Annotated in this window: 59 protein-coding genes (2 of these 59 running past the window's edge); 33 read left to right on the top strand and 26 right to left on the bottom strand. The window is 68.3% G+C overall.

The genetic code is table 11. From position 1 onward, the window contains the following. From AC069I_RS07005 to AC069I_RS06985, 5 genes are all read left to right on the top strand, one after another. Positions 1–377, top strand: partial view of a TetR/AcrR family transcriptional regulator gene (locus tag AC069I_RS07005; RefSeq protein ID WP_478265167.1) — the 3' portion only. The gene continues 193 nt to the left of window position 1, outside the view; 377 of the gene's 570 nt are visible here — the last part of the coding sequence; the start codon falls outside the window, past its left edge; the stop codon is at positions 375–377. 26 nt (positions 378–403) lie between these two features. Further along, positions 404–2,356, top strand: a complete 1,953-nt coding sequence (locus AC069I_RS07000) for an ABC transporter ATP-binding protein (RefSeq protein ID WP_478265166.1) — start codon at positions 404–406, stop codon at positions 2,354–2,356. 25 nt (positions 2,357–2,381) lie between these two features. Beyond that, positions 2,382–2,858 carry a P-loop NTPase family protein gene (locus AC069I_RS06995; RefSeq protein WP_478224029.1) on the top strand — a complete coding sequence of 159 codons (477 nt, stop codon included), beginning with the start codon at positions 2,382–2,384 and terminating at the stop codon, positions 2,856–2,858. 58 nt (positions 2,859–2,916) lie between these two features. Beyond that, positions 2,917–3,399 carry an FxsA family protein gene (locus AC069I_RS06990; RefSeq protein WP_340687195.1) on the top strand — a complete coding sequence of 161 codons (483 nt, stop codon included), beginning with the start codon at positions 2,917–2,919 and terminating at the stop codon, positions 3,397–3,399. An 87-nt stretch (positions 3,400–3,486) separates the two neighbouring features. Then, positions 3,487–5,238: an ATP-binding protein gene (locus tag AC069I_RS06985; RefSeq protein WP_478224028.1), complete on the top strand. Its 1,752-nt coding sequence runs from the start codon at positions 3,487–3,489 to the stop codon at positions 5,236–5,238. On the opposite strand, the gene AC069I_RS06980 is transcribed toward AC069I_RS06985, so the two are convergent. Then, positions 5,235–5,825: an SCP2 sterol-binding domain-containing protein gene (locus AC069I_RS06980; RefSeq protein ID WP_395862534.1), complete on the bottom strand. Its 591-nt coding sequence runs from the start codon at positions 5,823–5,825 to the stop codon at positions 5,235–5,237. The two genes, AC069I_RS06985 and AC069I_RS06980, sit on opposite strands and share 4 nt — an antisense overlap. A gap of 86 nt (positions 5,826–5,911) precedes the next feature. Next, entirely contained in the window at positions 5,912–6,547 is a 636-nt protein-coding gene (locus AC069I_RS06975; protein ID WP_478224026.1) for an SCP2 sterol-binding domain-containing protein, read from the bottom strand. Positions 6,548–6,674: 127 nt separating this feature from the next. On the opposite strand from AC069I_RS06975, the gene AC069I_RS06970 reads away from it, so the two are divergent. Further along, complete coding sequence (locus AC069I_RS06970) at positions 6,675–7,340, top strand: TetR/AcrR family transcriptional regulator (RefSeq protein ID WP_007032385.1); 666 nt, start codon at positions 6,675–6,677, stop codon at positions 7,338–7,340. Here AC069I_RS06970 and AC069I_RS06965 read toward each other — a convergent pair. Beyond that, a complete protein-coding gene (locus tag AC069I_RS06965) occupies positions 7,323–8,168 on the bottom strand; it encodes a MaoC family dehydratase (RefSeq protein WP_478264986.1) in 846 nt (281 codons plus the stop codon). The two genes, AC069I_RS06970 and AC069I_RS06965, sit on opposite strands and share 18 nt — an antisense overlap. 2 nt (positions 8,169–8,170) lie before the next feature. Continuing rightward, a complete protein-coding gene (locus AC069I_RS06960; RefSeq protein WP_478264985.1) occupies positions 8,171–9,505 on the bottom strand; it encodes a 3-oxoacyl-ACP reductase in 1,335 nt (444 codons plus the stop codon). A gap of 92 nt (positions 9,506–9,597) precedes the next feature. On the opposite strand from AC069I_RS06960, the gene AC069I_RS06955 reads away from it, so the two are divergent. The 4 genes from AC069I_RS06955 to AC069I_RS06940 all read left to right on the top strand — a co-directional run bounded on the left by AC069I_RS06955 (position 9,598) and on the right by AC069I_RS06940 (position 13,200). Beyond that, positions 9,598–10,887: an acetyl-CoA C-acetyltransferase gene (locus AC069I_RS06955; protein WP_478264984.1), complete on the top strand. Its 1,290-nt coding sequence runs from the start codon at positions 9,598–9,600 to the stop codon at positions 10,885–10,887. 68 nt (positions 10,888–10,955) lie between these two features. Then, on the top strand, positions 10,956–11,930 hold the full coding sequence (locus AC069I_RS06950) for an ATP-binding cassette domain-containing protein (RefSeq protein ID WP_478230992.1): 975 nt from the start codon (positions 10,956–10,958) through the stop codon (positions 11,928–11,930). Then, entirely contained in the window at positions 11,927–12,730 is an 804-nt protein-coding gene (locus tag AC069I_RS06945; protein WP_037307367.1) for an ABC transporter permease, read from the top strand. The genes AC069I_RS06950 and AC069I_RS06945 overlap by 4 nt, the downstream gene beginning before the upstream one ends. 98 nt (positions 12,731–12,828) lie before the next feature. Then, a complete protein-coding gene (locus tag AC069I_RS06940; RefSeq protein ID WP_478224021.1) occupies positions 12,829–13,200 on the top strand; it encodes a YciI family protein in 372 nt (123 codons plus the stop codon). A gap of 59 nt (positions 13,201–13,259) precedes the next feature. Here AC069I_RS06940 and AC069I_RS06935 read toward each other — a convergent pair whose 3' ends face one another. Next, positions 13,260–13,766, bottom strand: coding sequence for a DoxX family membrane protein (locus AC069I_RS06935; RefSeq protein ID WP_465430966.1), 507 nt, complete (start codon positions 13,764–13,766; stop codon positions 13,260–13,262). A 129-nt stretch (positions 13,767–13,895) separates the two neighbouring features. After that, positions 13,896–14,927 carry a glycerophosphodiester phosphodiesterase family protein gene (locus AC069I_RS06930; RefSeq protein ID WP_478264983.1) on the bottom strand — a complete coding sequence of 344 codons (1,032 nt, stop codon included), beginning with the start codon at positions 14,925–14,927 and terminating at the stop codon, positions 13,896–13,898. A gap of 65 nt (positions 14,928–14,992) precedes the next feature. On the opposite strand from AC069I_RS06930, the gene AC069I_RS06925 reads away from it, so the two are divergent. The 9 genes from AC069I_RS06925 to AC069I_RS06885 all read left to right on the top strand — a co-directional run bounded on the left by AC069I_RS06925 (position 14,993) and on the right by AC069I_RS06885 (position 21,816). Further along, entirely contained in the window at positions 14,993–15,760 is a 768-nt protein-coding gene (locus tag AC069I_RS06925) for a MerR family transcriptional regulator (protein WP_478264982.1), read from the top strand. Positions 15,761–15,872: 112 nt separating this feature from the next. Continuing rightward, entirely contained in the window at positions 15,873–17,063 is a 1,191-nt protein-coding gene (locus tag AC069I_RS06920; RefSeq protein WP_007032375.1) for an ATP-binding protein, read from the top strand. A gap of 275 nt (positions 17,064–17,338) precedes the next feature. Then, positions 17,339–17,500: a hypothetical protein gene (locus tag AC069I_RS06915; protein WP_172843476.1), complete on the top strand. Its 162-nt coding sequence runs from the start codon at positions 17,339–17,341 to the stop codon at positions 17,498–17,500. Between the two features lie 234 nt (positions 17,501–17,734). Next, positions 17,735–18,658: a bifunctional helix-turn-helix transcriptional regulator/GNAT family N-acetyltransferase gene (locus AC069I_RS06910; protein ID WP_478264981.1), complete on the top strand. Its 924-nt coding sequence runs from the start codon at positions 17,735–17,737 to the stop codon at positions 18,656–18,658. A 1-nt stretch (position 18,659) separates the two neighbouring features. Continuing rightward, complete coding sequence (locus AC069I_RS06905) at positions 18,660–18,935, top strand: hypothetical protein (RefSeq protein WP_478264980.1); 276 nt, start codon at positions 18,660–18,662, stop codon at positions 18,933–18,935. Between the two features lie 57 nt (positions 18,936–18,992). After that, on the top strand, positions 18,993–19,349 hold the full coding sequence (locus AC069I_RS06900) for a YciI family protein (protein ID WP_478224016.1): 357 nt from the start codon (positions 18,993–18,995) through the stop codon (positions 19,347–19,349). Further along, the gene (locus tag AC069I_RS06895) at positions 19,349–19,729 is read left to right on the top strand and encodes a YciI family protein (protein ID WP_478264979.1); all 381 of its coding nucleotides are present in this window, start codon (positions 19,349–19,351) and stop codon (positions 19,727–19,729) included. Before AC069I_RS06900 ends, AC069I_RS06895 begins: the two co-directional genes overlap by 1 nt. After that, positions 19,726–20,943: an RNA polymerase sigma factor gene (locus AC069I_RS06890; RefSeq protein ID WP_478264978.1), complete on the top strand. Its 1,218-nt coding sequence runs from the start codon at positions 19,726–19,728 to the stop codon at positions 20,941–20,943. The genes AC069I_RS06895 and AC069I_RS06890 overlap by 4 nt, the downstream gene beginning before the upstream one ends. Before the next feature lie 252 nt (positions 20,944–21,195). Then, the gene (locus AC069I_RS06885) at positions 21,196–21,816 is read left to right on the top strand and encodes a hypothetical protein (protein WP_478264977.1); all 621 of its coding nucleotides are present in this window, start codon (positions 21,196–21,198) and stop codon (positions 21,814–21,816) included. A gap of 1 nt (position 21,817) precedes the next feature. Here AC069I_RS06885 and mctP read toward each other — a convergent pair whose 3' ends face one another. Both mctP and AC069I_RS06875 read right to left on the bottom strand, forming a co-directional pair. After that, a complete protein-coding gene (mctP, locus tag AC069I_RS06880) occupies positions 21,818–23,461 on the bottom strand; it encodes a monocarboxylate uptake permease MctP (protein ID WP_478264976.1) in 1,644 nt (547 codons plus the stop codon). After that, the gene (locus AC069I_RS06875; RefSeq protein ID WP_340687210.1) at positions 23,458–23,736 is read right to left on the bottom strand and encodes a DUF3311 domain-containing protein; all 279 of its coding nucleotides are present in this window, start codon (positions 23,734–23,736) and stop codon (positions 23,458–23,460) included. Before AC069I_RS06875 ends, mctP begins: the two co-directional genes overlap by 4 nt. Before the next feature lie 204 nt (positions 23,737–23,940). Between AC069I_RS06875 and AC069I_RS06870 the strand changes: the two genes are divergently transcribed. Continuing rightward, complete coding sequence (locus AC069I_RS06870; RefSeq protein ID WP_478224011.1) at positions 23,941–25,557, top strand: alpha/beta hydrolase; 1,617 nt, start codon at positions 23,941–23,943, stop codon at positions 25,555–25,557. 217 nt (positions 25,558–25,774) lie between these two features. Beyond that, positions 25,775–26,050 (top strand): helix-turn-helix domain-containing protein, encoded by a 276-nt coding sequence (locus AC069I_RS06865; protein ID WP_340687212.1) that lies wholly within the window; start codon positions 25,775–25,777, stop codon positions 26,048–26,050. On the opposite strand, the gene AC069I_RS06860 is transcribed toward AC069I_RS06865, so the two are convergent. The 12 genes from AC069I_RS06860 to AC069I_RS06805 form a co-directional block, all read right to left on the bottom strand. After that, positions 26,047–26,622, bottom strand: coding sequence for an EndoU domain-containing protein (locus AC069I_RS06860; RefSeq protein WP_478264975.1), 576 nt, complete (start codon positions 26,620–26,622; stop codon positions 26,047–26,049). The genes AC069I_RS06865 and AC069I_RS06860 overlap by 4 nt on opposite strands. Before the next feature lie 76 nt (positions 26,623–26,698). Next, positions 26,699–27,946, bottom strand: coding sequence for a DUF6297 family protein (locus AC069I_RS06855; RefSeq protein ID WP_478264974.1), 1,248 nt, complete (start codon positions 27,944–27,946; stop codon positions 26,699–26,701). Continuing rightward, positions 27,940–28,545, bottom strand: a complete 606-nt coding sequence (locus tag AC069I_RS06850) for an ABC transporter ATP-binding protein (RefSeq protein ID WP_478264973.1) — start codon at positions 28,543–28,545, stop codon at positions 27,940–27,942. The genes AC069I_RS06855 and AC069I_RS06850 overlap by 7 nt, the downstream gene beginning before the upstream one ends. Further along, entirely contained in the window at positions 28,542–29,414 is an 873-nt protein-coding gene (locus AC069I_RS06845; RefSeq protein WP_478264972.1) for an LLM class F420-dependent oxidoreductase, read from the bottom strand. Before AC069I_RS06845 ends, AC069I_RS06850 begins: the two co-directional genes overlap by 4 nt. 85 nt (positions 29,415–29,499) lie before the next feature. Beyond that, entirely contained in the window at positions 29,500–31,323 is a 1,824-nt protein-coding gene (locus AC069I_RS06840) for a phosphoenolpyruvate carboxykinase (GTP) (protein WP_478230997.1), read from the bottom strand. A 407-nt stretch (positions 31,324–31,730) separates the two neighbouring features. After that, positions 31,731–32,450 carry a DUF6802 family protein gene (locus tag AC069I_RS06835; protein WP_478224005.1) on the bottom strand — a complete coding sequence of 240 codons (720 nt, stop codon included), beginning with the start codon at positions 32,448–32,450 and terminating at the stop codon, positions 31,731–31,733. Between the two features lie 109 nt (positions 32,451–32,559). Further along, a complete protein-coding gene (locus AC069I_RS06830) occupies positions 32,560–32,745 on the bottom strand; it encodes a hypothetical protein (protein WP_478224004.1) in 186 nt (61 codons plus the stop codon). After that, positions 32,742–34,583: a dynamin family protein gene (locus tag AC069I_RS06825; RefSeq protein WP_478230999.1), complete on the bottom strand. Its 1,842-nt coding sequence runs from the start codon at positions 34,581–34,583 to the stop codon at positions 32,742–32,744. Before AC069I_RS06825 ends, AC069I_RS06830 begins: the two co-directional genes overlap by 4 nt. Further along, complete coding sequence (gene grpE, locus AC069I_RS06820) at positions 34,580–35,065, bottom strand: nucleotide exchange factor GrpE (protein ID WP_478224002.1); 486 nt, start codon at positions 35,063–35,065, stop codon at positions 34,580–34,582. Before grpE ends, AC069I_RS06825 begins: the two co-directional genes overlap by 4 nt. A gap of 39 nt (positions 35,066–35,104) precedes the next feature. Further along, positions 35,105–35,761 carry a TetR/AcrR family transcriptional regulator gene (locus tag AC069I_RS06815; RefSeq protein WP_478224001.1) on the bottom strand — a complete coding sequence of 219 codons (657 nt, stop codon included), beginning with the start codon at positions 35,759–35,761 and terminating at the stop codon, positions 35,105–35,107. Continuing rightward, complete coding sequence (locus AC069I_RS06810) at positions 35,758–36,237, bottom strand: YqeB family protein (RefSeq protein WP_478224000.1); 480 nt, start codon at positions 36,235–36,237, stop codon at positions 35,758–35,760. Before AC069I_RS06810 ends, AC069I_RS06815 begins: the two co-directional genes overlap by 4 nt. A gap of 128 nt (positions 36,238–36,365) precedes the next feature. Next, positions 36,366–37,889, bottom strand: coding sequence for a dynamin family protein (locus AC069I_RS06805; protein WP_478224451.1), 1,524 nt, complete (start codon positions 37,887–37,889; stop codon positions 36,366–36,368). A 193-nt stretch (positions 37,890–38,082) separates the two neighbouring features. Here AC069I_RS06805 and AC069I_RS06800 point away from each other — a divergent pair, with 193 nt between their 5' ends. From AC069I_RS06800 to AC069I_RS06790, 3 genes are all read left to right on the top strand, one after another. Next, entirely contained in the window at positions 38,083–39,276 is a 1,194-nt protein-coding gene (locus AC069I_RS06800; protein WP_478265165.1) for a sensor histidine kinase, read from the top strand. Continuing rightward, on the top strand, positions 39,273–39,929 hold the full coding sequence (locus AC069I_RS06795; protein ID WP_034314242.1) for a response regulator: 657 nt from the start codon (positions 39,273–39,275) through the stop codon (positions 39,927–39,929). The genes AC069I_RS06800 and AC069I_RS06795 overlap by 4 nt, the downstream gene beginning before the upstream one ends. Positions 39,930–40,010: 81 nt before the next feature. Continuing rightward, a complete protein-coding gene (locus tag AC069I_RS06790; RefSeq protein WP_478223999.1) occupies positions 40,011–40,424 on the top strand; it encodes a VOC family protein in 414 nt (137 codons plus the stop codon). A 496-nt stretch (positions 40,425–40,920) separates the two neighbouring features. Here the strand turns inward: AC069I_RS06790 and AC069I_RS06785 are convergent, their stop codons facing one another. Together AC069I_RS06785 and AC069I_RS06780 are read right to left on the bottom strand one after the other, a co-directional pair. Beyond that, complete coding sequence (locus tag AC069I_RS06785) at positions 40,921–41,832, bottom strand: SDR family NAD(P)-dependent oxidoreductase (protein ID WP_478223998.1); 912 nt, start codon at positions 41,830–41,832, stop codon at positions 40,921–40,923. Further along, positions 41,833–42,411, bottom strand: a complete 579-nt coding sequence (locus AC069I_RS06780; RefSeq protein WP_478223997.1) for a TetR/AcrR family transcriptional regulator — start codon at positions 42,409–42,411, stop codon at positions 41,833–41,835. 190 nt (positions 42,412–42,601) lie between these two features. Here AC069I_RS06780 and AC069I_RS06775 point away from each other — a divergent pair, with 190 nt between their 5' ends. The 6 genes from AC069I_RS06775 (at position 42,602) to trmB (ending at position 47,554) form a co-directional block, all read left to right on the top strand. Next, on the top strand, positions 42,602–43,540 hold the full coding sequence (locus AC069I_RS06775; RefSeq protein ID WP_478223996.1) for an ABC transporter ATP-binding protein: 939 nt from the start codon (positions 42,602–42,604) through the stop codon (positions 43,538–43,540). Between the two features lie 28 nt (positions 43,541–43,568). After that, complete coding sequence (locus AC069I_RS06770; RefSeq protein WP_340687228.1) at positions 43,569–44,300, top strand: ABC transporter permease; 732 nt, start codon at positions 43,569–43,571, stop codon at positions 44,298–44,300. A gap of 149 nt (positions 44,301–44,449) precedes the next feature. Beyond that, positions 44,450–45,367, top strand: a complete 918-nt coding sequence (locus AC069I_RS06765; RefSeq protein ID WP_340687229.1) for an ABC transporter ATP-binding protein — start codon at positions 44,450–44,452, stop codon at positions 45,365–45,367. After that, entirely contained in the window at positions 45,364–46,116 is a 753-nt protein-coding gene (locus AC069I_RS06760) for a hypothetical protein (RefSeq protein WP_478223995.1), read from the top strand. Before AC069I_RS06765 ends, AC069I_RS06760 begins: the two co-directional genes overlap by 4 nt. A 158-nt stretch (positions 46,117–46,274) precedes the next feature. Further along, entirely contained in the window at positions 46,275–46,826 is a 552-nt protein-coding gene (locus AC069I_RS06755; RefSeq protein ID WP_478224449.1) for a hypothetical protein, read from the top strand. A 44-nt stretch (positions 46,827–46,870) separates the two neighbouring features. After that, positions 46,871–47,554 (top strand): tRNA (guanosine(46)-N7)-methyltransferase TrmB, encoded by a 684-nt coding sequence (gene trmB, locus AC069I_RS06750; RefSeq protein WP_478231399.1) that lies wholly within the window; start codon positions 46,871–46,873, stop codon positions 47,552–47,554. Positions 47,555–47,773: 219 nt separating this feature from the next. On the opposite strand, the gene AC069I_RS06745 is transcribed toward trmB, so the two are convergent. Continuing rightward, complete coding sequence (locus AC069I_RS06745; protein ID WP_478231003.1) at positions 47,774–50,023, bottom strand: FtsX-like permease family protein; 2,250 nt, start codon at positions 50,021–50,023, stop codon at positions 47,774–47,776. Next, a complete protein-coding gene (locus tag AC069I_RS06740) occupies positions 50,023–50,718 on the bottom strand; it encodes an ABC transporter ATP-binding protein (RefSeq protein ID WP_395882136.1) in 696 nt (231 codons plus the stop codon). The genes AC069I_RS06745 and AC069I_RS06740 overlap by 1 nt, the downstream gene beginning before the upstream one ends. Positions 50,719–50,898: 180 nt before the next feature. Here AC069I_RS06740 and AC069I_RS06735 point away from each other — a divergent pair, with 180 nt between their 5' ends. The 3 genes from AC069I_RS06735 to AC069I_RS06725 all read left to right on the top strand — a co-directional run bounded on the left by AC069I_RS06735 (position 50,899) and on the right by AC069I_RS06725 (position 54,813). Continuing rightward, on the top strand, positions 50,899–52,674 hold the full coding sequence (locus AC069I_RS06735) for a sensor histidine kinase (protein WP_478223993.1): 1,776 nt from the start codon (positions 50,899–50,901) through the stop codon (positions 52,672–52,674). Beyond that, complete coding sequence (locus AC069I_RS06730) at positions 52,671–53,321, top strand: response regulator (RefSeq protein ID WP_034314268.1); 651 nt, start codon at positions 52,671–52,673, stop codon at positions 53,319–53,321. Before AC069I_RS06735 ends, AC069I_RS06730 begins: the two co-directional genes overlap by 4 nt. A gap of 184 nt (positions 53,322–53,505) precedes the next feature. Beyond that, positions 53,506–54,813 (top strand): amidohydrolase family protein, encoded by a 1,308-nt coding sequence (locus AC069I_RS06725; RefSeq protein WP_478264971.1) that lies wholly within the window; start codon positions 53,506–53,508, stop codon positions 54,811–54,813. 292 nt (positions 54,814–55,105) lie between these two features. Here the strand turns inward: AC069I_RS06725 and AC069I_RS06720 are convergent, their stop codons facing one another. Together AC069I_RS06720 and AC069I_RS06715 are read right to left on the bottom strand one after the other, a co-directional pair. Continuing rightward, positions 55,106–55,792, bottom strand: a complete 687-nt coding sequence (locus AC069I_RS06720; RefSeq protein WP_478223991.1) for an SDR family oxidoreductase — start codon at positions 55,790–55,792, stop codon at positions 55,106–55,108. Positions 55,793–55,858: 66 nt separating this feature from the next. Beyond that, positions 55,859–56,017: the end of an arabinofuranosyltransferase AftB family protein gene (locus AC069I_RS06715; protein WP_478264970.1), read on the bottom strand. The gene runs 1,569 nt beyond the window's last position; the window shows 159 of its 1,728 coding nt (coding positions 1,570–1,728); its start codon lies beyond the right edge, outside the window — the gene reads right to left on this strand; the stop codon is at positions 55,859–55,861.

Below are 56,017 nucleotides of genomic sequence, written 5' to 3'. Positions count from 1 at the left end.
TACTCGACGCGATCGCGGTCATCGACCTCGACCAGTCCCTCGACGACAGGCTCATCGAGGCGGCCGACGCGCTCAGCGCGCACCTCCAGCGCATGGGCGCCCTCATGGCGGCCATGCACGGCTCCGGCAAGAGGCCGGAACATCGCCACGGCGACCGCAGGGACCGGCGGAAGGAGTCGATGAGCGCCATGCGCGACGCCATGGCCGAGCTGTTCGAACCGGAGAAGGACCGGCTCCGCCTGCCGCCGACGCAGTCCGCGGCGCTTTTCCTGTCGTTGCTGTTCAGCGGCCGGATCCGGTTCAGCGAAACCGGTGACGAGCCCACCACGATGGAGCTCGTCGACGTGTTCCTCAACGGCGCCTTGGCGGCCGCGTGATCGGCCCGCCCGGCGGGGGAGGCGGCCTGGAACTGTTCATGGCGCGCGGCGGCAGGCGACGCCGTCCGCCGTCGACGGTGCCCGACAGCGGTCTGACCGGCCCGGTCGACATCCCGGAGCCCGAACCCGAAGCCCTCCCGAAAGACCTGAAGTCCCGGCTCAACCGCATGTGGGTCAACATCGCGGGCACGGTCCGCGGCCTGCCGAAGGTCGCGAAGCTGACTTGGCAGGCGAGCCCTCCGCTGACCATCGTGATCACCCTGGTGACGCTGCTTTCCGGTCTTCTCCCGACGGCGACCGCGTACGTGGCGAAACTGCTGATCGACTCGGTGGTCGCGGCGATCCAGGGGCACGGGACGAAGAGCGCGATCGTCGGTGTCGCCCTCTTCCAGTTCGGCATCCTCGTGCTCACCGCGGTTTCGCAGGCGCTGACCACCTACGGCCAAGCACTGCTGCAGGAACGGATGACGCTGACCATCCGCCACCAGGTGATGGACCACGCGAGCAAGCTGCACCTTTCGTACTTCGAGGGTTCCGCGTCCTACGACATGCTGCGTCAAGCCGCGCAGGAGGCGCCGACGCGGCCGCTGTCGATGATGAAGTCGGCGCTGGGCTTGATCCGGACACTGATCACCTTCGGCAGCATGATCGCGCTGCTCGTCTCGATCAGCCCGCTGCTGGCGCTCGTCGCGCTCGTGGCGCCGATCCCCGCGTTCATCTCCCAGTCGAAGTACGGCGCCCGCGCGTTCTGGCTGACGCTGATGATGTCCCCGCTGAAACGGCGGATGGACTATCTGTCCTCTTTGGTCACCACGGACACGTACGCCAAGGAGACCAAGCTCTTCGGGCTCGGCCCGTACTTCGTCGACCGGTTCCAGCGGCTCGGCCAGGTCTTCTACGACCGGCAGCGCACACTGACCCGCAAGCGCAGCGTCAGCTCGACGTCGTGGGGTCTGCTCAGCACCGCCGCCGGATCCGCGATCGCGCTGTACATCGCGCTGGAGGCCGTCGGCGGCAGGCTCACCCTCGGCGATCTCGCGCTGTACACGGCCGCCGCGGCGTCGGTGCAGACGTCCGTCCAAGGGTTGTTCACCGCGTTTTCCGGGATGTACGAGAACAATCTCTACCTCGACACGCTGTACCGCTTCCTCGGGACGAAACCGGAGATCGTCGCGCCACCGGAACCGCGACCTCTTCCATCCACAGTGGAGGGTCACATCCGGTTCGAAGAAGTGTCCTTCACCTATCCCGGAGCTGCCGACCCCGCCCTCGACGGCGTGAGCTTCGAGATCCGGCCGGGCGAGACGGTCGCCGTCGTCGGCCGCAACGGCGCCGGGAAGTCGACACTGTTCAAACTGCTGTGCCGGCTGTACGACCCGACGGGCGGGCGGATCCTGCTCGACGACGTCGACATCCGCGAGTACGACCCGGTGGAACTGCGGCGGCGGATCAGCGCGATGTTCCAGGACTACGTGACGTATCAGGGCACCGCGGCGGAGAACATCGGACTCGGCGACCTGACGCACCTCGTCGACCGGGAACGGATCGAGACGTCGGCGAAACGGGCCGGTGCCGACGAGCGGATCGAGCGCCTGCCCAGTGGCTACGACACCCCGCTCGGCCGCTGGTTCGACCAGGGCGTCAGCCTGTCCGGTGGCGAATGGCAGAAGATCGCGTTGTCCAGGGCGTTCCTGCGGGAAGCGCCGATCCTGATCCTCGACGAGCCCACCTCCGCACTGGACGCCCAGGCCGAGCACGATCTCTTCTCGCGGCTGCGTGCGCTTTCGGAGGGGCGCACGACGCTGTACATCTCGCACCGGTTCTCCACCGTCCGCCAGGCGGAGCGGATTCTGTTGCTGGAGCACGGAAAGGTCGCCGAATACGGGACACACGACGAACTGATGGCGGCGAAGGCGGGCTATGCCGACCTGTTCACGTTGCAGGCCGCCGCGTATCTCGACGACGAGGCTGAGGCCTGACCATGCGGCGGATCATGGTCGTCGGGTGCAGCGGCGCCGGGAAGTCGACGTTCTCGCGACGGCTCGGCGCCGCACTCGGCCTGCCGGTCACCCACTCGACCGGCTCTACTGGCGGCCGGGGTGGACGCCCGCGCCGGACACCGAGTTCCACGCCGCGCAGCAGGAGATCATCGAATCCGGTGCCTGGGTGATCGATGGGAACTACGGAGCGTCGATGCACCTCCGGCTCCCGCGAGCGGACACGATCATCTTCCTCGACTACCCGCGCCGCGTCTGCCTCCGGCGGGTGCTGATGCGATGCCTGCGCGAATACGGGCAGGACAAGCAGGCGTCCGGCTGCCCCGAAAGGCTCGATCTGGAGTTCTGCTCCTACGTCTGGCGCTGGCCGAAGGACCACCGGGAGCGGACGGTGCGGCGGCTGGCGGAACAGGGGGCGCACGCGCGGCGGATCGTGCTGACCAGGCCCCGCGAGGCGGAGGAGTTCCTGCGCCGGATCGGTTGACCGGGGTCACCGTATCGGGGGTTGGGAGCAAAACGGGCAAGCCGTACGTTGTCCAGGTATGGCTGTCGCGTTCCTGCTCTATGTCGTCGCCGAGATCGCCGCCGTGTGGGCGGTGGGCTCGGCCGTTGGCGTGCTCGGCACGATCGCGCTGCTCTTCGCCGGCGCGTTCGTCGGGTCCTGGCTCGCGCGCCGTGAAGGCGGCCGCGCCTTCCGGGCGTTCGCCGAGTCCGCGCGGCTCGGCCGTCCCGCCGACGCGGAGAAGGAACTCACCGACGGGATGCTGATCGGGCTCGGCGGCCTGCTGATCCTGCTGCCCGGTTTCGTCAGCGACGTCATCGGCCTGCTGTTCATCCTGCCGCCGACACGGAGCGTCGCGCGCAAGGTCTGGCAGAAGCGGATGGCGCGCCGGGCGGTCAAGTTCGCCAACCGCACGCGAGGGCCGGTGATGGTCGTGGACAGCGAGGTCGTCGTGGACACCCCGCCCGCGGAGGCCGCCAAGAAGCAGCCGCCGGTGATCGAGGGCCGCATCGTCGAGGGCTAGGAGCCGCACAGCTTGGACACTAGCTTCGCCGCTAGGCTCCAGTGTCTAAGCTAGTGTCTAAGCTAGTGTCTAAGCTGGGACGGCGGCATGCTCTACGACGAACTCGCCGAGATCATCGCGAGCCTTCGCGACCTCGGTGGCGACCACGCCTTTGTCGAGGCCAAACGAGCCGAGTCAAAGCTTCCGAAGAGTGTCCGCGAAACGCTCTCGGCGTTCGCCAATACCAGCGGCGGAGTCCTGATCCTTGGCCTCGACGAAACCCAGGGATTCGAGGCGACCGGGGTTCGCGACCCGGCGAAGATGGAAGCCGATCTGGCGGCCTTGTGCTCGGAAAACCTGGAGCCGCCGCTACGCCCTCTCATCGGGACCCACCGTTTCGAAGGCGCGGATCTCGTGGTCGCCGAGATCCCCGAACTACCGCCGGGCAGCAAGCCTTCGTTCAACCGGGGCACCGGCATGACGCAGGGGAGCTTCGTCAGAGTCGCCGACGGGGATCGAAGGCTGAGCCCGTACGAAGTCCAACTGATGATGGCGAACCGCGGTCAACCGCGGGATGACGAGCAGCCCGTGGCGGGTACGACCGTCGCGAACCTCGACCACGCCCTGGTCGATACTTTTCTGAGCCGGCTCCGCCGCCACCGGAGCAGGGCTTTCGCGGGCTTGGACACCACCGCGGCGCTGCGCCGCGCGAAAGTTCTCGTCGGCACCGAGCTTTCCCTCGCGGGACTGCTGGCACTGGGGGAATACCCTCAGGAGTTCTTCCCGCAGCTCATGGTGACTTTCGTGCACTACCCGACGAAATCCGGGCCTGATCCTCGAAACGGAACGCGGTTCATCGACAACGTCGCCGCCGAAGGGCCGATTCCGGCGATGGTGGACGAAGTGCTCATCGCTCTCCGCCGGAATATGAAACGACGATCCACCGTTCGCGGCGCCGGACGGGCCGAAACGTACGAGTACCCGGAGACCGCACTACGAGAAGCAGTGGTGAACGCACTGGTGCACCGCGACTACTCGGGTACCTCCCACGGGACACAGGTGCAGGTCGAGATGTATCCCGACCGCCTGCTAATCCGTAATCCAGGGGGCCTTTACGGATCGGTCCGCGAAGAGAATCTCGGCGTCGAAGGGACCTCCTCGGCTCGCAATGCGACGCTGCTGAAGATCCTCGAAGACACCCCGTTGCCTGGGTCGGATCGTCCGATCTGCGAGAACCGCGGCTCCGGGATCCCGGCGATGCTGACGGCGATGCGGGACGCCAAGCTCAGTCCGCCACGGTTCGCCGATGACATTTCCACTTTCTCGGCGACTTTCCCGAACCACACCTTGATGGGCGATGACGCGGTTCGCTGGATCGCTTCATTGGATGAGCACGGCCTCACCGACAGCCAATGCCACGGCCTCGCGATGCTGTTCCACGGGGAGACGCTCAACAACCAGGCCTACCGGAACGCCAACGACCTCGATTCGAGGGTGGCGACCGAAGAACTCGGTGATCTCGTCGCACGAGGCCTTCTGGTCCCGGCCGGCGGTCGCCGATACGCGCACTACACCCTCGCCGAAGACGCGGCTCCCGCTCCCAAGGACAGCACCGACAGTCCGGCACCGCCGAAGCGTCGCGCCGACCGGCGTGAAGAGATCCTCGACGCGCTGGGCGACGACGAGGCGACACGTGCCGACCTGGTCGCGGCGACCGGACTGCACGACCGCACGATGACGCGATGGCTGACCGTCCTGCTCAAGCAGGGGCTGATCGAAGCGACCGAGCGAAATCTGCGGAGCCCCAACGTCCGCTATCGCCGTACGTCCAAGCGAACTCTCGATGAAACAGGTGGCTAGCCCGCGCTCGGCTTCGGGATGTCGAAATACCCGCTGAACCGCACGGCCGGCGCGTACTCACCCTTGACCTTCACCTTGCCCGTCACGAACATCGCCGCCACCGCCGCGTTGCCGGTGGCCATCCGGATGAAGTCGTCGACGGACAGCGTGATGGTGGTGTCCGGAGTGCGCGCGAGATCGGTGCTGGAAACGCAGACGCCGTCCTCGATGACCGTTTGAAAACGATCGAAACCGTCTTCTCCGTCACCGTCGGTAAAACGCCACGCGACGACGAAGTCGACATGCCGCGCGCGTTCCGGAACGAAATGATCCGACATTCTGCGGAAAATCTCGTCGAGGAACGCCGAACGCAGTTCCGGGTGATCGGCGATCGCCTTGAGCTGCTCTCGTGACGCCCGTTGCACGACGTCGACGAGCACCTCGGTCTCCAGTGAGCTGAGCTCGATGCCCGCACCGGTTTCACCCAGCATGTGCAGGGTTTCCAGCACCTGCGTGAACTGTTCGGGGCTCAGTTTGGCGAGCTCGAGTTTCTCCGCGAACGCGTTGACGACGTGCTCGCCACCGGTGCGCGTCTTGTGCAGCCTCAACGGACGGGAAAGGCGTACCTTGTCCCGCCAGCGCCGGTTCGGGGAATTTCGGGGCACGGCACGGAAGTGTATCTGCTCAGCCGGGTTCAGGACGGTTTAGGAAGGTCGAAGAAACCGATCAAACCCGCGGCGAAGGCCAGGTCACCTTTTACTTTGATCTTTCCGGTGACGAATAGCACAGCGGGTGTCGCCTGGTGGGTGATGAGCCGGAAGAAGTCGACGGGCGCGATCGTGATCGTCACCCTCGGCTTCTCCTTCATGTCACGGCTGACCGTGCACTCGCCATGCGAGATCACCGTCTCGTAGCGGTCGTAGCCGCCGTCGCCGGTGCCGCCGGACAGCCGCCAGTGCACCACCGCGTGCAGTGTCCTCGCGCGGTCCTGCCGGATGTGGGCACCCATGCGGTCGAAGATCTCGCGCAGCACGCGCTCCCGGAGCGGCCGTTCGGCGACGACGCTCTCGAGTTGTGTACGCGAGGCGCGCGCGACGAGGTTCGCGAAGCGGGCCGGGTCCACCTTGCGAAGGTCGAACGCGGGCGCGGACTCGGCGAGCCGTCCCAGGGCGGTCAGCAGCCGCCGGACGTCGTCCTTGCCGAGGTCCTTCGGGTCGATGGCGCCCGCGACCTCGTTGACGTCGAGAGAGTGCGCTTCGGCGGAATCCGGCTCGATCCGTTCCAGCGCGTCGACCAGCGCGCGGCCGGTCAGCCCCACGATCTCGGTCATCTTCCCTCCGGTTCCACCTACCCGAGCGTAAGGCTACCCGCGAGTAGGTAGGCGGGCAAGTGTGCCGAAGTCACCCTGGCCGGTGGTAGCCCGGTAGCGTCTTACGCGAACTAATGGGAGGTCTTGAGTGTCCGAGGAAGTGCCGCGTCCCGCCGAACGCGCCAAAAGGCTGCCGAGAGCGGTGCGGGAACGCCAGATCCTGGACGCGGCGGTCTCGGTGTTCTCGCGCTACGGCTATCACTCCGCGTCGATGGACGAGATCTCCGAGGTCGCCGGCGTGTCCAAGCCGATGATCTACACCTACCTCGGGTCCAAGGAAGATCTCTTCGGCGCGTGCATCCGCCGCGAAGCCACCCGCCTGCTGGAGGCCGTGCAGGACGGGATCAAACCCGATCTGCCGCCCGACATGCAGCTTTGGCACGGGCTTCGCGCGTTCTACCGCTTCGTCGCCGACTACCGCGAGTCCTGGACGGTGCTGCACCGCCAGGCCATGACCGTCGGCGGGGCCTTCGCCGCGGAGATCACCGACATGCGCACCCGCGCGATCGAACTGGTCGCCGCGCTGGTCGTCTCCGCGGGCACCCGCAAGGGCCTCGGCGAACAGGCCGAGTTCTCCGGCGCGGGACTGTCCGCCGCGCTGGTCGGGGCGGCCGAGTCGCTGGCCGACTGGGCACTCGACCACCCCGACGTCTCCGACGGCGTGCTCGCCTCGTGGCTGATGAACCTGGTCTGGCTCGGGTTCAACGACCTCGTCGAGGGCGAGATCTGGAAGCCGTCAGAGAGCGACGACTGAGCCCTCCAGGTGCGGCTTCGGCTTGCGCGCGTTCCACAGCTCGAAAGCCCACCCGTCGCCTTCGCTCCAGGTGGTGAAGGCCGCCTTGGCGGGCAGCAGGACCGGCTGCTTGAACTTGACGTCGACGGTGAAGGCCTCCGGGAGCCTGCCTTCGAACGCCGCGAGCGCGTGCGCCTTCGTCCACATACCGTGCGCGATCGCGGCCGGGAAGCCGAACGCCTTCGCCGTGATCGGGTGCAGGTGGATCGGGTTGCGGTCGCCGGAGACCTCGGCGTAGCGGCGGCCGATGTCGCCGGGCACGTGCCAGATCGCGTTGGCCGTCGGCTGGGAGAGCTGACCGCGCGAGGTCTTCTCGCCGCTGCCGCCACCGCGGCGCAGGTACGTGCTGACGTCCGTCCACACAGGACTGTCGTTGACCAGCAGCTCGCTGACGACGTCGAACTGCTTGCCTTTCTCGTGCGGGCGCAGGTCCTCGGCGCGCACGCGCAGGGTGAACGACTCGTCGAGCCGCAACTGCCGGTGCTGGGTGATCCGGTTCGCGACGTGCACCATGCCCAGCAACGGGAACGGGAAGTCGGCCTCGGTCATCAACGCCATCTGCAGCGGGAACGCGAGGATGTGCGGATACGTCGCCGGAAGCACGTCGTCCAGCCGGAATCCGCACACCTGGTTGTACGCGGCGAGGTGCGCCGGGTCGACGACGACGCCCTCGCGGACGAACTCGGTCACCGGCAGCGTGTTCCCGCCGCTCTTGCGCAACGAGCCGAGCAACGCCTTGGGGTACAGCGAAGACAGGCTCGGCGACTCGTGGAGTTCCTTGACGGCCATGCTCACGCTCCCAGCAGTGCCTGGCCGCAGACGCGGACCACGTTGCCGTTGACCGCGGCCGAAGCCGGGTTCGCGTACCAGGCGATCGTCTCGGCGACGTCGACCGGGAGCCCGCCCTGGCCGAGGCTGGACAGCCGCCGCCCGGCCTCGCGGATGAACAGCGGGACGGCGGCGGTCATCTTGGTCTCGATGAAACCGGGCGCGACGGCGTTGATCGTGCCGCCGTATTCGGCGAGCTTCGGCGCGCCGTCGTTCACCATGCCGATGACGCCCGCCTTGCTGGTGGCGTAGTTGGTCTGGCCGACGTTGCCCGCGATCCCGGCGATCGAGGAGACGCCGATGATGCGGCCGTTCTCGTGCAGCACCTTGTCGGAGAGGAGCTTTTCGTTCACCGCGAGCTGCGAGGCGAGGTTGACCGCGATGACCGAGTCCCAGCCGCCTTCGGTCATGTTGCCGAGGGTCTTGTCCCGCGTGATGCCCGCGTTGTGCACGACGATGTCGACGCCGCCGTGGCGCGTGGTCAGGTACTCGGCGAGCTTCTCCGGCGCGTCGGCGGCGGTGATGTCCAGCTGCAGCGACGAGCCGCCGACCTTGTTGGCCACCTTGGACAGGTCCGCGCCCTGCGCGGGGATGTCGAGCGCGACGACGTGGGCGCCGTCTCGGCCCAGCACCTCGGCGATGGCGGCGCCGATACCGCGGGAAGCGCCGGTGACCAGGGCGACCTTGCCGTCCAGCGGCTTCGTCCAGTCGGCCGGGGCCGAGGCGGTCTTGGTCTCGGTGCCCACGCGGATGACCTGGGCGTCCACGAAGGCGGACTTCGACGAAAGCAGGAACCGGAGCGTGGACTCAGTGGCCTCTTCGGCTCCTTCGGCGACGTACACGAGCTGAGCGGTCGCGCCGCGCTTCAGCTCCTTACCGACGGAACGGACGAAGCCTTCGAGCGCACGCTGGGCGATCCGCTCGTGTCCTTCGGCCAGCTCCGGCGGCGTTCCGAGGACGACGACGCGGCCCGACGGCCCGACGCTCCGGATCACGGGGTGGAAGAAGTTGTAGACCTCGCGAAGCTGCTTCGGGTCCTTCACGCCTGTCGCGTCGAAGACGAGCGCGGCGTGCTTTTCGGCCGCCGTCGAGAGGACCTCGATACCCGCGCGGTGCAGCTGCGCCTCGATCACCTTTTCGAGACGGCCGCCCGGCGCGGCACCCAGAAGTGCGGGACCCTCGAGAGGAGGCTGACCGGGCTTGTACCGGCGGAGCGTGGCGGGATTCGGCAGGCCGAGCTTCGGCACCACGAACTTCCCCACCGGGGATTTCGTGAACTGCTGGTACCTGTCAGCCATTACGTGCCTCCCGTGCAGTTTGCGTCACGTCGCATTCTAACCTACTCGCTAGTAGGTTACAGTGTGAGAGAGCCTACGGAGGAGTGGAAAAAATGGCCACGAAAAGGACGGCACCCGTGCGCAAGGTCGCGATCATCGGCGGCAACCGGATCCCCTTCGCCCGCTCGAACGGTCCGTACGCGAAAGCGTCGAACCAGGACATGTTCACGGCCGCCCTCGACGGCTTGGTCAGCCGCTTCTCCCTGCAGGACGAGGTGATCGGCGAGGTCGCCGCCGGCGCCGTGCTCAAGCACGCCCGCGACTTCAACCTCGCCCGCGAAAGCGTCCTCGGCAGCAGGCTGAACCCCGCCACCCCGGCCTCCGACGTGCAGATGGCCTGCGGCACCGGCCTCCAGGCGATCATCAACGTCGCCAACAAGATCGCCCTCGGCCAGATCGACTCGGCCATCGCGGGCGGCGTCGACACCACGTCCGACGCGCCGCTGGCGGTCAACGACGACCTGCGCCAGATCCTCGTGCAGCTCAACGCCGCGAAGACGCTGCCAGAGCGGTTGAAGCTCGCCGCGAAGCTGCGCCCCGGCCACATCGTCCCCGAGATCCCGCGCAACTCCGAGCCGCGCACCGGCCTCTCCATGGGCGAGCACGCCGCGCTGACCGCGAAGGTCTGGGAGATCACGCGCGAGGCACAGGACGAACTCGCCGCGACCAGCCACCAGCGCCTCGGCGCCGCGTACGACAAGGGCTTCTTCGACGACCTGGTGACGCCGTACCTGAAGCTGGCGCGTGACCAGAACCTGCGCCCGGACTCCAGCGTCGAGAAGCTCGCGAAGCTGAAGTCCGCCTTCGGTGGCCCCGAAGGCACGATGACCGCGGGCAACTCGACGCCGCTGTCCGACGGCGCGTCGACGGTCCTGCTCGCGACCGAGCAGTGGGCGAAGGCACGGAAGCTGCCGGTGCTGGCGTACCTGACGTTCTCGCAGACCGCGGCCGTCGACTACGTCCACGGCGACGAGGGCCTGCTGATGGCGCCCGCGTACGCCGTCCCGCAGATGCTCACCCGTGCCGGGCTCACCTTGCAGGACTTCGACTTCTACGAGATCCACGAGGCCTTCGCGTCGCAGGTGCTCGCCACCCTCAAGGCGTGGGAGGACCCGGCGTTCGCCAAGGAGAAGCTGGGCCTCGACGAACCTCTCGGCTCCATCGATCGGGCGAAACTGAACGTCAACGGTTCTTCGCTGGCGGCCGGGCACCCGTTCGCCGCGACCGGTGGCCGTATCGTCGCCACCCTCGCGAAGCTGTTGAACGAGAAGGGATCCGGCCGCGGACTCATCTCGATCTGCGCCGCGGGCGGCCAGGGCGTCACCGCGATCCTGGAAAAGTAACGTTCGCCCGCAGCGGATCGGGGAAAAACCCCGGTGCCTTTGTCGGTGCCGGGGTCTAGGTTGACCGCATGTTCGCGGTTCAGGCGAAAGCGCTGGTCAAAACCTACGGGTCAACACGGGCGCTCGACGGGGTCGATCTGTCGATCCCGAAGGGCGAGGTGCTGGGCCTGCTCGGGCCGAACGGTGCCGGCAAGACGACGACGGTCCGCATCCTGACCACGCTGCTTCGCCCGGATTCGGGCGAGGCGGAGGTGGCCGGGCACGACGTGCTGGCCCACCCCGACGCAGTCCGGCGGTCGATCGGGTTGTCCGGGCAGTACGCCGCCGTGGACGAGAACCTCACGGGGTTCGAGAACCTGTACATGGTCGGCAGGCTGTACGGGAACAAGAAGGCCGCGGCGAAGTCCCGGGCGCGTGAGCTGCTCGCCCGGTTCCGGCTGGAGGACGCGGCGGACCGCCCCGCCAAGACGTACTCCGGCGGTATGCGGCGACGGCTCGACCTCGCGGGGGCGCTGGTCGCCGAGCCGACCGTGGTGATCCTCGACGAACCGACCACCGGGCTCGACCCGCGCGGCCGGATCGACACCTGGGAGGTCATCAAGGAGCTCGTCGCCGACGGCACCACGGTGCTGCTGACCACGCAGTACCTGGAGGAGGCCGATCAGCTCGCCGACTCGATCGTGGTGATCGACAAGGGGAAGGTCATCGCGCGCGGCACGGCCGACGAACTCAAGCAGGAGATCGGCGGCGAGCGGCTGGAGCTCGTCGTGGCGAACGCGAGCGACCTCGCCATGACCACCCAGGTGCTGGCCGAGGTCGGCTCGGGCACGCCGTCGGTCGACGAACACACCCGTAAGGTCGACGTCCTGGTCGAGGGCGGGCCGAAGGCGTTGATCGAGGCGCTGCGGCGGCTGGACGGTCACGGCGTCGCGGTCCAGGACGTCGCGCTGCACCGGCCGACGCTCGACGACGTCTTCCTTTCGCTCACAGGACACGCCACGGACGAGGGGGAGAAGACGGAAGAGGGGGTGGGGAACCAGTGAGCGCGGTCGCGAAGGCCTTTTCCGACGGTGGCGTGATCACCTGGCGGAACCTGAAGAACGTCCAGCGCAACCCGGACTGGCTGATGGCGGCCACCCTGCAGCCGATCATGTTCGTGCTGCTGTTCGCGTACGTCTTCGGCGACGCGATCGGCGGGGAAGCGGGCGGGCTCGCGTATCGCGAGTTCCTGATCGCGGGCATCTTCGCGCAGACGGTCGCGTTCAACTCGGCGTTCACGGTGATCGGCTTCGCGAACGACCTGCAGAAGGGCATCATCGACAGGTTCCGTTCGCTGCCGATCTCCCGCCTCGCGGTGATCTTCGGCCGGACGACGTCCGACCTGGTGATCAGCGTAGTCGCGTTGGTCGTCATGTCGCTGTGCGGGCTGCTCGTCGGCTGGCGGATCCGCGGCAGCTTCCTCGACGCGGTGCTCGGCTACCTGGTGATGCTGATGTTCGCCTGGGCGCTGTCCTGGGTCGGCGCGTGGATCGGGCTCGTCGCGCGCAGCGTCGAGGTGGCGCAGAGCGCCGGGCTGATGTGGATGTTCCCGCTGAGCTTCATCTCCACGGCGTTCGTCCCGGCGGACAAGCTGCCGGGCGTGCTGAAGGCGATCGCCGACTGGAACCCGTTCACCGCGGTGATCAACTCGGCGCGTGACCTGTTCGGGAACCGCTTCGGCGCGGCACCGACGGGCTGGCCTGCCGAGCACGCTTCGCTGTACGCGATCCTGTGCTGCGTCGCCATCATCGCGATCTTCGCACCGCTCGCGACGGCCCAGTACAAGAAGGTCGCGAGCCGCTAGGAAAACTTCTGCTCAGAAATGTCGAACCGCCGTCGAGCCGCTCGACGCGCTGGTGAAGGCGGGGTAGAAACAGCCCGCCAAGACAATGAGGAGCAACGATGCGGTTTCTGATGATGCACCGGTTGGACGAGAGCGCCCCGGAGGCCTGGAACCCCAGCAAGGAGTTCATCGACCGGATGGGCGCCTTCATCCAGGACTCGTTCGAGAAGGGCATCCTGATCACGGCGGAGGGCGTGCACCCGTCGGAGAAGGGCGCGAAGGTCCGCAAGGTGCGTGGCGGCAAGATCACCGCGACCGACGGCCCGTTCACCGAGGCCAAGGAGGTCATCGGCGGGTTCGCGCTGATCAACGCCAAGGACCTGGCCGAGGCCGTCTCGTTCGCCGAGTCCTACGCCGCGTTGTTCGACGAGATCGAAGTCGAGGTGCGGACGGTCGTCGAGGAAGAGGACATCGCCGCCTTCACCTCATGACCCACGCGTTTAGTCCTCTGGATGCGCCTTTACGCATCCAGAGGACTAAACGCGGGTCGTCACTTCGTGATGGCCTTCTCGGCCTTCTTCGCCAGCTTCTCGGCGCGCTTCTCCGTCTTCGACGCGGCGCGGCGGGCACGCCAGCCGAGCGACGGCTTGCCGGCGGTGTCGGCGGCGGCCAGCAGCAGGCCACCGGCGAGGCCGGCGTTCTTGATGAACTGGATCTGCTGCTGCTGACGCTCGGCCGGTTCCTTGATCTCCCAGAACCGGTGCGCGGCCAGCGTCGTCGGGACAAGGCTGCCGAGCAGCAGCAACGAGGCCAGGCGCGGTGCCTTGCCCGCGGCGAGCGCGACCCCCGCACCGACCTTCACCGCGGCGTCGATCCGGACGAGGGTGGCGGGGTCGCGCGGCACCGACTCCGGCACCACGCCCTCCAGTTTGTCGAAGGACTCGGTGAGGAACGGCTCCGCGGCTTTGGCGTGCCCCTCGGTGTCCCTCAGCGCGCCGATCCCGCCGGAGATGAAGATCGCGGCGAGGAGCGGACGTGCGACGCGACGGAGAATCACGGTCGTAACCTTTCTGATCCGGACCCGGGAAACAAACCTAACCCCAGTCTTCCCGCCCGCCGCGTCGCCGAACCGCGCTAACGGTGTATCGCAAAATATTTCTCTGGCGCTAGACGGGGCTAGATTCCGCTAGCGGGCTCGATACGCCTTGGGCAGCTTGAACCCGCGGTCGGCCGCGACCTCCCGCAGCCGGTCCGGGTAGTCGGTGATGATGCCGTCGACGCCGTCGTCGATCAGTTTGTGCATGGTGGCCGGATCGTTGATCGTCCAGGGCACGACCTTGATCCCCGCTCGATGCGCCTCACTGACCAGCGCCTTCGTCGTGAACGGCCGGTAGTCGGGGTCGCCGACCTTGCCACCCTGCGGGTTGCCGTGCACCGGCGAGAGCGCGCTCGCGCCGAACGACTTCGCCGCGCGGACGGGGCTGCCGCCGAAGTCGTCGATGTCGATCCCGCCGAGCCACGGCGACTTGCCCGGCTGACCGGCCTGCAGGAACTCGGGCTGGGTCAGCGCGACCGTCGGGAGCCAGGGCGCGACCTCGCGGAACCGCATCAACGCGCCCCAGTCGAAGCTCTGGATCGAGACGTTGTGCGCGAACCCGCCGCGCACGATCTCGCGCACCGCCCGCTGGACGAACTGCTCACGCGGCGCCGTCTCGTGCGGTGCGGCGGCCTCGACCTTGGTCTCGATGTTGAACTTGATGCCCCAGGCGCGGTGGTCCCTTGCCAGCTGGAACAGCTCGGAGAGCGTCGGCATCTTGGCGCCGGGGGAGAGCGTCTGGCCGGGATGGGCGGGCTGCCGGAGCGAACCGCAGTCCAGCGTGCGGACCTGCGCGAACGTCAGATCCTTCACGTATTTGCCGACGTACGGGTACGCCGGGTCGCCGGGGGTCGCGGGCGCGGTGTCGCGGCACTTCGCGGGTGTCGTCTTGCGGTCGTGGGTGATCACCTCGCGGCCGTCCTTGGTGATCTGGATGTCGAGTTCGAGGGTGGTCACCCCCAGCTCCATAGCCTTGCCGAAGGACGCGAGCGTGCTCTCGACCGTGAGGCCGAGCCCGCCGCGGTGAGCCTGGATGTCGAAGGCGCGACGCGGATGCGCGTCGGCGATCCCGGCCGTCGTCAAGGTCAGCGCAGTGGCGATGACCAGCGCGAATGTCTTCATTCGTGAACCATGCCACGGTCGGGTGAACTTCGATTGACTTTGACGCAACGTCAACCTCTACCTTCATGGACATGCCGAACGAGAAGGAGTGGTCGATCCAGGACATCGCCCGCTCGGCCGGGACCACGAGCCGCACGCTGCGCCACTACGGCGACATCGGGCTGCTCGAACCGAGCCGGGTGGGGAGCAACGGATACCGCTACTACGACCAGGACGCGCTGGTGCGGCTGCAACGGATCCTGCTGCTTCGCGAACTCGGGCTGAGCCTGCCCGCGATCGGCGAAGTCCTCGAAGGGGAGCAGGACACAACGGCGGCGCTGCGCTCGCACCTGAAGTGGCTGGAGCAGGAGCGACAGCGGCTCGGACGGCAGATCGAATCGGTCAGGACGACCTTGAGGAAGACAGAAAGAGGTGAACAACTGATGGCAACGGAAGTGTTCGACGGCTTCGACCACACGAAGTACGAAAAGGAGGTCACCGAACGCTGGGGCGCCGACGCCTACAAGCAGGGCGACCGGTGGTGGAAGTCGCTGAGCGCCGAGGACAAGAAGGCGCACCAGCAGGAACAGAAGGACATCGCCGCCGCTTTCGGTGAGGCCCGCGCCAAGGGGCTGCCCGCCGACGGTGACGAGGCCCAGGCGATCACGCAGCGCCTGTACGAGTGGCTTCGGCCGGCCGTGCGAGCCGTGTCGAAGGGCTACTTCGCCGGACTCGGGCAGCTATACGTCGACGACCCGCGCTACGGGCAGTACGACGAGAAGCACGGCGAGGGCACCGCGGAGTACATCCGTGACGCGATGGCGGTCTACGCCGAGCGCAACCTGCGCGACTAAGAACGAGGGACGGGGCTGCAGACCCGTCCACTCGGAGTAACCCGTCGCGACACGCCTATCCCTCTATGGCGGAATATCGGGTCCACGCTAGAAACGCCGATAGCGTGTGAGAGTGGATCCCATCCGCAACCCCTTCGCCCCGGGCGCCGGTCAACGGCCGCCCGAGCTGGCAGGTCGCGTCCGCGAGCTCCAGGCCTTCGAGGTCGTGCTCGAACGGGTCGCGCGGGGAAGACCCGAACGCAGCCTGATGCTGACCGGCCTGCGTGGCGTGGGGAAGACCGTGCTGCTGGGCGAGCTGCGCTCGCGGGCCATCAAGCACGGCTGGGGCGCGGGCAAGATCGAGGCCCGCCCGGACACCGAACTCCGGCGGCCACTGTCGGCCGCGCTGCACCGCGCGATCCGCGACCTCGCCGTGCGCCATCGCGCGCCGGACCGGGTCGAGCAGGTGCTCGGCGTGCTCAAGGCGTTCGCGCTGCGCGCCAACAAACCGGACGCGAAGCTCCGTGACCGCTGGCAACCGGGTATCGACGTGCCCGCCGCGCAGGGCCGCGCAGATTCGGGCGACATCGAGATCGACCTGGTCGAGCTGTTCACCGAAGTCGCGGAGCTGGCTGCCGACGTCGGCACCGGGGTCGCGCTGCTGATCGACGAGATCCAGGACCTGCTGCCGGAGGATGTTTCCGCGCTCTGCGCGGCCTGCCACGAACTCTCGCAGTCCGGGGCGCCGCTGGTCGTGGTCGGCGCGGGGCTGCCGCACGTGCCCGCCGTCCTTTCGGCGTCGAAGTCGTACTCGGAACGCCTCTTCCGTTACGCGCGCATCGACAGGCTGGAGCGCGAAGACGCCGACCTCGCGGTGATGGCACCCATCGAACGCGAGGACGCGGGCATCGAGCCGGAGGCGCTGGACGCCTTGTTCGACGCGTCGGGCGGATATCCGTACTTCATCCAGGCCTACGGCAAGGCCGCCTGGGATGCCGCGCCGGCGGATCCCATCACCGTGAAGGACGTCCAGGTCGCGGCGCCGGAGGCCGAATCGGAGCTCGCGGTCGGCTTCTTCGGCTCCCGCTACGAGCGCGCGACGCCGGCCGAGCGCGAGTACCTGCTCGCGATGGCCGAGCTGACCCAGGGCCGGGACGAGTCCGCCGGTACCGCCGATGTGGCCGTCTACCTGGGACGGAAGCCTTCGTCACTGTCTCCGGCGCGGGACAGCCTGATGAAGAAGGGCCTGGTGTACTCCGCCGAACGCGGGCACATCGCCTTCACCGTGCCGCACTTCGGCCACTACCTACTCGGCCGGGACTAAGCCTCTCTCCAGCTTTATTGTCTCAGCGCTAGAAAGCGGTAGAGACTCCTACCGCCACTTCATCGCACCTTCTTCAGCCGTATAGGAAAAAAGCTAGATAACTGCGGCGTTACCAAGAAGTGACCGGCGCCATCAAATCTCTCCGGTTTTACGCTCCTGTTGCCGATGATTCATCGGCAGGTGTGCCAAGTCACCGGATAATCGTTGGCATCCTTGTGAAAAAGGGTGCATACTAGAAGCACAGCCACGAAGACGCAAGATCTACTCCCAAGGGGATGACAAAACCGATGAACAACATCGCCGCCAAGCTCCGTGCCCGTCGCGCCGAGGCTCGTACTCGCCGGGCCCTGAACCGGGCGATCGACACCGCGGCCACCGCGACCGTTCGTCAGGAGCTCATCGCTATCTCCCAGGCGCGTCACACGCACATGCGCTGACCCGACAACAACCGTTGTAGGTGTCGCCCATTCGAGTGACCTACGACACATAGTGCGTGAGGTGTAACGCCTCGGAACGCGGCGTCGATACCCACTACGACCCCGTGATGCTGGCGGACCCCCGACCTGGCAGCATCACGGGGTTTCCATATGTCCACCCCCGAAAGATTTCTTGCCTTCACCGCTTCGCGGAGTAACACTTGACCCAGTCAACGAATCTGTTGAGGTGGTCAAATGAATCGATCCGCGGACCGGGTGGCGACCGTCCGGGCCTTCAACCGCCTATACACCGGCGTGATCGGCGTCCTCGACGAAGGACCGGCCGACGCCGAGTACTCCCTGAGCGAAGCCAGGGTCATCTTCGAACTCGCGCAGCAGGATTCGACCCAGGTCACCGACCTGCGCAAACGTCTCGACCTCGACGCCGGATACGCGAGCAGGCTGCTCGCGAGACTCGAAGGGCGCGGTCTCCTCACCCGCGAACGCAGTGACGAGGACGCCCGCCGTCAGATCGTCCGGCTGACCGAGGACGGTCGCAAGGCCTTCGCCGTCCTCGACCAACGGTCGGTGGGCAGGATCGGCTCGCTGCTCGGCAAGTTCGGTGAAGACGAGCAGGAGCGGCTGCTCGGCGCCATGGACACGATCACCTCGCTGGTCGGCGAGCGCGCCTCGAGTCCCGCGCTGGTCCTGCGCCCGCCCCGTCCGGGCGACTTCGGCTGGGTCGTTCATCGCCACGGTGCCCTCTACTCCCGCGAGTACGGCTGGGACGAACGCTTCGAAGCACTCGTCGCCCGTGTCGTCGCCGAGTACGTCGACCGGCGCGGGGACCCGCGCCAAGCGGGCTGGATCGCCGAACTCGACGGCGAGCGCGTCGGCAGCATCTTCTGCATGCCCGCCGAAGACGGCACCACCGCGAAACTGCGGATGCTGCTCCTGGAACCGGCCGCGCGGGGACGGGGCGTAGGGAAACGCCTGGTCGCCGAATGCGTCGAGTTCGCGAGGGCATCCGGCTACACGGCGATGGAGCTCTGGACGGTCTCGCTGCTGGACGCGGCACGGGCGATCTATCGGAAGGCCGGCTTCCAGCTGGTGAGCGAAGAGACGATCACGGGCTTCGGTTACGAGTTGACCGGGCAGACATGGCGGCTGGAGCTGTGAGGTGTTCGTCGTCTGCTTCCCCACCTGCGATCGCCGGTCCGTGGTCGGGGTCAGTTCGATCGATTTTGTCGACGACCTGGCACCGGGCATGATCTCCGTTTCCGGTCGCTGCCCGGATGGCCACTACGCCGTCCTCCTGACCGGGAAGGCCTTCGCGGCCCACGAACCCTGTGTACGCGAAGTCCGGCAGGTGGTGAAACGCAGGCGGCGCCGGACCAGGCTGGGCGCCTGGTTCGCGCGGCAGCGGGAACTGCACGACCGGCTGTTCCGGTACTGATGTCGATTTGCCGCGGGCTCGTTCGTCTAGGGACCATCGATTCCCAGGGAGGACACCATGCCCCACTACATCGGATTCATCCGTTCCACGACGGACTCGCACGACCACCTCGGCCCCGATGAGGCGCAACGCGTGCTCGAGAGCTATCTGGCCTGGGCGGACGAACGCACCAAGGAGGGCCGCTTCGTCGGTGGCGGCGGGCTGTCGAGGAGCGGCCGGGTGCTGCGCGCTTCGGGCGGCGAGGTCGGCGCGACCGACGGGCCGCACACCGAAGCCACCGAGATCGTCGGCGGCTATCAGGTGATCGAGGCCGCGGACCTCGATCAGGCGGAGAAGATCTTCGCGACGCATCCGCATCTGGCGTTCGGGCCGATCGAGGTGCGCAAGGTCGGCGAACGCGGTTGCGAGGACTGATGCCGAAGTTCGTGGGTCTGATGACCTTCCCGCAGAATTCCGAGCCCGCCGGTGAAGGCCCGGCCGAGAACGGTATCGAGCGGTACTTCGCCTGGCAGGAGGAGTTGCGATCGTCCGGCAAGCTGGTCGCGGCCGCCGGGCCGGCCCCGGAATCGCGGGTGGTGCGCGGCGGGACGATCACCGACGGACCGTTCACCGAAGCGAGTGAGATCGTCGCCGGCTATCTCGTGGTCGAAGCCGCTGATCTCGACGAAGCGGCGAAGCTGTTCGAGACGCATCCGATCGCGGTGGACGGTGCCGGGATGTTCTTGGTCAGCGAGATCGCGCTCGAGCTCGACACTCCACGTGAAGAACACCTGAGCCGCTTCGGGCTTTCATGAGCCGCCCGGCCGGCGTGGTGGAGCATCTGTTCCGGCACAGTGCCGGGCGGATCGTCGCCACGCTGGCCAGGGCGCTCGGCCCCGAACGGCTGGACCTGGCCGAGGAGGCCGTCGCCGATGCGCTGGAACAGGCGCTGCGCACCTGGCCGCAGTGCGGGGTGCCGGACAACCCGCAGGGCTGGTTGTTCCGCGCCGCACGGAACCGGGCGATGGACGTCGTCCGGCGCGAGCAGACGTTGCGCGCCCTGCTGCCCCGGCTCGTGGAGCTCGACGGTCACGCAACCGGCCGTCGGGCGGATGACGAACTCGTGTTGATGCTGCTGTGCTGCCATCCCGCGCTGCCGACGGTCTCGCAGGTGGCGCTGACGTTGAAGACCGTCGGCGGGCTCGGCGTGAACGAGATCGCGGCGGCCCTGCTGACGAAACCGGCGACGGTGGCGCAGCGGCTCGTGCGGGCGAAGAAGTGGTTGCGGGAGTCGGGGAAGCCGCTCTCCCTGCCGGGGCCGGACGCGCTTGAGTCCAGAGTGGACAGTGTGCTGGCCGTGCTCTACCTGCTCTTCAACGAAGGTTACGACGCGACGACCGGCGAGGTCGCGGTGCGCGGCGAGCTGTGCGGGGAGGCGATCCGGCTGGGGCGGCTGCTGCTGGCCGAGCCGAAGACGGATCTGCCGAGGGTGCGGGCGCTGGTCGCGCTGATGCTGTTGCAGGGAAGCAGGCTGCCCGCGCGCGTCGACCGGGAGGGTGACCTGCTGCTGCTCGACGAGCAGGACCGGGACCGCTGGGACCACGCCATGATCGCCGAGGGGACGCGGCTCTTCGAGCGGGCGTGCACCGGGCCGGAGATGTCGGCGTACCACGTCGAGGCGGCGATCGCGCTGTGCCACAGCACGGCTTCGCCGCCGGACTGGCGCCGGATCGTCGGCCTGTACGACGATCTGCTGGCGCTGCGGCCGTCACCGGTGGCCCGGCTGAACCGCGCGATCGCGCTTTCGATGGTGGATGGCGCCGTCGCCGGGATCGCCGAACTCGAAGCCATCGAGGCCGACCTGCCGGACTACACCCTGCTGCCCGCCGTCCTCGGCGCCCTGTGGCTGCGGGCCGGCGACCCGGCGCGAGCCGCGGAGCACTACCGGCGAGCGCTCGCGCTGCCCTGCTCGGAACCGCAACGCCGCTTCCTCACCCGACGCCTGACGGCCTGCGCGACAGCTCTCTGACCAGCGCCTTTTCTTGCTCCGCGCGTACCCCAACCCCCACCACTCCCAGGGGGGCGCGCCCCGCACCAGCGTATCGGGAGGGGGTGTCGCGGGGCGGGGTCCGGAGGGATTCGGGGGCGAGTTGTCCACAACGGCGGGGTGGGTGTGGACAACTCGGTGCAGGGGGCGCGGGCAGCGGTGGACGTGTTGCGAAAGCGGAGGCAGCGACGTCGAAGACATCCGCAGTTCACGCGGGCAGGGTTTTCTGGAGGAGTGAACTGGACGGCGTACGTCGACGGCTACTGCGAACGCCTCGCCCCCGGCCTCTGGGGCGAGCCGCTCAACAGCCTCAGCAATCTCGCGTTCCTGATCGCGGCGATCGCCGTCTGGCGGCAACCGAAAGGCCGCGTGTTCGGCGTCCTCATCGGACTGGTGTTCCTCGGCAGCACGGCCTTCCACCTGCTCGCCACCCGCTGGTCCGCTGCCGCGGACACCGGCTTCATCCTGGTGTTCGTCCTGCACTACGCCGCCGTGTTCCCGCACGTGTTCTTCGGCGTCCGCCGCGGGCTGTCCTGGCTCGGTATCCCCGTGTTCCTCGCCTTCACCGCCGTCGTCGCGTCGCTGAGCGGCGGGCTGTACCTCTCGGCGTTGATCGGGCTCGTGGTCTTCGCGGTCGTCCTCCGGGGTGAAGACCGGCGCAGATTCGCCGTAGCCGCCGGTGTCTTCGGGGTGTCCCTTTCGTTCCGCACGGCCGACCACACGGTCTGCGGGAACTTCCCCGCCGGAACGCACTTCCTGTGGCACCTGCTGAACGGCCTCGTCCTCTACCTGGCCTCGACCGCGGCCATGAAAAAGGCCGCGCCCCGGCAGGACGCGGCCCCTTCTCACAGCTGACTCAGTGGACGCCGATTTCGCGGAGATCCTTGTCGTGCTCGTCGGCGTGGTAGTCCTCGGCCTCGGTGTCGTCCGTGCCGTTGAAGACCTTCAGCCGCCGCGCGATCACCGTGAAGATCACCGCGATCAGCAGGTTCGCGATCAACGCCACGAAACCGACGTAGATCTGCACCGGCGAACCGCTGAACGGGTGCCAGCCGAAGATCGACAGATCGCCGAGCTTCAGCGCCGAGCCACCGAAGTGCGCCTTACCGGTCGCCGGGTTGGGGATGTTGTAGAGCATGATCAGGCCCCAGCCGATGCCGACGACCCAGCCGGCGATCAGGCCCCAGCGGTGGAACCACCGCGTGTAGAGCGAGATCGCGACCGCGGGCAGCGTCTGCAGGATCAGCACACCGCCGATGAGCTGCAGGTCGATCGAGAACTGCGGGTCGATGAACAGGATGAACGCCACCGCGCCGAACTTCACGATCAGCGAAGCGAGCTTGGCCTGCTTCGCTTCCTCGCCCGGCGTCGCGTTCTTCTTGATGTACTCCTTGTAGATGTTGCGGGTCCACAGGTTGGCCGCCGCGATCGACATGATCGCCGCGGGCACCAGCGCGCCGATGCCGATCGCGGCGAACGCGATCCCGGCGAACCACGACGAGAACTGCGTGTCGAACAGCACCGGGACGACGGTGTTCGTGTCGGGCTTGCCGGTCGCGTTGTTGGTGATCGGCGAGACCGACGCGCTGATCGCGACGTAGCCGAGCAGCGCCAGCAGGCCCAGGACCAGCGAGTACGCCGGGAGCGCGACCATGTTCCGCTTGATCACGCTGCGGCCGCGCGAGGCGAGCACGCTGGTGAGCGAGTGCGGGTACAGGAACAGCGCGAGCGCCGAACCGAGCGCCAGCGTGGCGTACTGCAACTGGTTGTTGGCGTTGAGCAGGATGCCGTCCGCCTGCGACGGCGTCTTGTCGAACTTCGCGTCGGCCGCGTCGAAGATCGCCGACCAGCCGCCGAGCTTCGAGGGCAGGTAGATGATCGCCACGATGATCACGAGGTAGATCAGGATGTCCTTGACGAACGCGATCAGCGCGGGCGCGCGAAGACCCGACTGGTAGGTGTAGACCGCCAGGATGATGAAGGCGACCAGCAGCGGCAGGTGACCGACGATGCCGGAGCCGTTGATGCCCATGGTCCGCAGCACCGCTTCGAGCCCGACGAGCTGCAGCGCGATGTACGGCATCGTCGCGATGATGCCGGTGATCGCGATCAGCAGCGCCAGCGTCGGCGAACCGAACCGGCCGCGGACGAAGTCTGCTGGCGTGACGTAGCCGCGGACGCGCGAGACCGACCACATGCGCAGCGCCGGCATCAACACGATCGGGTAGACGATGATCGTGTACGGCAGCGCGAACAGGCCCATCGCGCCGGCGCTGAACATCAGCGCGGGGACGGCGACGAACGTGTACGCCGTGTAGAGGTCACCGCCGAGCAGGAACCAGGTGATCCACGAGCCGAATTTGCGGCCGCCGAGACCCCATTCGTCCAGGTGGTCGAGGGTGTTGCCGGCCTTCCAGCGCGACGCGACGAAGCCGAGCACGGTGACCACCGCGAAGAGGATCGTGAAGATGATCAGCTCTGGCCATTGGATGTTGGTCACTTGACGTCCCCCTCGTCGAGCTCGTCCACGGACAGCCGATCGGGACGCTCACTGGTCGGCTTGTCCTTGGTCATCACGTAGACGATCCAGGTGCACACGACACCGACCACCACGAACACGAATTGGAACCAGTAGAAGAACGGCATCCCGAACAGCCGGGGACCGTCCGAATTGAACAAGGACGTGATCAGCACCAGCAACGGGATGATCAACAGGAGGTTCCAGGGGCTGAACTGAAAGCCCCTCACCTTCCCGTCTGCCTTACCTGACGCCATCGGACCTCACCTAACGTTCCCGTACCCCCGGATGGTCCCGATGACCCTAGAACCTCTCCCCCGCCCGGGTCACGCGTGCCCGATATCGATTTGATCAGCGACGCCCCATACGACGAAGGGCGGTTGCCGTCGGAGTCCCCGCCGGATATCAATAGCCGCAAGTCGCGAACAGGAACTTCGCACGCAAGATCAAAGGGGCATCGGATGAAGAAACTCCGCTATGCGGTGGTGATCCCGGCTGTCGCCGGCACCATGCTGGCCGGGTTCACGCCTGCGTTCGCAGGGCCGGAGGCTGCCGGGCAGCAGCCGCTGAACTCCACCAACATTCCGGCGAAGTACGCGGACCAGAAGCTGGACTGGCACAAGTGCACCGCCAGTGAGCTGCCGTCCGCGCCGCCTCCGGGGGCCGAGAACATCGAGTGTGCGACCTACCGCGCGCCGCGTAACTGGTACAAGACGAACGAGAACATCGACCTGACGATCGCCGTCAGCCGCCTCGCCGCCACCAGCGGCAAGGCGACGGCCAGCGTCATCACGAACCCGGGTGGCCCCGGCGCTCCGGGCCGTAACTTCCCGGCCCGTCTGCGTAACCAGACGAAGCTGCGCGTGAACCAGGAGATCATCGGTCTCGACCCGCGCGGCACCGGCAAGAGCACGAACATCACCTGCGGCAACGCGATCGGCACCGGCTCGGACCTCGACCCGCGCGACCGCAGCCGGGCGAACCTCAACCTGATCCTGGACGCCACCAAGTACGCGGCGGACTCCTGCCAGGTGAAGTCCGGCGAACTCGGCCCGCTCATCAACACCGCGCAGACCATCCGCGACATCGACCTGCTGCGGGTCCTGCTGGGCCGCGACAAGATCAACTGGGTCGGCTACTCGGCGGGCACCTGGATGGGCGCGCACTACGCGCAGCAGTTCCCCACCCGGACCGGGCGCTTCCTGCTCGACTCCGCGACCGAGTTCACCACCACCTGGCAGAACTCGTTCGACTGGCAGCCGCTCGGCTTCGAGCGCCGCTGGCGCCAGGACTTCCTGCCGTGGATCGGCAAGTACGACAAGGTCTACGGCTTCGGCAAGACCGGTGAAGCCGCGCGCCAGACCTACGAGAAGGTCCGCTTCGCGCTGACGCAGAACCCGGTCGAGGTGGACGGCGTCCCGGTGTCGGCCAACGCCCTCGACTCGACCATCGCGTCGTACCTTTACAACAAGCGCAACTTCACGGCACTCGCCGACTACTTGGTCAATCTGAAGACGCTGACCGAGGGCACCTCGACGCAGCAGCAGAAGGCCACGGCCGCGCAGAAGGTCAAGGCGGAGACGGTGGACGGTGACGGCGTCATCGGCCCGCAGCCGCTGTTCGTCCCGACCGACGGCGACTCCTACAACGCCAGCTTCTGGACCATCCCCTGCAACGAGGGCAAGTGGACCGGCAACCGGCAAAGCGTCATCCGTCAGTCGCAGAAGCTGATCGACCGCGATCTGCCGCTGCTCGGCGCCGGCTGGCTGATCCAGCCGTGCATCTTCTGGAAGAACAAGCCGGTCGACCTGCCGAAGCTCGACGGCCGCGGTGTCCCGCCGGTGCTGATCGTCCAGTCGGTGAACGACCCGGCGACCCCGCTCGAGGGCGCGACCCGTGCGCACCGCGCGTTCGCCGGCTCGCGGATGATCACCGTGACCGGTGAGGGTGACCACGGTATCTACGCCGGCGGCAACGCGGGTGTGGACAAGGTCGTGGAGGACTACCTCGTCGACGGCAAGGTGCCGAACGACCAGAGCCTCCCCGGACTCCCACTTCCGGTGCCCGCGGGCGCCTGAAGCCACTAGGGATTGTGGCCCCGTCGAGTTTCGGCTCGGCGGGGCCCTTTTCTTGGGGTTGTCCACGACCTGTGCACAGAGTTGTCCACAGGCTGGGGGTAACTCGGTGGGGACAACCCGGTCGCCTGGACGGAACTCGCGTGATCGGAGCCGTAACTCGCGTGACTGAAGGCGGATCTCGCGTGCGCCTGGCCGTACCGGTATTAGTATTGGCGCCATGGTGCGAGTGCCGTTGACGGACGAGGAACGCGAACGCGGCGAGCGGCTGGGGCTGGCGCTCCGGGACGCGCGCGCGGCGTCGTCGCGGAGCATGGTCGAGGTCGCGGCCGAGGCCGGGATCTCGGTCGAGACGCTCCGGAAGATCGAGACCGGGCGGATCCCGACGCCCGCCTTCTTCACGGTGATGGCGATCGCGGACGCCGTCGGGCTGCCGCTGGACGTGCTGCGAGCGGCAGCCGAGCACGGCACCTCACAGGTCGCGGAAGCGAGTTAGGGGCGCAGGGCGGCCAGGGCATGTGCCCGGTCGTTCAGGTAGAGGAAGCCGTCGATCGGCAGGTCGAAGCTGTTCAGCAGGCTTTCCAGCGTGGCGTATTCGTCCACGCCCAGCCGCAGGTTCTCGTTCATCGCGTGCGCGACGAGGACGTCGGCCAGTTCTTCCCACTCACCCGACCAGTGCAAGGTGCGGTAGAACGCCAGGACGTCCGGCGCGATCCGGCCGGAGATCTGGTCGAGCAGGCTGTCGCCGAAGAAGCTGATCCGGCCGGCGGCCAGGTCGGCGACGGTCGGGTTCGCCGGGTCGGCGGCGGTGTCGGGATTGCGGACCACACCGGGGCCTGCCACCGGATAACCCGTCTTGACGTTGCCGTTGTCCTCCACCAGCACGATCAGGTGCACGCCGTAGCGCTCGCCGGCGCAGCGCCAGCGGCCGTTGTGCAGTCTGACGCGGGGCTCGCTCGGATCGTTCGCGACGTCCTTGATGACCGCGATGATCTGCTCGTCGGTCCAGCCCGCGGGGAACTCGCTGGTCGCCCGCCGCCCCTTTCCCGGTGCGTGCCCGCCGCCCACTCGTGCTCCTTTCGTCGCATCGAGGGTAACTCGCGTTCGGAGTATTCGAATGATCCGAACGCGGGAACGGGTGACCTCAGGCGATCACGCTGAGCAAGACGGCACCGACGACGAGCACATCGACTCCCCGCAGGGCCTGGAATCCGGCCGCTCCGCCGCTGACGTCGTAGTTCATCGGCGGCCGGGTCGCCGTCCGCGACGCGGCGACGACGGCGAGCGGGATCGCCAGCCACACCGGCCAGTCTGGGACCGCTCCGAGCGTCAGCGTCACCAGGCCGGCCAGGAGCCCCCAGGCGAGGCCGAGCAGCGCGACCACCAGGCCGTTGACCAGCCGCAACTCCCAGTCGGACGCGCCGAGCCAGCGCCTGCGGCCGGGGTTGCGCCACAGTTCGCCGAGCCCGCCGACGAACGGCACGAGCGCCGCGTACGCGCCGAGCGCGAACAGCGGCGCGACCGGGATGGCCGGAAAGGCCAGGTGCGCGACGCCGACCAGGCACGCGATCACCACACTGGCCGCCGCGTAGCGCATCCGGCCGAGCACCCCGGCCCACGCGAGCCGCAGCGTCGTCGGCCTCCGCAGCGACAACCACGGCACCGGCTTCGATTCCGGGATCAGCAGCATGGGATCCATGAAGACCGCGGCCATCGCCCGCAGGAGTCGCGCGTTCCAGCCGTCGACGAGTTCCTGACGCCCGGCCCCGGACATCGGCTCGCCACCGAAGGCCACCGCGACCGCCACCACGAACAACGCGCCCGCCAGCACCTCGACGGCGATCGGGCCCCACCCCGCGACGGCGACCGCCAGGCCGGCCATGGCGAGCACGACCGGCGCGAGCGTCTCCCCGCGGATCGCCGTCCGCCGCGCGGTGACCGCCGCCAGGATCGCCCCGGACGCGGTCAGCGCCGACATCGCGATCCACACGTCCCTCGAGCCGCCGCCGATCGCGGTGACCAGTGCCCCGGTGTAGCCGACCACCAGGACCAGCGCGAACCAGAGCGTCCACATCCGCTTGACGACGACACGGCGCCGGTCGACGCGGGCGAAGTCCATCCATGTCAGCGCCGCCGGCTCGGCCCAGACGAAGCCGCGGCGCAGCAGGCCGCGCCAGAACATCGCGCACAGCACGATCAGCAGCCCGAACACCGCCGGGAAGTCCACAACGGACTGTCCAAAAAGGAAATCCCGGAGCTTCGGCAGGTTCTGGAAGGCGGTGAACAGCGCGCCGAAACCGAACAGTGCCAAGAAGGTCTGGTAGTCGCCGTTGAACAGGCCGCCGAATCGCTGTCGTCCGGGGACGTGCGTGGGCGCTTTCGTGGTCACCACAACTCAAGCGTGGAGTCGGCCGCTTCGAGCAGCGGGGGATGGTGCGTGGCCACGACGACGGCCGCCCCGGCCTCGGTCGACCGCTTGATCAACGACGTCAGCCACTCCTTCCCGGCGGCATCGAGCGCCCGCTCGGGCTCGTCGAGCAGCAGGACGTCGTGCGGCCGCGCCGTCGCACCGAGGAGCAGCAGACGACGGCGTTGCCCGGCCGAGAACTTGCCCGCCGTGACCTTCGCGCGTTCCGATAGGCCCGCGTCCGCCAGGAGCGCGTCGAAATCGCCGAGGTCGGCGCCGAACGAGCCCTCCAGCAGTTCGAGATGCTGGAGCGGGGTCAGCTCGGCGAAGAAATCGGAATCGTCGAACAGCACGGAAACCTTGCGGCGGAAGGAAACATCGCGTTCGTCGGGCTTACCGCCCGCGACGACGACGCGGCCCCGCTGCGGGGTCTGCGTTCCGTACAGGCACCGCAGCAAGGTCGATTTCCCGACCCCGTTGGGGCCGACGATGACGGCACATTCGCCCGCCTCGACCTCGAAATCGAGTCCGTCGAACAACCAGTGCTCCCCAGCCTGGACGCCGAGCCCGCGTACGTCGATCATTGGCCGCGCAACGACTCGATCACCGGTGCGAGCGCGTCCATGTTGTGCTCCAGCACGGTGAAATAGGTGAAACCGAATCGCTCGCGGTGGGCAAGGATCTGTTCGGCGATCTGCTCGTGGGTGCCGACGAGAGCCGTCGGAAGTTCGGCGAGCTGGTCGACGGTGAGGTTGCCTTCGAGCAGCTCTCGCAGGCTCTCCAAACCCTTTCGCCGGTCTTCGACCACGGCGACGAAATGCGAGAGGATATTGAATTCGGCAGCGCGGCCGTTCAGTTTTCCGCGGACGAAGTTCACTCGCTCTTCGATTCCGGCGGCGTCGTCGACGGCGAGCGCGCCGCCGTCGGGAACGGCCGCCGTGCCGGTGAATCCGATGATGTCGGCGTGTTCGGCGGCGAGGGTGAGCAGCCTGTCGCCGCGTCCGGCGATCATCAGCGGCGGACCCGGCTTCTGCACCGTCGGCGGTTTGTGGTTTACGTCGGCATAGAGACGCTTGAGCTCTTTGATGGTGTTTTCGAGATGGTCGACGCGTTTTCCGGCGCGGGGGAACTCCATACCCGCCGCTTCGAATTCGGCTTTCACGTAACCGGCCCCCAGGCCGAGCTCCAGCCTGCCCTCGGTGAACTGGTCCGTGCCGGTGACGTCGCGGGCCAGCAGCACCGGGTTGTAGAAGGCGGTGTTGATGACGAAGGTGTTGAGCCGAGGGCGGCTCGTCACCTCGGCGGCGAGCACGAGGGCCGGGAACGGCGGTGCCATGCCGAGATGGTCGGCCGTGCCGATCACGTCGAATCCGAGGTCCTCGGCCTTGCGGCACTTCTCGACCCACGCCGCACGGGTCTCCGGGACGACCATGTTGACGCCGAATTTGACCATGCGGCCACGGTACCGAGAGCGAAAGAAGAAGGCCTCATCCCCGGGAATGACTCCGGGGATGAGGCCCGCTCCGACGTTCGGACGATCAGCCGAGACGCTGCTTGAGCGCCTCCAGCTCGTCACGCAGCGACGACGGGACCTTGTCGCCGATCTTCTCGAACCACTCCTCGATGAGCGGCAGTTCCTGGCGCCACTCTTCGGCGGAGACGTCGAGCGCGGCCTGGATGTCGGCCAGCGGCTCCTTGAGGCCGTCGGTGTCGAGGTCCTCGGCGTTCGGAACGAAACCGACCGGGGTCTCCTTCGCGTTGCCCTTGCCCTCGACGCGGTCGATGACCCACTTCAGGATCCGCGAGTTCTCGCCGAAGCCCGGCCACAGGAAGCGGCCGTCGTCGCCACGGCGGAACCAGTTGACGTAGAAGATCTTCGGCAGCTTGTCCGCGTCTGCGTTCTTGCCGAGGTCCAGCCAGTGCTTGAAGTAGTCACCGGCGTGGTAGCCGAGGAACGGCAGCATGGCCATCGGGTCGCGGCGCACGTTTCCGACCGCTCCGGCGGCGGCCGCGGTGGTCTCCGACGACATGGTGGCGCCCATGAACACGCCGTGCTGCCAGTCGCGGGCCTCGTTCACCAGCGGGACCGTGGTCTTGCGGCGGCCGCCGAACAGGATCGCCGAGATCGGCACACCCTGCGGGTCGTCCCACTCGGGCGCGAGGATCGGGCACTGCGACATCGGCGTGCAGTAGCGCGAGTTCGGGTGCGCGGCCTTCTCTTCCGACTCCGGCGTCCAGTCCTGCTTCTTCCAGGAGGTGGCGTGCGCGGGCTTCTCGCCCATGCCCTCCCACCAGACGTCGCCGTCGTCGGTGAGCGCGACGTTCGTGTAGACCGTGTTGCCCTTTTCGATGGTGCGCATCGCGTTGGGGTTGGTGTGCCAGTCGGTGCCCGGCGCGACGCCGAAGAAGCCGAACTCGGGGTTCACCGCGTACAGGCGGCCGTCCTCGCCGAACCGCATCCACGCGATGTCGTCACCGAGGGTCTCGGCGCGCCAGCCGGGGATGGTCGGCTGCAGCATGGCGAGGTTGGTCTTGCCGCAGGCGCTCGGGAACGCCGCCGCGACGTAGTGGACCTTGTCCTCGGGCGAGATCAGCTTGAGGATCAGCATGTGCTCGGCCAGCCAGCCCTCGTCGCGGGCGATGACCGAGCCGATGCGCAGCGAGTAGCACTTCTTGCCCAGCAGCGAGTTGCCGCCGTAGCCGGAGCCGTAGCTCCAGATCTCACGGGTCTCGGGGAAGTGCGAGATGTACTTGGTGGTGTTGCACGGCCACGAGACGTCCTCCTGGCCCGGCTCCAGCGGCGCGCCGACGGAGTGCAGGGCGGGGACGAACTCGCGCTCGGTGCCGTCCTCGGTGACGAACTTGTCCAGCGCGGCCTTGCCGGCGCGGGTCATCACGCGCATGGAGGCGACGACATAGGCGAAGTCGGTGATCTCGATGCCGAGCTTGGGGTCCTCGGCTCCGAGGGGGCCCATGCAGAAGGGGATCACGTACATCGTGCGACCGCGCATGCATCCGCGGTACAGCTCGGTCATCGTGGCCTTCATCTCGGCCGGGTCCATCCAGTTGTTGGTGGGACCGGCGTCCTCTTCGTTCTGCGAACAGATGAAGGTGCGCTCTTCGACGCGGGCGACGTCATTCGGGTCGGAAGCGGCCCAGTACGAGTTGGGCTTCGCGTCGAGCTGCACGAACGTGCCGGCCGAGACCAGCTCGGCGTTGATCCGCGCGGCCTCTTCGTCGGACCCGTCGACCCACACCACGCGGTCCGGAGTGGTCAGTTCGGCGACCTCCCGGACCCAGGACAGCACGCCACTGTGCGTCGTCGGCGCATTTTCCAGTCCAGGGATGGCGACTGCGGTCATCTCTACTCCTGACTTCCGACGGCAGAAGCCCACATCGGGAACGACGCTGTTCCGATGCGGGCTTCGATGCCGGCGACCGAATGGCTTCGCACACCGGCGGGAAAGCCGGTGTGCGGGTTTTGGGATTCCCCGAGAGTAGCCGGATGACCGGCAGGTAACCGAGAGCTGACCTGTCGGTTCTCTCACAAGAACGATAAGGGAATCGATTCAGTATCACCGGAATGGGCCATACGCAGAAATTCTTCCGGTGATCGACGGCACAAGCGCGAGGCGCGCGAAGGACGAATCGGACATGAGAAAGCCCGGTACGAGGTGCCGTACCGGGCTGTTCTGTGACCAGGATTACAGGAATTGCCGCTTCAAATTGGCCTGAACCATTCTTGTATTGGTCCAGGCCATTTCCGGAATCAGTTGGGGCTGATCCACTGGCCGGTGGCGGAATCGATCTTCGCCACACCTTCGAGTGTTTCGGTGCCCGCGCCACCCCAGGCCGCGTCGCCCGCCGGGTCGCCTTCGGTCGCCGGGACGGTCGCGAAAGCCGCGCCGATGTCGTTGTTGACCACGCCGCTGCCGACCTCGGTCCACTGGCCGGGCCCGGTGTGCTCGTAGGTCTTGGAGTTGCCGGAGGCGTCGGTCTCGACCGCGATGTCGGCGCTGCCGTCGCCGTCCTTGTCGGTGAAGGCGATCGTGCGGCCGTCCTCCGTCTGGACGACGGCGGTGTCGGGGGTTCCGTCACCGTCGGTGTCGATGGTCGGCGGGCCGACCTCGACGTCGCCGCTGGGCATGTCGGCGTGCATGGTGCCGCTGGTGCCCGCGTCGGAACCGTCGTCGTTGCCGCCGCCACCCGCTTCGACCCAGGAGCCGGAGGCCTCGTCGTAGACGGCCTCCTGGACGACCTTGCCGTTCTCGTCGAGCACCGCGTACTGGTCGGCTTCGCCGTCGCCGTCGGTGTCGACGAACGCCTGGCCGGTGCCGTCCTCGTGCTGGATGACCGCGGCGTCGTTGACGCCGTCCTTGTCGAGGTCGTAGTTGAGCTCGGCCTGGTACTCCTCGCCGTCAACGTGGACAGTGACCGCCTCCGTGGAGCCAGTCTCGGTGTCCGTGCCGCCGCTCTCGTCGACCCACATGGGATAACCCCCTCGTTGACCTGCTGGTGTGTCGAAGCTTATGACTCACCGTAGGCCGGTTCGGTTCCGGTCCACAACAGGACCACCCGCCTGAACCGTCCGGAGCGGGTCACTTCGACAGATGGTCGATCGCCGGAGCGATCACCACGCCGATAAGGAGGACCACCCCGACGATGAGGATCACCACCGCCACGATGGCGCGGAGCACCCGCAGGATCAGCTTCTTGCGGCCCTGAGGGTCACGGGCCATTTCGCTCAGCCGCCGCAGCTTCGCGGGTTGCGGGGGAAAGGTCACGCTTGATTGTCGCGCAGTGACCGAATGCGACCGAGCAGGGCCTCAGCGCGGTCTCGGCCGTCCGAGACGTCCTTCAGGCGCTTCGCCACCACTGAGATCTTCTTCGCCCGCTCCTGCGCGCCCATCTTGATCGTCTTGTCGACTTCCTTCAGCTCCGCCTCGATCGCGTCGATGCGGCGGCCGAGGGCTTCGTCGAGCGCCATCGACAGCTGCTGTTCGGCCTCGATCAGCTGCTCCGCGACGAGCTGGTCCAGCGTGGACCGCGCGTCGGCGATCGCCTCGACCAGCCATTGCTTCATATGCTGCTTGTCCGACGCGTGTTTGCGGGTCCGCGCCATCCACCAGCCGGCGCCGAGGCCGATGATGATCGTGGCGGGCAGGATCACCGGGTTCAGGATCGCGACCCCCGCCAGCGGCAGCGCGGCGACCTTGCCCGCGCCGAGGCCACCGGAAACCCCCATGAAGATGAGCAGTTTGTCCTCGGCGGTCGGCGGTTTCTTGTCCGGCGGGCGCAGCACGACCGGCGGGCCGCCCGCCCTGGCGAACTGGCCGCGGATGATTTCGAGCTCTTCGGGCGAGAACAGCTCCGAAAGCGCGACGTTGGTGACCTGGTTGAGCCGCTGCGAGAGCAGCATCGAGATCCGCTGCGACGTCGTCTGCAACGCGATGTCGACCTGCTGGGGCAGCGCGGCGAGGGCGTCCCGTTTCGCGCCGTCGATCAGCTGCCGGAAATGCGTCGACGCGTCGCGCATCTGCCTGCTGGTCTCGTGCCCGACCTCGACGCGGGTCCGCTGGATCTCCGCGCGCAGTTTCAGTTGCCAGCCCCGCGTCGAAGACCGGCGTTCGGTGGTCAGGTCGTCACGACGCTGGCGCAGCTGTTCGGCTTCGGCCTCACCGGCGGACAGCGCGCGGCTTTCCGCCTGAAGCTTCGCCTTGAGCTCGCCGAGCGCGCTCGACAGCGCGCGCAGGGTGTTGGCCTCGCCCAGCATCGCCGAGCGGCCGACCAGCATCTCCTGCAACGCGCCCTGCAACGCGGCGATCCCGGCCTTCTCGCGCAGCATCGTGGCCATCTGCTCGTTCGGGGCCTTGGCCGCCGTCTCGAACATGCGCGCGGAAACCGGGTGGAACACCGCGTCGGCGAACCGGGGGGCGTGCTCGGCGAGCAGCCGCCGGTCGGCTTCGAGGACCTCGCGCCAGCCGCGGAACTGGTCGGTCTTGGTCAGCGCGAACAGCACGGTCTCGACGCGTTCGCCCATGTCGTGCAGGAATTGCAGCTCCTGAGAGGTGAACGGCGAAGAGGCGTCCACGACGAACAGCAGCGCGGTGGCGCCGGCGGCGGCCTCCTTCGCGAGTTCACCGTGCATCGAGTCGAGCCCGCCGACCCCGGGAGTATCCACAATGGACACTCGTTCGAGCAGCGGGACCGGGCCGGAGACCTCGACGTAACGCGGCGGGATCTGCCCTTCCGGCAGTTCGTGCGCGGCCGAAACCCAGTGGATCAGATCGTTGAGGTTGATCGGCACCGGCGCCAGCTGGCCCGGATAGCAGGCCTGCGCGGACCACTGCTCGGCGTGCTCGAAGACGAGATACGTCGCGGTGGCGACGTCGGCGTCCACAGGAGACAGTCCCGGCATGGACAGGAGGGCGTTCACGAGCGAGCTCTTGCCGCGGTTGGTCTCGCCGACCACCACGACCGACGGCTTCTTCGGCCGCGCCTTCCGGATGTCCTCGACCCACTTCGCGGCCTGAGGATCGGCTTCGCGGACGACAGTGAGCAGTTGTTCGCGCGTGCTCTTCACGACCGCCGGAAGATTCGCCGCAGCGCTCGGAGCGGTCACAGGGCCTTCTTCGCGTAGACGATGACGATCGGCGCGCGCAGGACCCGCTCGTGATCGGCGAAACCGACCACCTCGGTCTCCGCGACGAGCCCTTCGAGCGCCGGATCCTCGGTCGCGACCGCGCCGCCCGCCTCGTGCACGGCGGGATCGAACCGCTCACCGTCCGGGCGCAGGGCACGGACGCCGATCCCGGCGAGACCGTGTTCGAGCCGCTCGACGACGCCGCCGCTGCGGGCGCGATCGAGGGCGTACAGGCACAGCTGGATCAGCGCCTGCCTGTCGGCGAGAGCCTGTTCGAGGTCGGCCGGACCCGTGGTCGTGGACTCCACATCGGTCTTCGACGCGGCTTCGACGGCCTCGGTTCCCTCGGTCGGCGAAGTCTCGCCGACCGCTTCGGCGATGATCGCCGCCGAGATCTGACCGGTCGGCACGTCGTCCGGATTCACGTCTTCGACCGCCTTCTTGCGCAGCCAGGCACCCACCCGAATCGACCCCCGTAACTGGTGTCCCGGGCCTACCGATCAGCCCGGGGAGATTTCACCAGTGTCGGGCACGTGCCCGCCAGCCGGGGGCGGAATCGGCAGAACGGGACGGAGGAATCTGGCGATCAGCTCCTTCATCACCGCGAGTTCCGCCGCCGGATCGAGGTCCGGCTCCAGAATCACGCGGGAAAGCGGGGCGTCGACCAAGGCGACGAGCCAGCTGGCCACCGTCTTCGGATCGAAACCGGGATCGATCCGGCCCGCGTCCACCGCCCGCGTCACCAGGCCGACGAGACCGTCGCGCAGTGCGCGGTCGTTGCCCTGGATGAGCCTGGCCAGATCGGCGTCGCGGGAACACTGCGCCGCGACCTCGAGGACGAGCTTGGCGATGACAGGGTGCAGAAGCTGTTCCGATACGTGGGTGATGACCTGGAGGATGGCTTCCCCCGGATCCTCGATCTGTTCGGCGGCCGCGAGCAGGGCCGCGGTCTCGTCGGCGTCCTGCTCGAAGATGCCGACGAACACCGCGCGCTTGTTCGGGAAGTAGTGGAAGAGGCTGCCGGTGCTGATCCCCGCGGCGCGGCAGATCTCCGCCGTCGTCGTCTTCTCGAAGCCCTTCATCGCGAAGCAGCCCGCGGCGGCGTCGAGGATGGCTCGGCGTTTCGCCTCGTGCTTGGCCGGGTCGACCGTCCTCATTTCACCGCCGGCGGCTCGTCAAGCCACGGGTAACCGTGGTCGAGGAAGGCCTTGGCGACGGCCTTGCGGTCGACGTCGCCCTTCTGCCGCACCAGTTCCCGGCCGTCGGCGGCGAGCAGGACCAGCTCCTTGCCGTCGAGGAAGACGGCTTCCAGCTGTGCTTCGTACGCGCGGCTGCGGCCCTTGGTGGTCAGCGTGATGCGGGTCGGCGTCACCTTGACGATCAGCCGCTCGTGCGCCCAGACCGCGGCGAAGAACAGGCCGAGGGCCAGGCCGACGCCGATCCCGGTGACCATGCCCCATGGCCGCGGCATGTCCGAGACGAGCTGGAAGGGGCCCTTGAACGGGACCCAGCTCAGGGACGCCACCCAACCCGAAATCGACTGGAGGAACCAGCCCAGCGCGGCGCCCGCCAGCGGACAGCCGACCCAAGAGGCCGTGCGCAGCCACTGGGGCTCGTCGACGATCGTTTCCATGCGCCCATTATTAGACCGAGCGCTCGGTTTATCAATCCGCGCATTTAGTCGCCTACTTGCCTGGAGGCCTTCCGGCGCCTGACCGCGGTCGGGGCAAGTAGTCGACTAAATGCGCGGATCGCGGGAGGTCAGTCGCGGATCTGCTGCCAGATGAGGAAGTACGCCCGGTGCACGACGTGCGCGACGCGGCTCTGGGCGGGCGTCGCGCCGAAGGACGCGAAGGAGCGCCACCAGCCGGCACGCTCCAGAGCGTGGGCCGCCAGCTCGGCGCGCGGAGCACCCGGCTTGCCGAGCTGGGCGCCGATGTCGGCGTTGCTGCCGACCCGCAGGACCTCCTCGGACAGATCCTCGGGCATGTCGACGGCGCCGGACGCGACCAGCGTGAGCGCTTCGAGCAGCCGCAGCTGGTGTGCCTCGGGCTTGGCGAGCAGGACCTCGATCGCGTCGTGGACGCGCTGCCGTTCGGCCGGGTCGCCGGACGCGTGGGCCAGCGCGGTGACCGAAGCCAGCGCGGCGGCCGCCTTGATGCCGTCGGCGCGGGCGGCGAAGACGATGCTCAGCCGCTGGCGGACCGCTTCGAGACCGGAGGCGTCGAGCAGCTTCCGGCGAAGCGAGCCCGCGGTGATCTCGGGTTCCTTGCGGATCGCCTCGACGGCGTACCGCACGCCGAACAGGTCCAGCTTCTCCAGCAGCCGCAGCCGGGTGCCCGCCGCGACGTCGCATTCCCAGCTGGTGAAGATATCCGCCGAGATCAGCATGGTCTCGAGGATGTCGTCGTCCATCTCGGCCAGCTGGCGCAGTGCTTCGGCATCGGGCGAGGTGAACCCGCCGGACTCGGCAGACTCCGCGATCAGCCCGATCACCGGCAACACGTCCGCGACGCGGGGCTTCAGCGTCGCGGCCTGCTTCTCCGAGAGCAGCGTCGCGGCCTTCCACACGTCGCCGCCCGAGCCTTCGACCGACTCGGGCGCGATGGTGTCCGCCTTGTTGAGCACCGCGATCGCGTTGACCGGGCCCGCCTCGCGGCTCGCGGTCGCGGCGGTGAACGCGGCGAGCGCCTGCTGGTCGTCGGCTCGCACGCCCTGGGTGACCACGTAGAGCACGGCCTCGGCGCCCGCGACGGCGTTGCGCGAGGTGTCGTCCAGCTCGTCGGAGCCTTCTTCCTCCTCGTCACCCTCGTCGGGCTTACGGTGCTTCGCCGCGCCCAGCAGCTCCTCGGTCCGCGACACCGAAGCGGCGTCGAGCGAGCCGAGGCCCGGGGTGTCGATGACGGTCATGCCCTGCAGGACCGCGTTGGTGAGGTACGCCTCGATATGCGAGACCTTGTCGATGTCGATGCCCAGCTCGGCCGGGATCATCCCGTCGGCGGAGAAGGGCAGCACCTGTTTGCGGCCGTCGGTGAAGACGATCTCGACCCGATCGACCGTGCCGTACTGGAACCTGGTCACCAGCCGGGTGCACTCGCCGACGTCGGTCGGCGCGACCCGGCGCCCGATCAGGGCGTTGACCAGGGTGGACTTCCCCGATTTGATCCGGCCCGCGACGGCGACCTGCAGCGGGCCGCCCAAGCGCCGCAGCACCTCGGCGAAACCGGCCGCGGTCCGCGCGGACACCTGGGGCTGGAGGCGGTGGCAGAGGTTCGCCACCGACATCGACAGCGGGCCGGCGAGACGGCCCTGCTCCGTCGCTGAGGTCACGGTGCCCACCCCTCCCAGTCGTCGAGCACACCGAGGGAATCGTGCCATGCCGCTCATCCTCGGGTCGCACCGAAGGTGGTACCGGCGACCGACGCGCGAGCGGCACGGGCCGACATAGTGTCACCAGGTGCGACGGTTGAGCCTCTGGATGCGTGCCCACCCCATGGCGGGGGACAGTCTCATCGCCGTCGTCCTCCTGCTGACCGACCTGCTGCTCTACGTGGCCGCGGTCGAGACGCCGGAAGTCCCGATGCCGCCCTGGTACGTGACGGTTCCGCTGGACATCGCGATGGTCGCCCCGCTGGTCTTCCGGCGGAAGGCGACGCTGTGGTCGGCGTACCTGGTGCTGCTGATCGGCATCCCGCACAGCGCGCTGGAACTCGGCGCGGCGAGCGGGCTGGCGATGATGATCAGCATCTACTCGGTGCTGGTCTACGTCGGACGCAAACAGGGCCTGCTGTACCTGGTGATCACGCTGGTCACCTCGGCGCTCCAGCTGTGGGCCGACCCGCCGGAGGACGTCTGGGTGCTGGCGATCATCGGCGTCTTCTCCAGCGCACTGTGCTGGACGCTCGGCGAGTTCGCCGGCGCGAGGCGCGCCTATCACGAGGAGGTGGAAGCCAGGTTGCATCTACTTGAGACGGAACGGGACCAGGCGACCAGGATCGCCGTCGGCGAAGAACGCGGACGGATCGCCCGTGAGCTGCACGACGTCGTCGCGCACGCGGTGAGCGTGATGGTCGTGCAGGCCGACGGCGCGTCCTACGCGGTCGACGGGAATCCCGAGATGGCGAAACGGGCCTTGCAGACGATTTCGGAGACCGGCCGCGGCGCGCTCGCCGAGCTGCGGCGGCTGCTGGACGTGCTCCGCAGCGACGGCGACGACGAGCCGCGCGTGCCGCAGCCGGACGCCAGCGCGCTGACCGACCTCGCGGACCGGATCCGCCAGGCGGGGGTGCCGGTGACGCTGGCGATCGGTTCGGACGCGCTCGCCGGGCTGCCCGCCGGGGTGTCCCTCGGCGTGTACCGGATCGTGCAGGAGTCGCTGACGAACACGCTGAAACACGCCGGCCAGGGCGCGCAGGCCGAGGTGGTGGTGCGGCGGGAGGCGGACGTGATCGACGTCAAGGTCACCGACGACGGCGCCGGCCGCGCGAAACAGCTGGTGCCCGCGGCGGCGAAGCACGCCGCGCCGCCGCGAAAACTCGCCGTCCCCGGTGGGAACGGATTGATCGGAATGAGGGAACGGGCGAACGTCTTCGGCGGCACGCTGGAGGTCGGGCCCGCCCCCGGTGGAGGGTGGCAGGTGCACGCGAGGCTCCCGGTTAGGTTGGCGACGTGATACGGGTGGTGGTCGTCGACGACCAGGAATTGATGCGCGTCGGGTTCCGGATGGTCCTGGGCGCGCAGGCCGACATCGATGTCGTCGGCGAGGCGGGTGACGGCGCGCAGGCCATCCGCCTGGCGGAGGAACTGCGGCCCGACGTCGTGCTGATGGACGTCCGGATGCCGGTGCTGGACGGGGTCGAGGCGACGAAACGGATCGTCGAGGCCGGGACGGCGCGGGTGCTCGTGATGACGACGTTCGACCTGGACGAGTACGTCTATTCGGCGTTGCAGGGCGGGGCGAGCGGGTTCCTGCTGAAGGACACGCAGCCGGATCACCTGGTGTCGGCGCTGCGGGCGGTCGCTTCGGGCGACGCCGTGGTCTCGCCGTCGGTGACCCGGCGGCTGCTCGACCGGTTCGTCGGCGGCGGCGGGAAGCCCCTGCGGGACGCGGCCGAGCTCGACGTCCTCACCGAACGGGAGCGGGAGGTGCTCGTGCTGATCGCGAAGGGCCTCTCGAACCTGGAGATCGCCGAGACGCTGTTCCTGTCCGAAGCGACGGTGAAGACGCACGTCGGGCGGATCCTGTCGAAGCTGGATCTGCGTGACCGGGTGCAGGCCGTGGTGCTCGCCTACGAGACCGGGCTGGCGCGTCCCGGGGTCACCTGAGAAGTCCTCGGAAAAGTGGTCATTCGGTGAGCACTTTGGGGCGGATCCTTGTCTTCAGAGCCACTACCTGAGGAGAAGGAAATGCTGCGAGGTCTCACCACCACCACGTTCTACGCCGACGACATGACCGCCGCGATCGAGTGGTATTCCGATCTCTTCGGGATCGAGCCGTACTTCGTCCGCAACGGCCCCGACGGGACGCCGGCGTACGTCGAGTTCCGGATCGGCGACTACCAGCACGAGTTCGGCCTGGTCCGCGGCGACTTCCGGCCGTCGATGGCCCAGCCCGGCCCCGGTGGCGCCATCGCGAACTGGGCCGTCGACAACGTCGAGGACGCCTTCGCGAAGCTGCTCGAGAAGGGCGCGAAGGAGTACGAGCCGGTCATAGAGCGCGGGCCTGGCTTCGTGACCGCGTCCGTCGTCGACCCGTTCGGCAATGTCCTCGGCGTCATGTTCAACCAGCACTACCTGGACGTGCTGGCCGGGAAGAAGTAGTGAGGGTAGGGCCTCCTCCCCTACCCGGAAAGCCAGGATCCCCGCGAAGTCGGATAGCTGCGGTGGTCGTGAGTGGCGATTCGGGTTCTATTGAGGGGTCAGTCAAATGTGGCGTGACCCTGGACTGGCCGACAGGAGTCAGCCGCGCTCTTCAGCGTCCACAAGGGACGCTTTCCGGCGACGAAATGCCTGCTTCAAGGCCATATGCCCGGTTTGACGAGGGTGTCGTGAGTGGCAAGTAGGGTTCTAACCCTCTTTGCCACTCACGACCCCCTCGTCAAAACACACAAATAGCTCAACTCGGACACTGACCCCGCAGAAACTGTCCCTTATGGACAGTCGGGAAGTCTCTTCGGCGAGTCCCGCTCCTGCCGCCAACTCCGGCACGCCACCTTTGCCCTTACCACTCAATAACCCGAATCGCCACTCACGACCCCCTGGACCCTGAAAGCAGGGAAGGAGGCCCTCACGGCGTGGTTTTCATGGGGGTCGGGTCTCAGCGGTACAGGGCGTGCTCCGCCGTCTCCGGGTCCTTGCCCGCGTCCCGGACTTCGGCCATCCACTTGCCGAAGTCGGGGCGTGAACCGTCGACGTCGGTCAGGCCGTACTCGTTCATCAACGTCCACGACGCGAGCGTCCTGCCCGCGAACCGCGCGACCTCCGGGTCGGTCGCCAGCTTCGCGACACCCCGCCCGAGCAGCGCCGGAGTCTCCGAGATGGCGAAGTCGACCGGAGCGGACTTGCCGACCGCGTCCCGCCACGTCTCCTCGGTGACCCCGAAGTGGTCGAGCATGGCTTCCGAACGCAGGAAGCCCGGCGTGACGGTCATGCCGACGCAGTCGTACTTCTTCAGTTCGGCGCCGAGCGCCCTGCCGATCGCGCGGATCCCGCATTTCGCGAGAAAGTACGGGATCCCCGCGCCGACGTACTCGTCGTGGTCGCCGTCGGTGACCTCGATGACGAGCCCGCCCTCGCGCCGCACGACCAGCGGAAGCAGCCGGTGCAACGCGATCAGATGCGTGTCGATCGCGTTGTGCACCAGCGTGAGCGCGTCGTCGAGACTGGAGTCCCAATACGCCCCCTCGAAATCCGCGAACTGGTCGCCGCCCCAGACGTCGTCGACCAGGACGTCGATCCGGCCGTCCACTTCGGACTCGATCCGCGCCCTCAGCGCGTCCACATCGGACACCACGGTGAAGTCGGTCCGGACGGGGATGCCCCGCCCACCCGCCGCGTCGACGAGCTCCGCGGTGTCTTCGATCGTCTCCGAACGCTTCATCGGCGACTGGTGCTCCCGCGTCGTGCGGCCGGTGACGAACACCGTCCAGCCGAGCCTGCCGAGCTCCACCGCGATCGCGCGGCCACATCCCCTGGTCGCCCCCGTGACCACGGCCACTTTCCGGTCCATTCAGGACTCTCCTTTCCACGCGGTCAGCACCGCGTCCACGTCTTGCCCCACCCGGTCGACGATCCGGCCCTTCGGCCGGATCGACCAGTCCAGCGCGGCCCCGTTCGCCACCCCCAGCAGCACCCGCGCCGCGCGGACGACACCCGGCGCACCCGGCAGGTCACGCGCCGCGACGCGCGTCAGCCGCCGCAATTCGGCTTCCACGGCGGTGAAATGTTCACCCAGCAGGGCACGGAGTTCCGGGTCTCCGATGTCCACGCCCAGCTGCCCGAGATGGTTCGCCGCGGTCTCCGCGTCACCGAGTCCCTCGTAGACCACGACGACCGCCGCGCGCAGCGCCTCCACCGGATCGGCCAGCTCGCCGCATTCCCGCATCCGTCCCACGACGGACCGCGTGTTCGCCCGGCTCAACGCCAGCAGAAGACCGTTCTTCGAACCGAACCGCTGGGCTACGGTGCCGACCGCGACACCGGCCTCCGCCGCCACCTGTGCCAGCGTGAAACCCGGGCCGACCATGCCGATCACGGTTCCCGCCGCGGTGAGCAGTCGTTCGTCGGTGATGCTGCGGGGTCTCGCCACACCATTATTGAACCATGATTCATTAACCCCGGCGAATCAGGGTCACTCTCAGGGGTATCACCGATCGCGTACGCCGCCGGAAGACGGCAAGCTACGTCTCAGGTCGGGTACCAGGTTGGCACCTCAGGATGACGCGCTCGGCCACCCACATGGACGACGATTGTTCTCGCAGTCGCCGAGGGGAGCAGACATGATCGAGGCAGCGGGCCTCACCAAGCGGTACGGCAGGACACTGGCGGTGAACGACCTGTCCTTCTCCGTCGCGGCGGGGGAGGTCACCGGCTTCCTCGGCCCCAACGGGGCGGGCAAGTCGACGACCATGCGGATGATCCTCGGCCTGGACAATCCGACGTCGGGCCAGGTGCGTATCGGGGGCAAGCTCTACCGCGAACTGAAGGACCCGCTGCGGACGGTCGGCGCACTGCTGGACGCCAAATGGGTGCACCCCAACCGGTCGGCGCGGGCGCATCTACAGTGGATGGCGCGGTCCAACAAGATCCCGGCGGGCCGGGTCGACGAGGTGCTCGAGATCGTCGGGCTCACCAGCGTCGCCGGGAAGCGCGCCGGCGGTTTCTCCCTCGGCATGTCGCAGCGACTGGGGATCGCGGCGGCCCTGCTGGGCGACCCGGAGGTCCTCCTCTTCGACGAGCCCGTCAACGGCCTCGACCCCGAGGGCATCCTCTGGATCCGGAAGTTCATGCACCGGCTGGCCGACGAAGGCCGCACGGTCTTCGTTTCCTCGCACCTCCTTTCGGAGATGGCGCTGACCGCGAGCCACCTGGTCGTGATCGGCAAGGGGCGCCTGATCTCCCAGTCCTCAACCGAGGACTTCGTGGCGCGGGCCGCCGAGAACACGGTCAAGGTGCGGTCGCCGCAGCTGCCCGCGTTGCGCGCCGCGCTGACGCAGGCGAGCGCTCAGGTCACCGACGCCGACCGAGCGCTCGTGGTGTCCGGTTTGGACAGTGAGAAGATCGGCGAGATCGCCGCGGCCAACCAGATCGTGCTGCACGAGCTCAGCCCGCAGACCGGCTCCCTGGAGCAGGCCTTCATGCAGATCACCGGCGACTCGGTCGAATACCACACCGGTCTCGAAGCCGAAGCCGCCGAAGTGGTCACCGCCGCCCAGTAGCCGCTCACTCTTCTGAGGAATTAAAGCCATGACTCTGCTCGCCGTGGAACGCATCAAGCTGTTCACCACACGCTCACCCTGGTGGTGCGCGTTGATCACCCTCGCGGTCGTGATCGGCTTCGCCGCCATCTTCGCCGGCGCCGCGCCATCGGGGGAATTCACCGACGTCGGCATGTCCCAGTTCGGCTACGTCTTCGGGATGACCGTGGTCATGGTGCTGGCCGCGCTTTCGGTGACCACCGAATACCGCTTCGGCACCATCCGCACCACCTTCCAGGCCGTGCCGAACCGCCGCGCCGCGCTGCTGGCGAAGACCGGCGTCGTCGCGATGCTCTCGCTGGTGATCGGCGAGATCGCCGCGTTCGGCGCCTGGGCCCTCGCCTCGATCATGCGGCCGGAGGATCTCGCGCTGAACACCGGCGCGGAGTGGATCAGCGTCGCCGGGGTCGGCCTGGTGTTCGCCCTCGCCTCGGTGATCGCGGTCGCCGTCGGCATCCTGATCCGGCAGAGCGCCGGCGCCATCTCGCTCCTGCTGATCTACACCCTCGCGGTCGAGAACCTGATCCAGCTCATCCCGAAGATCGGCAAGGACATCTACGACTGGATGCCGTTCCACGTCGCGGACCGGTTCCTCACCGGCTCGGGCCCCGCGGCGGCGGAAGCGCCGTTGAGCCAAGCCGGGTCGCTCGCCTACTTCGCCGGTTTCGCGCTGGTGCTGCTGGTCATCTCGCTGGTCGTCGCGGACAAGCGCGACGCGTAAGGACTTCCACAGGGGAGAAAGCCGGATGTCTCGCTCGGGGGAGTGAGGCATCCGGACGGGGAGAAAAGGGGAACAAGGACCGGGCCGCCTATCGGGGGGCAGCCCGGTCCTTTCCCGCGTAATGTCGGAACCCACTGGAGGGAGGGCTGATGATCGAGGCCACCGGACTCACGAAACGCTACGGCGACAAGCTCGCCGTCGACGGACTTTCCTTCACCGCCGAAGCGGGCCGGGTGACGGGATTCCTCGGCCCCAACGGGGCGGGGAAGTCCACCACCATGCGGATGATGCTCGGGCTCGACAACCCGACGTCGGGCTCGGTGACGATCGACGGCATGGCCTACCGCGAGCTGCGTGATCCACTTCGGACGGTCGGCGGCATGATCGACGCCACCTGGCGGCATCCCGGCCGCACCGCCCGCGAGCACCTCCGGTGGATCGCCGCGACGAACGGCCTGCCCGACAAGCGCGTCGACGAGGTACTCCGGCTGGTCGGGCTCGACTCGGTCGCCCGCAAACGGGCCGGGCAGTTCTCGCTCGGGATGTCGCAGCGGCTCGGGATCGCCACGGCGCTGCTGGGCGACCCCCGGGTGCTGCTGTTCGACGAGCCGGTCAACGGGCTCGACCCCGAGGGCATCGTGTGGATCAGGAAGCTGATGCACGCGCTCGCCGCCGAGGGGCGCACCGTGTTCGTGTCCAGCCACCTGCTGCCGGAGATGGCGCAGACCGCGCAGGACCTCGTCGTGATCGGCCGGGGGAAGCTGATCTACCAGGGCACGATGGAGGAGTTCGTCGGCCGGGCGAAGGGCCTCGGCGTGCGGGTTCGCAGCCCGCATCTGCCGGAGCTGCGGACGGCGCTGACCGACAAGGGAGCCGAGTTCCGCGAGGAGGACGGCGCGCTCGTCGTGTCCGAAATGGACAGTGACACCATCGGCGAACTCGCGTTCGCCGCCGGCGCGACCCTCCACGAGCTGAAGCCGCTCGCCGGCTCGCTCGAACAGGCGTACATGCAACTCACCGCCGAAGCCGTCGAGTACGGCGCCGGCGTACCGGAGGTGGCCCGATGACCGCGGCGAACATGCTCCGCGCGGAGCGGATCAAGCTGCTGAGCACGCGCGCTCCCTGGTGGTGCGCGGCCATCGCGGTGGTGGTCGCGCTGGCCTACACCGCGCTCTTCTTCGGCTTCGTCCCGCTCGAAGGCCAGACAGGCGTCACCTCGACGCAGGTCGCCAGCGCGCTCGGCCGCACCGTGGTGCTGGTCCTCGCCATCCTCGCGGCGGCGACGGAGTTCAACTGGGGCACGATGAAGCTCACCTTCCAGGCGGTGCCGTCGCGCGTGCCCGCCCTGCTGGCGAAGGGCGCCGTCGTCGGGGTGTTCTCCGGGCTGATCGGGCTGCTGGTGGGCTTCGGCTCGTGGGCGGTCGCGTACCTGATCAAACCGGCCGCCGACCTGGGCCTGGCTTCGGGCGCCGACTGGCGTGCGGTGGCGGGTCAGGGCCTGACCTTCTTCCTGACCGGTCTGCTCGGCGTCGGCCTCGGACTGCTGTTCCGCAGCCCCGCGTTCGCGCTCGGGTTCGCGCTGGCCTGGACGCAGGTGCTCGAAGGGCTCGTCGTGCTGATTCCGAAAGTGGGCGACGACATCTACCAGTGGATGCCGTTCTTCGCGGCGAATCAGTTTTCCGGGCCGGATCTCACGGTGTCGATGTTGAAACTCGAACCGCCGCTGGGGCCGTGGGGTTATTTGGCTTATTTCGGCGGCATCTGCGTGATTGTTTATGCGGCCGGACTGATGATCACCCATCGAAGGGATGCGTGAGCTTTTACCGCGGCCAAAGGAGTTAAGTCCACGTTAAGAGGCTGTGGCTTCTCTCACACGGAGCGGACATACTGTTCGTGACCGGGCGATGCTCGGGATGAGCCTATTTCGGCTCTCGGCCCCGGAGGTGATCCTTGACGGTGGATTCCGGTCAGGGAGTGGAACGCACGATCCCGCAAGCCCGCACGGAAAGTACGCAGCCCCGGCTCGAGCCCATGCTCGACCTCGAATGGTCACAGGCGATCGAACTGCCCCGCACGGTCGCTTCCGCGACCCGGCCATCCGATATCCGCCGCGCCTGGGTACACCGCGCGCCCGAAGATCTCGTTGTCGCGCTGTACCGCGCGTCCAGCGGAATGCACGGCGAAATCCCCGCGCCGTGGTGGCTTCGCGCCGTCGTGGAAGGCAGACTCGAATCGCGGGAACTCGGTTTCCGCATCGAAGATCGGATCGCCGGTCTGCTCGGCAGGCGTCCCGGCTGGGAATTCGTCCCGTGGGCCGCGGACGGGGAATCCGGTTACTGGGAGTTCATGCCCTCTGAACGCGGAGCGTCCGGGCATTCGATCCCGACCACGGTGCTGAACACGAGCCGCCACGACGGCTGGATCGACGTTCTCCCCGCCCATTCCAGCACGACGCCGTCGCCGATCGCGGTCGCCGGATTCGCCGGGCTGCGCTCGCGGCTGGGGGAGTTCGAAGCAGTCAGGTAACCGCCGCGTTTAATGGGCTGGTGGAAAACGAGGACCAGCCACGGATGCGCAGCGTGGTCAGCTATGTCAAACGCGGCGGCCGGATGACCGTCGGGCAGCAGCGAGCCTGGAACGAACTCTGGCCGTCGCTCGGCCGCACCGTCGGCGAACTGCCCGAAGGACAGGTGGATTTCGACGACTGGTTCGGCAGGCAGGCGCCGGTGATGGTGGAGATCGGTTCGGGCATGGGCGAGACCACGTCCCAGCTCGCCGCCGCCGCGCCGGAACTCAACTACGTCGCGGTCGAGGTCTACGACCCGGGGCTCGGCCAGCTGATGTTGCGCGCCGAGAAGCTCGGGGTGAAGAACCTGCGGCTGATGCACGGTGACGCCGTCGTGCTGCTGACCTCGCATGTGGAGCCGGGCTCGCTGGCCGGGGTCCGGCTGTTCTTCCCGGACCCGTGGCCGAAGAAGCGGCACCACAAGCGGCGGATCGTGCAGCCGGAGTTCGTCTCGCTGGTGGCCTCGCGGCTCGCGCCGGGCGGCACCTTCCACATGGCGACCGACTGGGAGAACTACGCCGAGCAGATGATGGAGGTCTGTTCGGCCGAGCCGCTCCTGCGCAACCGCCATGCTGGCGAGCCCGGTGGCTGGGCGCCGCGGCCGGAGTGGCGGCCGATCACGAAGTTCGAGAACCGCGCCGACGTCGAAGGCCGGATCTCGCACGATCTGATCTTCGAGCGGGTCTGACGACGACACAGAAAGGGCCGGTCAGGACGTCCCCACGTCCCTGACCGGCCCTTTCTTCACACCCCCGCGCCTTGGAACGCCCCCTGCGCGTCCCCGGTGCCCGTTCGTCCCTCCCCCGACAGAGAGACGACCGGGCACCCGGCCCGTGGGTGGATCACCACCGACTCCACCCACGAGACCTGGCCGCCCTGGCGCCATGACGCCATTCGGGCGAACTTTTCATTCGTCGGCCAGAGGCTCCGACTGCACCCGCTTGAGCGCCGGGGTCGAGACGGATGCCCCGAGCAACGCCACCCCGATTCCCAGCACCACGGGCGCCAGCAGCCATGGGCTCAGCACGACCGCTTCCTTCTCGACCAGGCTGTAGAGCCCCATGCCGACTCCGATCCCGACCACACCCGCGCCGATGGTGGCCACCATCGCGGGCAGGGCCGCTTCCATCCGCAGCGCCCTCGACAGCACCCGGACCGGTGTCCCGGCCGCGATGAGCGCCCCGAAGGTGCGGCGGCGGTCCATCACCGAGCCCGCGGTCGCCACGGCCGCGCTGCACCCGGCGAGCACGCCGGCCGCGATCAGGCCGATCACCGTGACCCGGCGCAGGTCGCCGAGCTCCTGCTGCTGACCGATCAGGTGCAGGCCGCGGCTGCCGACCTCCTGGCCGGGGGCCGCCCCGACCAGCGCCGTCCGCACGACCTCGGCGTTCTCCGTGGTGGTCGGCACGATCACGTCGAAGCGCTCCGGCGTGACACCCGCGGGAACCAGGGCCGGGTCGATGACGATCGTGCTGGACGTGTCCTCGTCACCCTGAGGGAAGAGGTGCACGGGAGCCTTCGGATCCAGCTGCGGACCGGCCTTGTCGTACTCCGACAGCACGCGGTACTCCGCCGGGTTGATCCCGTACCTGCTGTAGATCGCGGGACCCGGCCGGCAGGAGCCGCCGATGTTCACCCGCAGGAGTTTCGTGGCGTCCTCGCAGGTCATCACGAAGGCCCGGTTCAAATTCTGGGAGCGGGTGCCCGGCTCACCGGTGGACAGGTAGACCTGCCCGACCGAGACGGCCTTCTCGGTGATCCCGTAGCGGGCGAGGGACGCGTTGGTCTGGTCGGCGATCTGCTGCGCCTGGGTCGCGTCGGATTGGGCGTAGAGGACGTTGTCCTTGAAGGTCCGGCCGCCGCCCGCCATCGACTCGAACGAGGGCAGCAGGGTCAGCGCCATCGAGCCGGTGAAGACGGCGAGCACGACACCCGCGGTGGCGCGGTAGGCGCTCTTCGGGTCGTCGCGGAGCCTGCGTCCCGCCAGCAGCGAGGCCGGTTTGCGCCAGATCCGGACGAACGTGCCGCCGACCGCCGCGGTGACCCACGGTCCGATGATCGCCGCCGACCCGACCAGCAGGAACAGGCCGAGCATCACCATCGGCAAGCTGGCGTTGTCCTGGCTGATCGCGAAGAGGAAGAAGGCACCGGCTACGGGGACCGCGAGCAGCCGCCACCAGTGCAGCGGCTTGCGGGCGTGTGCCGAAGCCGCGAACAGCGGCGTCTTCAGCACTCGGCGGATGCCGAGGACCCCGGCGAAGACGACCAGCAGCGGGATCGCGATGGCGACCGCGATGGTCGAGCCGACCGACAGGCTGAAGTCCGACGCGAGCCAGGTTCCGCCGCCCCACGGGACGAACGTCGAGAGTCCTTGGAGCGCCGGCGCCACGAGGATGCCGAGCAGCGCGCCGACCACGGCGGACAACGCCGTCTCGGCGGCGACGATCTTCGTCACCTGGCCGGGAGTCGCCCCGGCCAGCCGGAGCGCCGCCATCCGCAGCTCACGCCGGGCGGCGGTGAGCCTGGCCGAAGACGCGACGAGCACCAGGCTCGGCACGAGCAGGACGATCACACCGACCCAGGCGAGCAGTTCGAGCATCGGGTCGGGCTTCGCCGGCTTGTTGGGGAAGCCGTCCGCGGCCATCGCCGTCTTCGGCATCGACTCCGGGGTGTGGCCGACGACGGCGACCAGCTGCTCCGGATACATCAGCGATTCGGGTCCGAGCGCGTCGACGAGTTTGCCGAACCGGTCCCCGAGCTGCGCCTGCGGCGTCGACTGGATCAGTTTCCCGAGGGCGGGGGACACGATCGACTCGCCAGGTGCGGGCAGCCGCGGGATGCCCGGCGGCAGGCTGAGCATCGGCGAAGTGCCGGTCTGGGCGATGTCGACGCGGGTGATCTCGCGGTCGCCCGAGTAGTCCTTGTTCGCCGCCATCAGCAGCGGCGCCGGCCCCTGGCTCTCGCCGGACTGGGAGTAGTAGCTGCCGATGTCCTGCCAGATCGCCCGCTGGGAGCGGGCCTGCGTGGCACCGGGAAGGGAGGCCAGCAGAAGCACCAGACTGGTCGCGACGGCGACCCCGACCGCGGTGAGGATGGCCGACGTGCGGGTCCGGCGGTCGACCCGGAGCACCCGCATGGCCAGCTGGAAGCTGTTCATTACGCGGCCAACCTCGTCGCGATCAGGCCGTCCCGGATGGAGACGGTGCGCGGCATGGCCTCGGCGAGCTCGCGGTCGTGGGTCACCACGATCACGGCGGCACCGCTGTCGGCGGCCGCGGCGAGCAGCGCGTCCATGGTGGCGCGGCCGGTGCGGGTGTCGAGCGCGCCGGTCGGCTCGTCGGCGAAGATCACCTTCGGCCGGTGCGTCAGCGCGCGTGCGATCGCGACGCGCTGCGCCTCGCCACCGGAAAGCTCACCGGGGCGGCGCTTCTCCTTGCCCGCGAGGCCGAGCTTCGCCAGCCATTCGCGGCCGGCCTCGATGGATTCCTTGCGGCCCTTGCCACCCAGCAGCGACGGCAGCGCGACGTTCTCCTCGGCGCTCAGTTCCGCGACGAGCATGCCGGACTGGAACACGAAGCCGAACTCGGTGCGCCGCAGCTCGCTGCGCTTGCGCTCGTTGAGCTGGTCGACCCGCTGCCCGGCGAGGAAGATCTGCCCGGAGTCGGCGCGGAGGATCCCGGCGAGCACGTGCAGCAGGGAGGTCTTGCCCGAGCCGGAGGGCCCGACGATGGCGACCGCGTCACCCGCCTGGATGTCGATGTCGATCCCGGCCAGCGCGTGCTGCGTGCCGTACCGCTTCACCAGCCCGCGGCCCGAAAGCACCGGCTGCCCTGTCCACTGTGGATCCGCCACCGTGATTCTCCCTAGTCAGTCACTTGTGTTCTGCTTCGGGAAAGAGCTTCGCGGTGAACCGCCGGTGTCCACTTCGGGCAGACGGCCAGTGCTGATCACCCGCGTATCGGCCGATCGGCCGACCCGGCTCGGGCCGGTCGGCCAAGGTGCGGACGGCGGCCGATCCTCTACCGTCACGGTGTGACAGCAGGTCCGGCCCAGAACAAGTTCCCCGCGCGGGTGAGTGCGCTCGCGCGACGTATCGGCATGCCCGCCGTCGTCCTGCTGGCCGCGCTCGCGTTCGACCTGGTCTTCGTGACCGACGCCGCCTTCGACGACACGGGCCCGCGCGGAATCGATCTCCTGCTCTTGCCCGGCATCTTCGCGATGGTGTTCTGCGCGCTCTGGGCGCAGAAGCGGGCCGCCGTCGCCGCCGTCGCGGCCTCGGTCGTGCTGGTGGCGTACACGCTGGTCGTCCGGTATTTCAACATCCCGACCTACTCGAGCGTGCTCGCCCATCTGTCCATCACAGAGGTGGTCGCGGGGGTCGAGGTCCTGTTCTACGCCGCGCGCCGGACGCGGCCGGGTGTCGCCTTCGCCGTGATCTCCGGTCTGGTGCTGGCCACGCTGACCGCGGTGTCCGGCCGGTACTACTACGGCAGCGAGTCGAACGGCACCATGGCGCAGGCGATGCTGTTCGGCGGTCTCCTGCTGGGCGGCACACTGCTCTTCGCGATCCCCGGACGCGACCGGACGGCGCATCCGAAAAACTACGAGAAGCTGCAGAAGCTCAACAAGCTGGTGATGGGCCAATGGCCGCTCATCGGCCTGCTGGGCGTCGCGCTGATCCTGGAGTTCGGCTTCACCTACGAGAGCGGGGCGCACGGCTTCCCCATCCTCGTCTGCTCGATCGTCGCGGCGATCATCGCGATCGCCGCGCCGCGGCGGCCCGCCGACGCGATGGTCGCGCTCACCGCGGTCATGCTGCTTTCGGCGCTGGTGACGCCGTTCCTCCGACTCCGCTACGACTACCCGACCCCCGGCGGCGTGCCGGGCACGCAGGTCGTGGCGGGGATGGGCCTGGTCGTCACGCTGGTCCGCGCGGTCGGGCTGAGCAAGGCCGCGTCGCGGATCGCCGGGCTGTCGATGGTGGTCGCCGTGGCCTCCATCCTCAACACCAAACGGCCCACGCCCCGGCTGATGACCGACCCGGACGACATCGCCGGCCTCGTCGTCGCCGCGCTGCTGCTGCTCGGCATCTCGGTGGCGATCGGCCTGGCGTTGCGGTCACGGGATTCGGAACGCACGCAGGTCATCCAGTCGGCGATCAGCGACGCGCAGACGTCGGAGCGGATGGCGCTGGCGCGGGAACTGCACGACGTGGTCGCCCACCACGTCACCGGGATCGTCGTGCAGGCGCAGGCGGCGAAGATGATGGGCGAGAAGAATCCGCAGGTCGCGGTCGAGGCGATGGGCCGGATCGAGGACGCCGGGGTGGAGGCGCTCGCGGCGATGCGCCGGCTTGTGCGGAGTATGCGCGGTGACGCCCCGGCCGGGAGCAGCGAGTTCAGCGAACAGGCAACCACCGATCTCGCCGCCGATCTGCGGACGCTGATCGAACGGTCGAACCACGGCGTGAAGACGTCGATGAAGCTCGAACTGCCGCCGAACGTGCCGCACGAGGTCGGGCGGTCGGCGTTGCGGCTGGTGCAGGAGTCGCTGACGAATATCGGCAAGCACGCGTCCGGCGCGAAGGAGGCGCTGGTCATCGCGGAGGTGAGTGAGAACGAACTGCACCTCCAGGTGACCGACGACGGACGCGAGCCACAGGGCCGTCCGGCGGGCGGGTCGGGCGGCTACGGTCTGATCGGCATGCGCGAACGGGTCGCCCTGCTGCACGGCCGGCTCACCGCCGGACGGGCGCCGGGCGGCGGATGGCGCGTCGAAGCGTGGCTACCACTTGAAGGAGAAGAGTGATCCGGGTACTGATCGCCGACGACCAGGACATGGTGCGGATCGGCTTCCGGATGATCCTGGACGCGCAGGACGACATCGAGGTGGTCGCCGACGTGCCGGACGGCGTCTCGGCGGTCGCGAAGGCGCGCGAACTGCGGCCGGACGTCTGTCTGCTGGACATCCGCATGCCGGGGATCGACGGTCTCGAGGTCACCAAGCAGCTGGCGGGCCCGGACGTCGCCGATCCGCTGAAGGTCGTGGTGGTCACGACGTTCGACCTCGACGAGTACGTGCACACCGCGCTGCGGAACGGTGCGAGCGGGTTCCTGCTGAAGGACGCCGGGCCCGCGCTGCTGATCGAAGCCGTGCGAGCGGCGGCGCGCGGGGACGCGCTGGTGTCGCCGCAGATCACCGTCCGGCTGCTGAAGCATTTCGACGGCGGGGCGGTGAAACGCGACGTCACCCCGCCTTCGGAGCCGCTGACCGCGCGGGAGCTGGACGTGGTGAAGGCGGCCGCGAAGGGGCTGACGAACACCGAGATCGGGGCCGAGCTGTTCCTGTCGCTGTCCACCGTGAAGACGCATCTGGCGTCCGTGCAGGGCAAGGTCGGCGCACGGAACCGGGTGGAGATCGCGGCCTGGGCGTGGCGGAGCGGCGTCGTGGACTGAGCTGAGTGTGGGTGCAGGCGACCGAGGTCTTTTGATCTCTTGGAGTCGCGCCCTTTTGGCTGAAGGCCCCCGCTATCTCGGCGGCAGGGCGCCGACAAGAAGTCCGTGACATTGATGACCAGCCACGCCCTGGCGACGAGATAGCGGTCGGCGCGATAAAGAGTACGGTCCGTAAGCTCCATATATGCAACGCCGTTTCCACGCTCCTGTCGTTCTCCCCGCCGACCCCGCTTGCTCGTTGCTGCGTGACGCCGTGGTCGACGTGGACGAGACGGGCCGCGTCACCCATGTCGGTCCCCTGTCCGGGGCCCCCGAAACGTCCGCTCCCGTGACCCGGTTGAGCGGCATCCTCCTGCCCGGGCTGGTCAACGCGCACGCGCACAGCCCGATGACGCTGCTGCGCGGCATGGGCGGCGACCTGCCGCTGCTGCCGTGGCTGACCGAGATCATCTGGCCCACCGAAGCGAAGCTGGAGCCCGCCGACATCCGCACCGGCATGATGCTGGGCTCGATCGAGATGCTGCGGCACGGCGTCACGACCAGCGCGGAGATGTACTTCGAAGGCGAGCAGCTCGCCGACGCGGTGCTCGCCACCGGTGGCCGGGTGGTGCTGGCCCCGCCGATCATGGAACTGCCGGGGATGGACTGGCGCGCGATGCTGAAGAGCATCGAACGCTGGATCGACACCGACGGTCTCCGGTTCGGGCCCGGTGACCGGATCGAGGTCGGCTACGGGCCGCACTCGGCGTACATGCTGAACGAGGAAGCGCTGCGGGCGACCGCGGAATCGGCGGCCGAGCGTGGCGCGCTGGTGCAGATCCACGTGGCCGAGGCGGCGCTCGAAGACGTCAAGCAGCGTGAAGCGCACGGTTCGGTGCCCGCGCTGCTGGAAAAGGTCGGGATGCTGCGGGGCCGGACGCTGGCCGCGCACGCGATCCACCTGTCCGACGAGGACATCGCGCTGTTCGCCGCGCGCGGCGTCGGGATGGCGCACTGTCCCGGATCGAACGCGAAGCTCGCCTCGGGCATCGCCCGGGTGACGGAGCTGCGGAAGGCGGGCGTCGCCATCGGGCTCGGCACCGACGGCCCGGCGTCGAACGACGACATCGACCTGTGGGAGGAAGTGCAGCTCTCGGCGATGTTCGCGCGGCTCGCGACCGGTGACTCGACCGTGCTGACCGCGGCCGACGCGTTCCTGCTCGGCACCCGCGGCGGCGCGGACGCGCTGGGCCGGACCGACATCGGCGCGCTGGAAGCCGGCCGGTGGGCGGACATGGTGCACGTCGACCTCGACGACCCGGCCTTCGCGACCGGTATCGACGTGCCCGACGCGCAACTGTTCGCGAACCTGGTGTGGGCCGCGGGCTCGCGCCGCGTTCGCGACGTGTGGGTGGCGGGCGAGCAGATCGTCGGCGACGGCGAACCACTGCGGGTGGACCGCGGCAAGGTGCAGGCCGAAGTCGCCCACACCGCCGCACGCCTGCGCTCTTAACTCACCTACGCAACCCCCACCCGTCCCAGGGGGCGGCCCCGAGGCCAGTCTATCGGGGGTGGGCGGGGCGGGACCCGGGAAAGTGCTGGTCAGGGCGGAGTTGTCCACAACGGTGAGGGGCTGTGGACAACTGGCCCGAGCGCCCAATGCGGCATGGGGACGCTGAGCGGCCCCGGTGCCACATTGGGCGCAAGGCACGCTGGCGGCGCCGGGACCAGGGTTCCCAATGTCGCATTTGAGGCGCTGAGAATCTCAAATGCGACATTGGGAACCCGCGCGCTGCTAAGCGAGGCTAGACCAGGCCGCGCGGCCGGAGGGTCACCTCGGTCGGGTGCGCGTCACCGGTGGCGGAGACCGCGGCGAGGACGGCGGCAGCGACGGATTCGGGGCGCAGAAAGCGTTCCGGCTCGTACGCGCGGCCCTCGTCGGCGACGATCGCCTGCTGCATTTCGGTGTCGGTGCGACCGGGGTAGATCGACGTCACCCGAAGCGCGGACTCCTCCTCGCGCAGGGAGTCGGCGAAGGCCCGGACGGCGAACTTGCTCGCGGCGTACGGACCCCAGCCCGGCCGCGCGTTCTGCCCGGCGCCCGAGTTGATCACGACGACGTGCCCCTTCGAAGCACGCAGCGCGGGCAGCAACAGCCTGGTCAGCGTGACGACGCCGAGGACGTTGACCTCGAAGTTCGCTCGCCAGTCGGCGTCGGTCGCGGTCTCGACCGTGCCGAGCCGCGCCACGCCCGCCGAGTGCACCAGCACGTCCAGCGCGCCGATTTCGGCGGTCGCCGTCTCCAGTGTCTCCGTGTCGGTCAGGTCGATCGGCCACGGCTTCGCCTCGGGCAGTGTGCCCGCCAGTTCGCCGAGCGCGCCGGCGTCGCGGCCGCCGAGCAGCAACCGGTGGGTCGGGGCGAGCGCGCGGGCGGCCGCGGCACCGATACCGCGGGTGGCGCCGGTGACGAGAGCCAAGGGGAGATCAGCCATGCCGGCCACGCTAGTAGGTTCGGATCTGGACCGGTAAACGCGTGTCCAGACTGCGAACTCGCGTGATCAGGGGGCGCAGACGACAGGCGGCGTCGCCACCCTCGGGAACCGGATGGAGCCGCGGGTGAACGAACCGGCGAGGTTGTCCGCGAAGCGGCCGGCCGTCAGCGGATCCCGGACCGACGCGTCGATCGCCACGAGAGCCTGGCAGTCGAGCGCCGCTCG

The organism is Amycolatopsis sp. NPDC043885 (assembly GCF_056435685.1).
The sequence above is the reverse complement of the archived record's forward strand: the minus strand, read 5'-3'. Positions and strand labels throughout refer to the sequence as shown.

Bases quoted from the DNA above. Each gene is read 5' to 3' on its own strand.
- AC069I_RS06990 (WP_340687195.1), top strand. From the start codon at position 2,917: ATGGCTGTCGCGTTCCTGCTCTATGTCGTCGCCGAGATCGCCGCCGTG.
- AC069I_RS06985 (WP_478224028.1), top strand. From the start codon at position 3,487: ATGCTCTACGACGAACTCGCCGAGATCATCGCGAGCCTTCGCGACCTC.
- AC069I_RS06975 (WP_478224026.1), bottom strand. From the start codon at position 6,547: ATGACCGAGATCGTGGGGCTGACCGGCCGCGCGCTGGTCGACGCGCTG.
- AC069I_RS06965 (WP_478264986.1), bottom strand. From the start codon at position 8,168: ATGGCCGTCAAGGAACTCCACGAGTCGCCGAGCCTGTCTTCGCTGTAC.
- AC069I_RS06960 (WP_478264985.1), bottom strand. From the start codon at position 9,505: ATGGCTGACAGGTACCAGCAGTTCACGAAATCCCCGGTGGGGAAGTTC.
- AC069I_RS06955 (WP_478264984.1), top strand. From the start codon at position 9,598: ATGGCCACGAAAAGGACGGCACCCGTGCGCAAGGTCGCGATCATCGGC.
- AC069I_RS06950 (WP_478230992.1), top strand. From the start codon at position 10,956: ATGTTCGCGGTTCAGGCGAAAGCGCTGGTCAAAACCTACGGGTCAACA.
- AC069I_RS06940 (WP_478224021.1), top strand. From the start codon at position 12,829: ATGCGGTTTCTGATGATGCACCGGTTGGACGAGAGCGCCCCGGAGGCC.
- AC069I_RS06930 (WP_478264983.1), bottom strand. From the start codon at position 14,927: ATGAAGACATTCGCGCTGGTCATCGCCACTGCGCTGACCTTGACGACG.
- AC069I_RS06925 (WP_478264982.1), top strand. From the start codon at position 14,993: ATGGACATGCCGAACGAGAAGGAGTGGTCGATCCAGGACATCGCCCGC.
- AC069I_RS06915 (WP_172843476.1), top strand. From the start codon at position 17,339: ATGACAAAACCGATGAACAACATCGCCGCCAAGCTCCGTGCCCGTCGC.
- AC069I_RS06910 (WP_478264981.1), top strand. From the start codon at position 17,735: ATGAATCGATCCGCGGACCGGGTGGCGACCGTCCGGGCCTTCAACCGC.
- AC069I_RS06900 (WP_478224016.1), top strand. From the start codon at position 18,993: ATGCCCCACTACATCGGATTCATCCGTTCCACGACGGACTCGCACGAC.
- AC069I_RS06895 (WP_478264979.1), top strand. From the start codon at position 19,349: ATGCCGAAGTTCGTGGGTCTGATGACCTTCCCGCAGAATTCCGAGCCC.
- AC069I_RS06890 (WP_478264978.1), top strand. From the start codon at position 19,726: ATGAGCCGCCCGGCCGGCGTGGTGGAGCATCTGTTCCGGCACAGTGCC.
- AC069I_RS06875 (WP_340687210.1), bottom strand. From the start codon at position 23,736: ATGGCGTCAGGTAAGGCAGACGGGAAGGTGAGGGGCTTTCAGTTCAGC.
- AC069I_RS06870 (WP_478224011.1), top strand. From the start codon at position 23,941: ATGAAGAAACTCCGCTATGCGGTGGTGATCCCGGCTGTCGCCGGCACC.
- AC069I_RS06865 (WP_340687212.1), top strand. From the start codon at position 25,775: ATGGTGCGAGTGCCGTTGACGGACGAGGAACGCGAACGCGGCGAGCGG.
- AC069I_RS06850 (WP_478264973.1), bottom strand. From the start codon at position 28,545: ATGATCGACGTACGCGGGCTCGGCGTCCAGGCTGGGGAGCACTGGTTG.
- AC069I_RS06845 (WP_478264972.1), bottom strand. From the start codon at position 29,414: ATGGTCAAATTCGGCGTCAACATGGTCGTCCCGGAGACCCGTGCGGCG.
- AC069I_RS06840 (WP_478230997.1), bottom strand. From the start codon at position 31,323: ATGACCGCAGTCGCCATCCCTGGACTGGAAAATGCGCCGACGACGCAC.
- AC069I_RS06835 (WP_478224005.1), bottom strand. From the start codon at position 32,450: ATGTGGGTCGACGAGAGCGGCGGCACGGACACCGAGACTGGCTCCACG.
- AC069I_RS06815 (WP_478224001.1), bottom strand. From the start codon at position 35,761: ATGAGGACGGTCGACCCGGCCAAGCACGAGGCGAAACGCCGAGCCATC.
- AC069I_RS06810 (WP_478224000.1), bottom strand. From the start codon at position 36,237: ATGGAAACGATCGTCGACGAGCCCCAGTGGCTGCGCACGGCCTCTTGG.
- AC069I_RS06805 (WP_478224451.1), bottom strand. From the start codon at position 37,889: ATGTCGGTGGCGAACCTCTGCCACCGCCTCCAGCCCCAGGTGTCCGCG.
- AC069I_RS06800 (WP_478265165.1), top strand. From the start codon at position 38,083: ATGCGTGCCCACCCCATGGCGGGGGACAGTCTCATCGCCGTCGTCCTC.
- AC069I_RS06790 (WP_478223999.1), top strand. From the start codon at position 40,011: ATGCTGCGAGGTCTCACCACCACCACGTTCTACGCCGACGACATGACC.
- AC069I_RS06785 (WP_478223998.1), bottom strand. From the start codon at position 41,832: ATGGACCGGAAAGTGGCCGTGGTCACGGGGGCGACCAGGGGATGTGGC.
- AC069I_RS06775 (WP_478223996.1), top strand. From the start codon at position 42,602: ATGATCGAGGCAGCGGGCCTCACCAAGCGGTACGGCAGGACACTGGCG.
- AC069I_RS06770 (WP_340687228.1), top strand. From the start codon at position 43,569: ATGACTCTGCTCGCCGTGGAACGCATCAAGCTGTTCACCACACGCTCA.
- AC069I_RS06765 (WP_340687229.1), top strand. From the start codon at position 44,450: ATGATCGAGGCCACCGGACTCACGAAACGCTACGGCGACAAGCTCGCC.
- AC069I_RS06760 (WP_478223995.1), top strand. From the start codon at position 45,364: ATGACCGCGGCGAACATGCTCCGCGCGGAGCGGATCAAGCTGCTGAGC.
- trmB (WP_478231399.1), top strand. From the start codon at position 46,871: ATGCGCAGCGTGGTCAGCTATGTCAAACGCGGCGGCCGGATGACCGTC.
- AC069I_RS06745 (WP_478231003.1), bottom strand. From the start codon at position 50,023: ATGAACAGCTTCCAGCTGGCCATGCGGGTGCTCCGGGTCGACCGCCGG.
- AC069I_RS06725 (WP_478264971.1), top strand. From the start codon at position 53,506: ATGCAACGCCGTTTCCACGCTCCTGTCGTTCTCCCCGCCGACCCCGCT.
- AC069I_RS06720 (WP_478223991.1), bottom strand. From the start codon at position 55,792: ATGGCTGATCTCCCCTTGGCTCTCGTCACCGGCGCCACCCGCGGTATC.